The organism is Leptospiraceae bacterium (assembly GCA_016708435.1).
Classification (GTDB): domain Bacteria; phylum Spirochaetota; class Leptospiria; order Leptospirales; family Leptospiraceae; genus UBA2033.
This window is the reverse complement of sequence record JADJFV010000007.1, coordinates 1-57,671: the sequence shown is the minus strand read 5'-3', so window position 1 is coordinate 57,671 and position 57,671 is coordinate 1. Positions and strand designations below refer to the sequence as shown.

The 57,671-nt window shown below is 36.9% G+C and carries 51 protein-coding genes and 1 pseudogene (1 of these 52 running past the window's edge); 22 read left to right on the top strand and 30 right to left on the bottom strand.

The window, feature by feature from the left end; translation table 11 throughout:
• Positions 1-930, bottom strand: the 5' portion of a protein-coding gene (locus IPH52_12150) for an ATP-binding protein (protein MBK7055780.1). 495 nt of this gene lie to the left of the window's left edge; only the first 930 of its 1,425 coding nucleotides appear in the window; it begins with the start codon at positions 928-930; the stop codon falls past the left edge of the window.
• 112 nt (positions 931-1,042) lie between these two features.
• Positions 1,043-1,744, bottom strand: a complete 702-nt coding sequence (locus IPH52_12145) for a queuosine precursor transporter (protein ID MBK7055779.1) — start codon at positions 1,742-1,744, stop codon at positions 1,043-1,045.
• Between the two features lie 213 nt (positions 1,745-1,957).
• On the opposite strand from IPH52_12145, the gene IPH52_12140 reads away from it, so the two are divergent.
• A complete protein-coding gene (locus IPH52_12140) occupies positions 1,958-3,106 on the top strand; it encodes a hypothetical protein (protein ID MBK7055778.1) in 1,149 nt (382 codons plus the stop codon).
• Here IPH52_12140 and IPH52_12135 read toward each other — a convergent pair.
• The 9 genes from IPH52_12135 to IPH52_12095 form a co-directional block, all read right to left on the bottom strand.
• Positions 3,093-3,875 (bottom strand): phosphatase PAP2 family protein, encoded by a 783-nt coding sequence (locus tag IPH52_12135; GenBank protein MBK7055777.1) that lies wholly within the window; start codon positions 3,873-3,875, stop codon positions 3,093-3,095. The genes IPH52_12140 and IPH52_12135 overlap by 14 nt on opposite strands.
• A complete protein-coding gene (locus tag IPH52_12130; protein MBK7055776.1) occupies positions 3,872-4,909 on the bottom strand; it encodes a prolipoprotein diacylglyceryl transferase in 1,038 nt (345 codons plus the stop codon). Before IPH52_12130 ends, IPH52_12135 begins: the two co-directional genes overlap by 4 nt.
• 136 nt (positions 4,910-5,045) lie before the next feature.
• A complete protein-coding gene (locus IPH52_12125) occupies positions 5,046-5,246 on the bottom strand; it encodes a hypothetical protein (GenBank protein MBK7055775.1) in 201 nt (66 codons plus the stop codon).
• Positions 5,247-5,275: 29 nt separating this feature from the next.
• On the bottom strand, positions 5,276-5,551 hold the full coding sequence (locus IPH52_12120; GenBank protein MBK7055774.1) for a DUF1554 domain-containing protein: 276 nt from the start codon (positions 5,549-5,551) through the stop codon (positions 5,276-5,278).
• A 157-nt stretch (positions 5,552-5,708) separates the two neighbouring features.
• The gene (locus IPH52_12115) at positions 5,709-5,969 is read right to left on the bottom strand and encodes a hypothetical protein (GenBank protein MBK7055773.1); all 261 of its coding nucleotides are present in this window, start codon (positions 5,967-5,969) and stop codon (positions 5,709-5,711) included.
• 187 nt (positions 5,970-6,156) lie between these two features.
• Positions 6,157-7,125: a DUF1554 domain-containing protein gene (locus IPH52_12110; GenBank protein MBK7055772.1), complete on the bottom strand. Its 969-nt coding sequence runs from the start codon at positions 7,123-7,125 to the stop codon at positions 6,157-6,159.
• A gap of 147 nt (positions 7,126-7,272) precedes the next feature.
• Entirely contained in the window at positions 7,273-8,835 is a 1,563-nt protein-coding gene (locus IPH52_12105; GenBank protein MBK7055771.1) for a redoxin domain-containing protein, read from the bottom strand.
• Between the two features lie 207 nt (positions 8,836-9,042).
• Complete coding sequence (locus IPH52_12100) at positions 9,043-9,339, bottom strand: hypothetical protein (protein MBK7055770.1); 297 nt, start codon at positions 9,337-9,339, stop codon at positions 9,043-9,045.
• Positions 9,340-9,349: 10 nt separating this feature from the next.
• Entirely contained in the window at positions 9,350-10,276 is a 927-nt protein-coding gene (locus IPH52_12095; GenBank protein ID MBK7055769.1) for a hypothetical protein, read from the bottom strand.
• 152 nt (positions 10,277-10,428) lie between these two features.
• Here IPH52_12095 and IPH52_12090 point away from each other — a divergent pair, with 152 nt between their 5' ends.
• A complete protein-coding gene (locus IPH52_12090; GenBank protein MBK7055768.1) occupies positions 10,429-11,607 on the top strand; it encodes a lipoprotein LipL45 in 1,179 nt (392 codons plus the stop codon).
• Here IPH52_12090 and IPH52_12085 read toward each other — a convergent pair.
• Both IPH52_12085 and lipA read right to left on the bottom strand, forming a co-directional pair.
• On the bottom strand, positions 11,604-11,900 hold the full coding sequence (locus IPH52_12085; GenBank protein MBK7055767.1) for a hypothetical protein: 297 nt from the start codon (positions 11,898-11,900) through the stop codon (positions 11,604-11,606). The genes IPH52_12090 and IPH52_12085 overlap by 4 nt on opposite strands.
• A 2-nt stretch (positions 11,901-11,902) precedes the next feature.
• On the bottom strand, positions 11,903-12,811 hold the full coding sequence (lipA, locus tag IPH52_12080; GenBank protein MBK7055766.1) for a lipoyl synthase: 909 nt from the start codon (positions 12,809-12,811) through the stop codon (positions 11,903-11,905).
• 165 nt (positions 12,812-12,976) lie between these two features.
• Here lipA and IPH52_12075 point away from each other — a divergent pair, with 165 nt between their 5' ends.
• The 6 genes from IPH52_12075 to IPH52_12050 all read left to right on the top strand — a co-directional run bounded on the left by IPH52_12075 (position 12,977) and on the right by IPH52_12050 (position 19,887).
• A complete protein-coding gene (locus IPH52_12075) occupies positions 12,977-14,209 on the top strand; it encodes a hypothetical protein (GenBank protein ID MBK7055765.1) in 1,233 nt (410 codons plus the stop codon).
• Positions 14,206-15,078 carry an rRNA pseudouridine synthase gene (locus IPH52_12070; GenBank protein ID MBK7055764.1) on the top strand — a complete coding sequence of 291 codons (873 nt, stop codon included), beginning with the start codon at positions 14,206-14,208 and terminating at the stop codon, positions 15,076-15,078. The genes IPH52_12075 and IPH52_12070 overlap by 4 nt, the downstream gene beginning before the upstream one ends.
• Positions 15,079-15,087: 9 nt before the next feature.
• Positions 15,088-16,500 carry an MBOAT family protein gene (locus tag IPH52_12065; GenBank protein ID MBK7055763.1) on the top strand — a complete coding sequence of 471 codons (1,413 nt, stop codon included), beginning with the start codon at positions 15,088-15,090 and terminating at the stop codon, positions 16,498-16,500.
• Entirely contained in the window at positions 16,487-17,554 is a 1,068-nt protein-coding gene (locus tag IPH52_12060; GenBank protein ID MBK7055762.1) for a DUF1574 family protein, read from the top strand. Before IPH52_12065 ends, IPH52_12060 begins: the two co-directional genes overlap by 14 nt.
• 9 nt (positions 17,555-17,563) lie before the next feature.
• Complete coding sequence (locus tag IPH52_12055; GenBank protein MBK7055761.1) at positions 17,564-18,301, top strand: gamma-glutamyl-gamma-aminobutyrate hydrolase family protein; 738 nt, start codon at positions 17,564-17,566, stop codon at positions 18,299-18,301.
• A 68-nt stretch (positions 18,302-18,369) separates the two neighbouring features.
• Positions 18,370-19,887, top strand: a complete 1,518-nt coding sequence (locus IPH52_12050; protein ID MBK7055760.1) for an MFS transporter — start codon at positions 18,370-18,372, stop codon at positions 19,885-19,887.
• A 243-nt stretch (positions 19,888-20,130) separates the two neighbouring features.
• Here IPH52_12050 and IPH52_12045 read toward each other — a convergent pair whose 3' ends face one another.
• Positions 20,131-20,322 (bottom strand): hypothetical protein, encoded by a 192-nt coding sequence (locus IPH52_12045; protein ID MBK7055759.1) that lies wholly within the window; start codon positions 20,320-20,322, stop codon positions 20,131-20,133.
• A 260-nt stretch (positions 20,323-20,582) separates the two neighbouring features.
• Positions 20,583-22,529: an ABC-F family ATP-binding cassette domain-containing protein gene (locus tag IPH52_12040; protein ID MBK7055758.1), complete on the bottom strand. Its 1,947-nt coding sequence runs from the start codon at positions 22,527-22,529 to the stop codon at positions 20,583-20,585.
• Positions 22,530-22,617: 88 nt separating this feature from the next.
• On the opposite strand from IPH52_12040, the gene IPH52_12035 reads away from it, so the two are divergent.
• Positions 22,618-23,571 (top strand): patatin-like phospholipase family protein, encoded by a 954-nt coding sequence (locus tag IPH52_12035; protein ID MBK7055757.1) that lies wholly within the window; start codon positions 22,618-22,620, stop codon positions 23,569-23,571.
• Between the two features lies 1 nt (position 23,572).
• Positions 23,573-24,316, top strand: a complete 744-nt coding sequence (locus IPH52_12030; protein ID MBK7055756.1) for a pyridoxine 5'-phosphate synthase — start codon at positions 23,573-23,575, stop codon at positions 24,314-24,316.
• Positions 24,317-24,324: 8 nt separating this feature from the next.
• On the opposite strand, the gene IPH52_12025 is transcribed toward IPH52_12030, so the two are convergent.
• The 11 genes from IPH52_12025 to IPH52_11975 all read right to left on the bottom strand — a co-directional run bounded on the left by IPH52_12025 (position 24,325) and on the right by IPH52_11975 (position 36,118).
• Entirely contained in the window at positions 24,325-26,079 is a 1,755-nt protein-coding gene (locus tag IPH52_12025) for a HAMP domain-containing protein (GenBank protein MBK7055755.1), read from the bottom strand.
• Between the two features lie 156 nt (positions 26,080-26,235).
• Entirely contained in the window at positions 26,236-27,201 is a 966-nt protein-coding gene (locus IPH52_12020; GenBank protein MBK7055754.1) for a hypothetical protein, read from the bottom strand.
• The gene (gene purL / locus IPH52_12015) at positions 27,194-29,425 is read right to left on the bottom strand and encodes a phosphoribosylformylglycinamidine synthase subunit PurL (protein ID MBK7055753.1); all 2,232 of its coding nucleotides are present in this window, start codon (positions 29,423-29,425) and stop codon (positions 27,194-27,196) included. Before purL ends, IPH52_12020 begins: the two co-directional genes overlap by 8 nt.
• Positions 29,426-29,431: 6 nt before the next feature.
• Entirely contained in the window at positions 29,432-29,833 is a 402-nt protein-coding gene (locus tag IPH52_12010; GenBank protein MBK7055752.1) for a peptide chain release factor-like protein, read from the bottom strand.
• Between the two features lies 1 nt (position 29,834).
• Positions 29,835-30,239, bottom strand: coding sequence for an acyl-CoA thioesterase (locus tag IPH52_12005; protein MBK7055751.1), 405 nt, complete (start codon positions 30,237-30,239; stop codon positions 29,835-29,837).
• Positions 30,240-30,911, bottom strand: coding sequence for an endonuclease III (gene nth / locus IPH52_12000; protein MBK7055750.1), 672 nt, complete (start codon positions 30,909-30,911; stop codon positions 30,240-30,242).
• Positions 30,912-31,020: 109 nt separating this feature from the next.
• On the bottom strand, positions 31,021-31,320 hold the full coding sequence (locus tag IPH52_11995) for a 50S ribosomal protein L28 (GenBank protein ID MBK7055749.1): 300 nt from the start codon (positions 31,318-31,320) through the stop codon (positions 31,021-31,023).
• Between the two features lie 514 nt (positions 31,321-31,834).
• Complete coding sequence (locus IPH52_11990) at positions 31,835-32,401, bottom strand: Uma2 family endonuclease (protein MBK7055748.1); 567 nt, start codon at positions 32,399-32,401, stop codon at positions 31,835-31,837.
• Positions 32,402-32,521: 120 nt separating this feature from the next.
• On the bottom strand, positions 32,522-33,418 hold the full coding sequence (locus tag IPH52_11985; GenBank protein ID MBK7055747.1) for an aldose 1-epimerase: 897 nt from the start codon (positions 33,416-33,418) through the stop codon (positions 32,522-32,524).
• A gap of 6 nt (positions 33,419-33,424) precedes the next feature.
• Positions 33,425-35,119 (bottom strand): EAL domain-containing protein, encoded by a 1,695-nt coding sequence (locus tag IPH52_11980; GenBank protein MBK7055746.1) that lies wholly within the window; start codon positions 35,117-35,119, stop codon positions 33,425-33,427.
• Between the two features lie 117 nt (positions 35,120-35,236).
• Positions 35,237-36,118, bottom strand: a complete 882-nt coding sequence (locus IPH52_11975) for a glycosyltransferase (protein ID MBK7055745.1) — start codon at positions 36,116-36,118, stop codon at positions 35,237-35,239.
• A gap of 400 nt (positions 36,119-36,518) precedes the next feature.
• Between IPH52_11975 and IPH52_11970 the strand changes: the two genes are divergently transcribed.
• The gene (locus tag IPH52_11970; GenBank protein ID MBK7055744.1) at positions 36,519-37,826 is read left to right on the top strand and encodes a type III PLP-dependent enzyme; all 1,308 of its coding nucleotides are present in this window, start codon (positions 36,519-36,521) and stop codon (positions 37,824-37,826) included.
• On the opposite strand, the gene IPH52_11965 is transcribed toward IPH52_11970, so the two are convergent.
• Positions 37,823-39,880, bottom strand: coding sequence for an adenylate/guanylate cyclase domain-containing protein (locus IPH52_11965; GenBank protein MBK7055743.1), 2,058 nt, complete (start codon positions 39,878-39,880; stop codon positions 37,823-37,825). The two genes, IPH52_11970 and IPH52_11965, sit on opposite strands and share 4 nt — an antisense overlap.
• Before the next feature lie 152 nt (positions 39,881-40,032).
• Positions 40,033-40,533 carry a DUF1564 family protein gene (locus tag IPH52_11960; protein MBK7055742.1) on the bottom strand — a complete coding sequence of 167 codons (501 nt, stop codon included), beginning with the start codon at positions 40,531-40,533 and terminating at the stop codon, positions 40,033-40,035.
• A 296-nt stretch (positions 40,534-40,829) separates the two neighbouring features.
• On the opposite strand from IPH52_11960, the gene IPH52_11955 reads away from it, so the two are divergent.
• The 3 genes and pseudogenes from IPH52_11955 to IPH52_11945 all read left to right on the top strand — a co-directional run bounded on the left by IPH52_11955 (position 40,830) and on the right by IPH52_11945 (position 44,323).
• Positions 40,830-41,537 (top strand): hypothetical protein, encoded by a 708-nt coding sequence (locus IPH52_11955; GenBank protein MBK7055741.1) that lies wholly within the window; start codon positions 40,830-40,832, stop codon positions 41,535-41,537.
• Positions 41,488-41,801, top strand: a pseudogene (locus IPH52_11950) (hypothetical protein). The gene IPH52_11955 and the pseudogene IPH52_11950 overlap by 50 nt, the downstream one beginning before the upstream one ends.
• A gap of 227 nt (positions 41,802-42,028) precedes the next feature.
• The gene (locus tag IPH52_11945; protein MBK7055740.1) at positions 42,029-44,323 is read left to right on the top strand and encodes a DNA polymerase; all 2,295 of its coding nucleotides are present in this window, start codon (positions 42,029-42,031) and stop codon (positions 44,321-44,323) included.
• Here the strand turns inward: IPH52_11945 and IPH52_11940 are convergent.
• A complete protein-coding gene (locus IPH52_11940; GenBank protein MBK7055739.1) occupies positions 44,316-46,082 on the bottom strand; it encodes a PAS domain S-box protein in 1,767 nt (588 codons plus the stop codon). The genes IPH52_11945 and IPH52_11940 overlap by 8 nt on opposite strands.
• Positions 46,083-46,572: 490 nt before the next feature.
• Between IPH52_11940 and IPH52_11935 the strand changes: the two genes are divergently transcribed.
• The 7 genes from IPH52_11935 (at position 46,573) to IPH52_11905 (ending at position 54,058) form a co-directional block, all read left to right on the top strand.
• Positions 46,573-48,555 carry a hypothetical protein gene (locus IPH52_11935; protein ID MBK7055738.1) on the top strand — a complete coding sequence of 661 codons (1,983 nt, stop codon included), beginning with the start codon at positions 46,573-46,575 and terminating at the stop codon, positions 48,553-48,555.
• A gap of 49 nt (positions 48,556-48,604) precedes the next feature.
• Complete coding sequence (locus tag IPH52_11930) at positions 48,605-49,900, top strand: HDOD domain-containing protein (protein MBK7055737.1); 1,296 nt, start codon at positions 48,605-48,607, stop codon at positions 49,898-49,900.
• A 42-nt stretch (positions 49,901-49,942) separates the two neighbouring features.
• Entirely contained in the window at positions 49,943-50,140 is a 198-nt protein-coding gene (locus tag IPH52_11925; protein MBK7055736.1) for a hypothetical protein, read from the top strand.
• Positions 50,141-50,635: 495 nt separating this feature from the next.
• Positions 50,636-50,779 (top strand): hypothetical protein, encoded by a 144-nt coding sequence (locus IPH52_11920; protein ID MBK7055735.1) that lies wholly within the window; start codon positions 50,636-50,638, stop codon positions 50,777-50,779.
• Between the two features lie 189 nt (positions 50,780-50,968).
• Entirely contained in the window at positions 50,969-51,271 is a 303-nt protein-coding gene (locus tag IPH52_11915) for a type II toxin-antitoxin system VapC family toxin (protein MBK7055734.1), read from the top strand.
• Between the two features lie 84 nt (positions 51,272-51,355).
• On the top strand, positions 51,356-52,903 hold the full coding sequence (locus IPH52_11910) for a hypothetical protein (protein MBK7055733.1): 1,548 nt from the start codon (positions 51,356-51,358) through the stop codon (positions 52,901-52,903).
• Positions 52,904-53,050: 147 nt separating this feature from the next.
• The gene (locus tag IPH52_11905) at positions 53,051-54,058 is read left to right on the top strand and encodes a hypothetical protein (protein MBK7055732.1); all 1,008 of its coding nucleotides are present in this window, start codon (positions 53,051-53,053) and stop codon (positions 54,056-54,058) included.
• On the opposite strand, the gene IPH52_11900 is transcribed toward IPH52_11905, so the two are convergent.
• Positions 54,051-54,470 carry a MarR family transcriptional regulator gene (locus IPH52_11900; protein MBK7055731.1) on the bottom strand — a complete coding sequence of 140 codons (420 nt, stop codon included), beginning with the start codon at positions 54,468-54,470 and terminating at the stop codon, positions 54,051-54,053. The two genes, IPH52_11905 and IPH52_11900, sit on opposite strands and share 8 nt — an antisense overlap.
• 170 nt (positions 54,471-54,640) lie before the next feature.
• Between IPH52_11900 and IPH52_11895 the strand changes: the two genes are divergently transcribed.
• On the top strand, positions 54,641-57,671 hold a 3,031-nt coding region (locus IPH52_11895; protein MBK7055730.1), incomplete at its 3' end, for an efflux RND transporter permease subunit.

Here is a 57,671-nt window from a genome sequence, read left to right as displayed (position 1 = left end):
ACGAAGTAGAATATCATCTTCAATATTAAAGGCAGACCCAAAAATTACAAAGCTATCATCAGACGGAATGTATTTTAGTTTAAGGTGCATTTCTATTGGTTCACCGTAATCTGTAACCATATCACAATTGAAAGAGACCTGTCCCTGAGATTCGATTAGATTGTGAAAGTTTTCTTGAAATACTTTTTCATTGAGGCTAATTTGATTTGCCTCCGCAGCTTTATAAATTAAATCTGTGAATTTTTTACCGGGAAGTCTTTTCACATTGTATTTTAAAATATTAGAGACTGCGCGGTTAATGGATTGAATATTTCCTTCCGCATCTAGAGCAAAAATAATATCTAAAGAGTTTTCGACTAAGTCTTTGTATTTCTTCTTTGATTTTTCTAGCTCTTGATTCATCTTCTGAAGTTGCTTTATGAGTAAAATATTTTTATTGATTTGCAGATAATACACAACAGCCACTGCAAGAGTATCAAGTAACTCTCTACTATCTCCTTGTTTTACAACGTAGGCAAATGGGTGATAGTCGTTCATAATGTCATATGGATTCTTAATATCTTCATAGGCTGAATGAAAAATAATTGGTAAGTTTAAAAATTTTTTTTTGATTTCTACAAATGTTTCAAATCCATTTTTACCATTTAGCTTTACATCTAAGATAACACAAAAGGTAGAAGCATTTACTTGTTCAATTCCTTCTTCTCCACTCGCACATAAAACTAAATTGTATTTTTTCCCAAGGGAGGCTTGGAGTGATTCTCTAATTTTAGAATCGTCATCAATTATCAGAATAGTAGGTTTGAGACTACCTCCATCAGAATGTAATTCAATTTCAGAAAGGTATAATTCAATACTTTCGCCGGTTAAGGATGGTATACTGTCTACAGTCTCGAGAGATTTCTTAAAAACTTCAAATTCACTATTCATAATAAATTCCAATATTTCCAACTGTCAGTATTCATAGTTATTTTACAATTAGATTTTATTTTCTGTATTAAAAATGTTTGAGAAGTATAAAATGAGATTCGTTTTAACTCTTTTAATCGCGATGATGTAAATGAATCATTTCGTCACCAAGATAGCGCTCAATTAGAGAATGCGAAAGGTAAATGAGTGGTGTCAAAAGAATGGCGATGCAAAGTTTATAAACAAAGTTAGTAGTAGAAATGCTAACCAAAGTTGGGGTGTTGATTAACGAATAAAAAGGAAGCCCGAAGAGAGTAGTCGGCTCATATTTTCCAAATGCGATAAAGATTACAACATAAGAATCAATCAGTTGCGAAATGACAGTAGAGCCCGTTGCCCTTAGCCACACATGCTTGCCACCTGTTTTTGTGCGGATAAAGTGAAATATCTGAATATCAATGAGTTGTCCAATTAAATACGCTGTAATCGATCCAATGATAACAAGTCCAGAGTTTGCAAATACTTTTTGGAAAGAAACATCATCTACGGGAGAAATGCTATTAGCCGGTATTTGTAAATCGATCACAATCAAAAAATAGGCAAGCAGAATCATCGCCATCCCAAGAAATGTAGTGAACCTAACTCCTTTCTTTCCATAGAATTCGTTTAGAATATCTGTCACTATAAACGTTATCGGAAAAGGTATCACACCCATCGTCATCACAAAACCAAACGTAGTAATGAGTTTACTTCCTGTTAGCTCCGCCATCAGTAAAAATGTAAGGAAAATACTGGATAGAACAATATAAAGTTTTGTTATTCGATTGAAATGCATTCAAAGCCCCTTTAGATATCAATATATTTTCGGAAAGGCACTCGATAAGGATTACTCATTTGTTAGCAAAAGAAATTTATTTACGATTCGATGTCATTAAGTCTTATTCTGTTTTTAGCAGTTTACAGATAAATAGCCGCTACGTAACTGCTAAAAGTAAAGTAAATTCATAATTTACTTTCCTCAATTTAGCATTGAAATACACTGTGATAAATGAATGATTTACTAAATAGCAATTTAAGTATAAAAAAAATAACGGATAAGAAAGGAATGAATGCATTCATAGATTATCCTTATGAACTTTATCGAGATGATATTCATTGGGTGCCTCCCTTACGAATCGAAAGACAAGATTTTTTTAATCCCAAAAAGAATCCATACTTCTCTCATGCAAAGGTAGAATACTTTCTCGCATTGCGAGGAGATAGAGTAGTAGGGAGAGTAACCGCTCACGAAGACGAAATATGGAATACTCATTATAAGACTCGCCAGGGCTTTTTTGGCTTTTACGAATCGGAAGATGATTCCGAAGTCGCCGCTGCTCTCATGCAGGCTGTAGAAGATTGGTGTAAGATTCGAGGAATTGCAAATGTAATTGGACCCATGGATTTTAATACGAATCATGAAATTGGTTTTTTAACGGAAGGCTTTGATTCTTCTCCAGTGTTGCTATTGAAGTATACTAAGCCTTATTATCCGCAGTTGTTGAATACTCTCGGTTATGCTCAGAGTAGAGGACTTTTATCTTATGCATGTCCGATGGATGTAACATTACCTGAAAAATTTAAGAAAATGTCAGAGCGTGCTCAAAAATTTGCAGGTGATATATTTACGTTGCGAAACATTGAGATGAAGAAACTTCGTAGTGAGTTAAATCCCATTCTTGAAATCTACAATGACGCATGGAGTGAAAATTGGGGATTCATTCCTATGACTTCGGGAGAAATAGATCTTATGGCAGAGCAGTTTCGATTATTTGCAGACCCAAAGTTTATTTACATATTGGAGAGACAAGGAGAAATGGTTGGCTTTCTCATTTCTCTTCCCGATATCAATCAGGTATTAGTTAAAATTAGAAATGGTAAACTGTTTCCTTTCGGATTTATAAAATTATTGTGGAATTATAGAAAAATCAATCGAGGCTCTATCATTTTACTCGGAGTAAAAAAAGAATTTAGAAATAAAGGGTTAGAGCTTATTCTATTGGAAAAAAGTTTTAATGAAGGAAGAAAACCGCCGCAAAAATACCAATCTTTTCAGACAACTTGGATACTCGATACTAACAAGCCGATGAATGCGATTATGGAATTTCTAAATGCGAAGATTGTTAGGCGTTATGCGGTAGTGGCTAAGGATATTTAGCCCAAAAAGCCTTGTATACTAAAAAGAGAATTCCAGTGGCGAGAAATCCAAGGAGCGGAATAATCAGAGAAAATTTTTCAGGAAGTAAAACCTCCTCTTTATTTGAATTGGTAGAATTATTTATATAGGGTTTGATAAAAAGGTAATAGCTAGTAACCGCAAGAATACATCCGGCAATTACATCTGCGATAAAATGTTGCTTAACGGTTAATGTAGATATGCTGATAGCAAATGATAATAGGAGAGCGGGAAATCCAATTTTCTTTGACCAATGAACTGTTACTAGGGCAGAAAGAATTGCATTGCTTACATGCATACTTGGAAATAATGCAGTCGGTTTATCTAATGCATAGTTAATCCAAACCCACCATTCAAAGAAGTTCTTTGGGTTAGTCAACTCAGGTCTTTCTATTTTCACAGGAAATAAAAAAAATACAGAAAGGGAAATTAAAATTACAAATGTAAACGCTTTCGCTACTGCCTTTAAAAGGTGAATGTCTCTTACAGTGAACAAAGGAATAAATATGATAATGTATATCCAATCGTAGATCGCAATTGTCCATGGAACGAAAGGAATTTTATCATCCAAGAAAAAAGCGAGGGAAGGCGAATTGCTAGTATCCACAGCGTAGCTAATTACCATATACCCGGGAAGAGCGATTGTGAATAGAAAGCAAGTCATGAATGAATTTCGAATCAGAGGTGGCAAGTTTTGAAGCTTACTCCATATCATTTTTGAAAATGAGTAAAGTTTTTCTTGGAAATTCATTTTAATACTACTTCAGGCATCCCTGTTTTCTTCCATTTTAAAGTATAATAAGCATAACTTGTAATTCCAACTAGCATGAATCCCAAACAAAGCAACTGCGCACCGGTTAATCCTAATATGCCAGGGCTTTTGTCCGATCTAAAAAATTCAATCCAAAATCGATTCATTCCATATAGAATAAAGAATATAAATAACACTCTTTGCTCTGCCCATTTCTGTCTGGAAATAAATTTCATAGCAAAAAATAAAATTACAAGTGAAAACATTTCATAAAGCTGTGTTGGGTGGACTTTCGGATAGACTGTCGGGAATGGGTATAGCCCCTTATCATAAAGGGATCGTGCATTAAAAGGTTGGTTAGGAGGATAAAAATTTTGTAAATCGGCTAATGTTGAATAGCCTTCTTTTTTGTATTTATCCAATTTATCAGGAATGGGGATGTCTTTTAGGTGCAGTCCGTATTTTTCGCTAAATATCTTTTCGATTTCGGTAAGCGGTTTTTCGCTTGCTAGATAGACTAATGACTGTTCACTCCAATCACTCATCCATGAATTACTTTTCTCAGAGAAGGTCATTCCGAAAACTGATTTGGTAGGAACACCATATGCATCCCCATTAAAAAAACAGGCTGATCTTCCAAGTCCCATCCATAAAGGAAGAGCAATTAAAAAACTAGAGAAGAAATGAAAATAATTAAGACCAAATAGCTTACAGTAAAACCATGCTCCTAAAAAGCCTCCAAACACTCCGCCTAATATTGAATTGCCGGAGAATTGCATAAAACCTTTTGTAATTATAATTTCGGGATCGTCTCTGAATGCTTCAAAGTCCCAGATCAAATAATGAAATACTACTTCTCCAATCATGCCAATCGCAAAAGTAAATATAAATCCATTTACAAAGGTGATTCTAGAGTAACCGGATTTAGGAACAAGGAAGAAAAATAAATGGATAAAGCAACCTACTGCTGCAAGAAAGGTTAATAGCCCTTCGCCTCTAAAAATATAATTACCAATGATTATTTCTGGATACATACTAAGCCTTTTTTTTTACCACGAAGAGCACGAAGTTCACGAAGGAGTAAAGGACAAAACTCTGTCTTTTCTTCGTGTCCAAACTCAATGTTGCTTCCTAAGGGTCGCAACATAATGTGGTAAAATTCTTTATCTTTTATTGCTCAACACAGAGTAAACTTTTTAATCCAGCGCAAGTCCCACCGTTTACATATAAGTAACTGGAAGTTGTTAAAACAGTTCCTGCATCTCCATCTGTACTAGAACCAGTGGTAACTGTATAGTTTGTGCAATGACCGTTTACGCGAGATGTCCAATCTTTCGCAAATGCCATACCTGTGCGAATATTTCCTAACATTGTATCACCGGTAGTGCTAATCGGATTAGTCAGAGTAGCGGTAAGATTGCAGACGCTGTTGAAGTTGCAATCGCAGTGCCGTCTACTCTAGTGTATGCGGTGCTAGCTTTCAACACCCAGTTTTTGTTTTCACTTGCCCCACCGGAGCAATTTGCAGTTGTACAGGCAATTCTATTTGTATCATCTACGAGGAATGCTTTGTACGTTCCAGTCGCTGGTTTAGCTGCATCACTGGCACATTTCGCATCGGCTCCTGTAATTCCACCGATAGTCGCTCCCGTGTAGGTTGATGTAGTAACAAACATTTTACAAGTTGTACATGCAGTAGCCGCAGTTCCTGTACCCGTTCCGGTTGCAGTGCCAGTCGCTGTTCCTGTGCCCGTTCCCGTTCCCGTCGCTGTGGCAGTTGCAGCTACTGGTGTTGTTACTTTAGCAATTTCCGCACAAGCCAGAACACAAGCACTATCCAACTCGAGAATTATGCTTACTCTTATCTAGGCAGTCTCCATTGTGAGAAAGTGACTGACAACGGTTCGCACAGGAAGCATTCGGACTATCTGCACTCAGCGAAGAAGTTGCAATTGTCGTCGATACTATTGCAGTAGTAACTAGCGCTGGTCTAATAAAATAGTTTCCAACGAATAATCCGATAGCTCCTTGTAGTATTACCAGAGCGTATACTTTTGATTTGCCACCTGAAAAGAGTGATTTCATTTTTTCCATAGATTTTTTGTTCTCCTAAATTATGAACTTTGTTTTGTTCGAGCTAGCAAGAATAGAGAGTAAGTTATTGGCAAGTAAATTTCGAAGTAAAATCTAATGGTTATCCCTTAGATCAATAAAAAAAAGGTTGCAAAATCTAATTAATATGCGGCTAATATGAATTAACCGCATATTAATTCTTTATCTTTTATTGCTCAACACAGAGTAAGTTTCTTGTTGTGGAACAAGTTGCATTATTTTTTCCAAACCAATCACCTGTATTCGTTGCGGGAATAACACCTGGAAACCCACGTAGCGCAGAACCAGTAGTAACCGTCCAGCTAGTGCAAGTATTTGGAGTAAGCGTTGTCCAACCACCAGATGCAGTATTGCTATAAATGCCTGACCAGAACTCAGAGGTAACTTCTCCAACAGTTGCCTTAATATCGGATGGAGTAGAAAAAGTGCCGGAAGCATTTGTTGTGAAGACGAGTGTGGTTCCATCAGCTTTGTAATAAGCAGTGGCTGGTTTTAAAACCCAATCTAGATTTTCACTGACACCACCTGTGCAGTTGGTTGTGGAACAAGCACGTCGGACAGTTCCGTCCGTGATGAATGCTTTGTAGGTTCCAGTGCCTGTTGGTTTACCTGCATCACTGTTACACTTTGCATCGGCTCCGGTGATCCCACCCAAATTTCCATCATAAAGGCTTGTGGTTAAAAACAATTTCTTGTTGGTATTAGCCGCAGTTCCGGTTCCTGTACCCGTTCCGGTTGCAGTGCCAGTCGCTGTCCCAGTTCCAGTTCCAGTGCCTGTTGCAGTCGCTGTTGTGGTTGTTGCTGGAGTGCTGGTTGCTATAATCGCTGTAGCTGCAATGCAACTTTTATAGATGGAATTACAATCGGTAGTAGTATTATCCGGACCATTACACATATTATTTTGTAATGTTGAACCATTAATCATTTGACAATTATCATTATCTCTTTGGCATTTTGCTACTGCAACTAATCCCACACTGTTTGTGGACTGTGCATGCAAAGAACTTGTAGTCAGGGTATTCACTACCTCTGGTTCGAGAAAATAATTTCCTACGAATATTCCGACCGTTATTTGTAGCATCACTATAGCGTATACTTTTGCTTTGCCACTTGAAAAAAATGATTTTACTTTTTCCATAAATATTTTGTTCTCCTAAATTTTGAACTTTATTTTGTTTGAGGTAGCTAGAATAAAAGGTAGGCTATAGGCAAGTAAATTTCGTTTTAGAATCTAATGGTTATCCCTTAGATGAATAAATAAAAAGATTGCAGAATGCGTTAAGTCCTATTCAAATTCAAAATTCGAAACTGTGTTAGCTTGTAAATCAAGGACTCGAATTAAGTGGTTATTTGTATCTGCTACATAGACTAGATTTTCATATACAGCAACACCAGTCGGCTCGAAGAAACTAGATTCGGATAAATCACCGTTTGCCGCTCCCATCTTTCCATTTCCTGCAAGATTTACCACTTCGTTTTTTTCTAGGTCTAGTTGTTTTATTTTATGATTCATTGTGTCGGCTATATAGAGTTTGCCGTTCGAATGAGTAATTCCCATTGGGTATTGAAGTCTTGCTTTTGAGGATAATCCGTCTATATCTCCGAAGGCAAGTAGACCTTTGCCTACGAGTGTTTGAATTATTGGCGACGTCTTAATTCCGAGAGAACGAATGGCACTTACTTCACTGTCTACAAAGTAGAGTTTGATTGAGTCTTGGGTGATACCGGTTGGTTGTCCTAGAGAGGCAACGGACAATTTGCCGTCAAATAGATTTTCATTTCCAACGCCTGCATACACTTCTGCTTCGAGTGTTTGTATGTCTAACGTCCAGATTTGATGCGAGCCCCTCATTGTGATATAGAGCTTATTTTTGTTTAAAATTAAATCCCAGGGAGAATTAAAAGCGACTTCTCTTCCGCGCCCCGGAACGTTAAAACTTCGAGCCTGTTCGCCTGTGCCTGCGAGAGTCTTTACTGTTTTAGATTTTAAATTGGCAAGACGAATTGAATGGTTTTCGGAGTCAGCGATATAAAGAGTATCACCCGAAAGGCTAAGTCCTTGCGGGTGATGAAACTTAGCCTCTAGGAATTTTCCATCTCTAAATCCAGCTTCTTTTTTTCCGATAATGTCTAGAATCTTTTTAGTCTTTGTATCTATTCTAAGAATTCGATTGTGATTTGTGTCGGATACAAAGAGTTCCGTTCCTTTGTCGTTTACTATTAATTTGCCTGGAAATGAGAGAATGCTTTCAGGCGTTTTGGTGGATTTTATTTCTAATTTAGAAACAGGGCTAAGATTCATTAACCCCGCTTGTTTAAATTCTTCTGACATACCGGAAATTATCTTATCAAATCCTTCGAATATTCCTTCGCCCTCTTGGATTCCAAATACCATTCCTCGCGGATCGATTAAAATGAGTGTTGGCCAGGAGTTAATATTGTATTGCCGCCAAAGTGTAAAATCGGTATCGTTTAGAACGGGATGCTTGATTTCATTGCGTAGAATCGCAGCTTTTACACTATCTAGATTTCTCTCGGTAGAAAATTTGGGGGAATGGATTCCTAGGACTACAAGTTCTTTTTTCCATTTGCTTTCGAGTTTCTTCAACTCTGCTAAAGTATGAATGCAATTGATACAGGAATACTTCCAGAAGTGGAGCAAAACAATCTTACCCCGTAAATCTAAAAGGGAAATCGACTCTTTCGCATTCAGCCATTCTTGGCTCGGGTAAAAATCGAACGCAGCCTCAGTCCCTGCATATTTTAACACAGGCGGAGAATGTCTATTAACCGCTATGAAATTGCAGGATAAAAATAAAGTAATAAGAAAAAGTATTTTAAGAGTCATTTCGAACAGCTTCTTCGTGAGAAATCTATATTACAAACAAAGTATTGATTAACCTTTCCTATTTTTGCCAGATAGACCTCTCACGTCGCACAAACTGATGTGCTCGGTTCGAGGTGACAGTATTCGAATCCTTATCTCAGAGTCTCTGTGACCTTTGTGAAAAAATCCGTATCTATCTCCATCGGTGGTAATCTTTGTGACAATTTTTCACACGAACTCTCCAATTACATTCATTGTGTTTGTAATAGATGTTAGGACGTGCGAGATTTTATTTACATCCTTAATTGCAGATTCAATGTCTTTGTTTGTTTTTTCTAGACTTTCAATTGCGGTCGCATACTTCTCGTTATCTTTTTCAATGTCGAGGGCGATCATTTTATTTACCTGCTTTATAAATTCCTTTTGCTTTGCTCGGAGTTCTTTTTTTTCTTTGCCCTCTGCTTTTTCTACCAGCATCTTAAGAGCGTCTAGTATATCTAAGTAATTGATTTCTTTTTTTCCCATGGCGGATTCCTTATTTTAAGATGGCTCTGTAGTCTTGCACTGCTTTGACAGTATTTGCAAATTTGACAATGTCTTTGGCTGTGTAAACTTCGGAACGAAAAGATTCGAATAACTCGGTATTAGCCTGTTTTAAGATCAAAATTGATTTTGCAATTTCAGGAAGAATCGTTTCTTTTTTCTGAATATTTTTTTCTGCTAAATGAAATGCAGACAGAGCTTTTATTTTTACTTTTTCAGATTTGCCTTCATTCGGATCTAATTTTTCATCTGCGCTTAACTGTAATTCTTCTCCCGTTAGAATGTAGGCAGTGGCAAGTCTTCCACCTTTTGGATCAAAGTCTTTTGCGAGTAAATCGCAGAGTGTTTCAATTTGCTCTTTGGAATCTAGAATGATGTCTTTGATTGAATCTTTCTTTTTGTATTCAGTAAAAATTCCTCCGAAGAGACGAATTGCTTCGCCGATAGAGTTTAATTTTTTTTCATCAATCTTTCTATGATCCGAAGAAAGATTCTCTACTGCGAACAAAAAATTCTGAGTTGCTCGGTCTAATTCTTTTTGAGATGCGTCAGATGCAAGGGCTAATAGTAATTTGGCGTAAGAGCGGATAGCAGCGATTGCCTTCAAGCGAATTGAAATTACTTTGATATCGAATACTCCGTCTAGATCTTTGTATTCAGGTGCGTCTTTCGCGGAAGCTTCCTCTTTTGGTTTGCTAGAATTTTCCAGTCGTATCCGAGTGAGATTCATTTGGATTGTAGAATTTCGCATGGAAATCAATTCATTTGAGCTTACATTCGCCATGCTCACGGCTGTTTCTCCAAAATTTTGCAAAGCTCTTTGCTGTGATTGAGTGATTGAGCAGTTAGCTGAGATTACGATGCTACAAAAAAAGATTGCAAGTTTCAATTTTCCAACTGAAAAAAAATTATTTCTCATTAAATTTCTCCTGAATTAACATATATTTCATTGTAAACTAAATACCAACTAAAATATAGCACTTATGAAAAAAATTGCTTTTAACTTTGTTCATCCTGTAAGATAATGGGATAATATCTTTCTATTTATTAAACTGCGAGGAATTCAAATTTATGAATAAAACTATTATTGCTTTTTTACTTACAGGTCTCGTTTTTCTGCCGAGCTGCCGAAAGCCTTTGGACAGAATCGAAACCAAGCAAGAAAGAAAGGACAATAGTCTTTCTGCTCTAGTAGTTTTTAGTCTAGGTGACTCTAGAATTGTGCATGTAGATTTAACAGAAGAAAAGGCAGTCCTTGGATCCGCCTTTAAAACAGGCGACAAAATCATCACCGGACCAAAATCAAAAGTCGATATTCAAATTGGCGAAGGGACTGCGGTTCGACTGGGTCAAAATACTAAACTCGAATTTTCCCAGCTTCTCCAAAACCCAAACGGCAACGCCGAAACAAAGCTACTCCTTTCCAACGGAAAAGTATTTGCTAAAGTAAACAAAGAAAATAAAAACGATGCGTTTGCCATAGCAACACCTACTTTGAATTCTGTTGTGCGGGGAACAGAGTTTATCCTCGAAGTCACCAAAGATGATTTTGGTGTGGTGAAAGTAGTTTCCGGTTCGTTGTCTGTAACTCCGCGTGTTCCTTTCTTCGAAAAAATTCCTTTAGAAGAAATCGAAAAAAATGCCGGACTAAAAAAAATCAACCAGACCTTGCAGGGCGCTGAAGTAATTCTAGAAAAAGACCAACAAATTGCGATATCAGCGAATGACAGAGTGTTAGCCACTGAAAAACTAGATAATAAAACAATTAAAGACATCATTGCGCGGCTAACAGAAATTGCCACTGAAAAGCCAGAGCCAGCAGAATTTACAAAGAATGAACAACAGGAAGTGAAGACTATTGTATCTGTTGATCCAAAGGCAGCCAATGAAATGATTCGCTTGAATGAAGAATTGAGTAGCGGTCGAATTGATGAAGCGAAAGCAGAAGAGCTTGAGAAAAAAAGAAGTGTTCTTGAAAATCAGGTGAGTTCTAAACAAGATATCGAAAAAATTAAATTCAATGAGTCGATTGTAGTAGAGCCAAAGCGGTTACAGTCAAATCGTGATATTGTAAAATACTATGAGAGAATTGAAAAGATTATTTTAATCAACGGCAGAACAGAAGTAGGCGCTATTATCAATCAAGAAGATTCGATTATGGTAGTGCATACTGAAAATGGAATAGTTCGAATTAATACAAATGAAATTGTAGAAGTAGTTTACGATTACCAAACCAAATACAAATTCTAAATGGCGGGCTCTACATAGTCCTGGTGCAATACGCGAATAGATTCAATTAGTTCTGTGGTGTCTAGCTGCAGAACTTTATTCTTATGATAGATTAGTATTTTATTTTTACCAAATTTTTCGGAGTCAGCCCATTCAATATCATCGCTGATTATTTTTTTGGTCATATCAAAAATAATTTGCTTAATATCATAATTGCAAATCTCTCCTTCAATTTTCGGAAGCTCTCTAGATAGAGAATCGTAGATGAGACTACGAATATGAATTTCATCAAAAAAAACATTTACCTTTAACATGATTATTCGTGATTCAAGAAATTGGCTTGCTCGTCTGCATGGTAGGAACTTCTTACCAGTGCGCCTGATTCTACATGCTTGTATCCGAGAGACAATGAATATTTTTTTAATTCGACAAACACTTCCGGCAATACAAACTCCTTTACGGGGTGGTGAGTTGGAGTAGGTTGCATATATTGTCCTATGGTCAGCATACTAACGCCGTTAGCCCGTAGGTCTGCAATGCATTCTTTTACTTCTTCGATTGTCTCACCAAGTCCAAGTATAATTCCACTTTTGGTAACAAATCCATGCTCTGAAATATCTTTTAATACACGAAGAGAAGTTTCGTAATTTTTAGCCGGTGCTACTTCTCGAAAAAGACTTTTCACTGTTTCGATATTGTGATTGATAATATCAGGTTTTGCAAAATAAATCATATCGAGTGAATCTCGTTTTGCTTTTAGATCGGGAATGAGAAGTTCAATTCTACATTCGGGGCTACGCTTTTTTATCTCAAGCACTGTTTCTTGAAAATGCATAGCGCCACCATCCGAGAGATCATCGCGGTTAACGGCTGTTATCACCACATAACGTAGTCCAAGAATTTCTACCGACTCAGCAATACGGATTGGCTCATCTCTATCAAGTGCGTTTGGTTTTCCAGAAGCAACATCGCAATAAGAGCATCTTCTCGTGCAAATATCGCCGGCTAACATATACGTTGCCGTTTTCCTTGACCAACAATTGTTTAAATTCGGACAAGAAGCACTCTCGCAAACTGTATTTAGTCTTGTTTGGGTGAGATTGTTTCTTACTGCCAAAACAGGATCAGATTCGGTGGGAAAACGAAGCTTTACCTTAAGCCATTCTGGCTTTTCAGGCACCGGGTTTAATTGTTTCGTTCTTGGCTTTTTCTTTAATGGATTCATAGTGTAATGTTTAGACCATGCTTAGCAGTTCATTTTTGAAATCAAATAGAATAAATCTCTTTGCACGAGAGTCTCGTTTGAGAAACTGGATAAGAGTTCATCCTATGACAGATAATAAAAAAACAAACAAATCCTATAAGCCTGATAAGAAATCCTCCTCTTCCAGTGAAAAAAAGAATTACAAACCGGTCAATAATAAATTTACAAAAGACAGGAATACTAGTGGCGGGAGTTTCAAAAAGTCGGCAGGCAAGCCCAGTTTCTTTGGGACAAAGTCAGCAAACGATGACTCAGAATCACCTAGACGAAGTTATAGAAAAGATTCTCCAAATAATGATGGAGAAAGAAAGCCATTCAGCCGTGGACCTCGCCGCGAAGGCGGAGAGGGGGGAAATGATCGTAAGCCGTTCAACCGAAGTTTCCCACGCAGGGACGGCGAAGGTGGTGGCGAAAGAAAACCATTTAGTCGTGGACCTCGCCGCGAAGGTGGAGAGGGTAATGGCGAACGTAAACCGTTCAACCGAAGTTTTCCACGCAGAGACGGCGAAGGTAGTGGTGAAAGAAAACCATTCAACCGTGGACCTAGACGTGAAGGTGGAGAGGGTAATGGCGAACGCAAACCGTTCAACCGAAGCTTTCCACGCAGAGACGGCGAAGGTAGTGGAGAAAGAAAACCATTCAACCGTGGACCTAGACGTGAAAGTGGCGAGGGTAATGGCGAACGCAAACCGTTCAACCGAAGTTTCCCACGAAGAGATGGCGAAGGCAGTGGCGAAAGAAAACCATTTAGTCGTGGACCTCGTCGCGAAAGTGGAGAGGGTAATGGCGAACGTAAACCGTTCAACCGAAGCTTTCCACGTAGAGACGGAGAAGGTAGCGGAGAAAGAAAACCATTCAACCGTGGACCTCGCCGCGAAGGTGGAGAGGGTAATGGCGAACGTAAACCGTTCAACCGAAGTTTCCCACGTAGAGACGGAGAAGGTAGCGGAGAAAGAAAACCATTCAACCGTGGACCTCGTCGCGAAGGTGGCGAGGGTAATGGCGAACGTAAACCGTTCAACAGAAGTTTCCCACGAAGAGACGGCGAAGGTAGTGGCGAAAGAAAGCCATTTAACCGTGGACCTCGTCGCGAAGGTGGAGAGGGTAATGGCGAACGTAAGCCATTCAACCGAAGTTTCCCACGTAGAGACGGAGAAGGTAGCGGAGAAAGAAAACCATTTGACCGAGGACCTCGCCGTGAAGATAGAGAAGAGGGTAACGAACGTAGACCATTTCCAAGGCGAGAAAGAGAACCATTTAGAGAAAGACCTGTGGCTTCTTTTGATGGAGAAGAATTACCAGAAGCTCCACCAGAAAAAAGAGAAGTTCGAAGATACACAATTGATCCAGAGGAAATGAAACAAAAAACATTTCCAAAGACAAACAAGAAAATAAAAGTCCGTAAAGATAAAGAAGAAGGAATTTTACAAAGTAAAGATGATGAGAAAGCAGCACTTTTAGCAAGACTAAAAGAAGATTCCATTACAGGAAGCGAAAGAAATTTTACAGATGGAACGGACCAAACGGTTTTTCGTATTAACCGCTTCTTAGCCAAGTCCGGACTGGGTGCTAGACGAGATGTAGAAGATTATATTCGCTCTGGACAAATCCGAGTCAATGGAGAAGAGGAAACTTCTCTTTCAAGAAAGATTGATATTACAAAAGATACTGTTGAATTTAACGGAGAAAAAGTCGAACTCGTTTCGGATAATACCATTTTGGCGCTCAATAAGCCTGAAGGATATCTTTGTTCTCATCATGATGTCCACCACGATAAGACTGTGTTCAACTTACTACCACTTAAATATAAAAAGTTTAATATGGCAGGTAGACTCGATTTGACTTCGAGAGGATTAATGATATTTTCCGCTAACGGAGATGTGCTCAATCAAATCTCTCATCCTTCCTATGATGTAAAAAAAAGGTATCTTGTGCAGGTAGATAAGCCAATTCAAGAATCTGATTTTGTCGAGTTATTTCTAAGAGGAGTGGAAGACGATGGAGAATTCCTGCGTGCTAAAGAAGTGAGCATCGTCGATTCTGAAACCTCTACAATTTCCATTATGCTCCAAGAAGGAAAGAAAAGACAGATTCATAGAATGTTCCAGGCGATTGGCTATAAAGTCGTTGACTTACAAAGAGTGCAAATCGGCAAATTACTGTTAGACGATCTAGATTTACCGGAAGGAAAATTTAAGGAAGTAAAACTCGAAGATATTTTCGGATAGGAGTGAACCGTGAGCTTTTTAAGCATCAAATTCTTTTTGCTTTTCTTAGTTGTGTTCTATACTTATTGGAATGTAAACAATAAGTTAAAACGTTTGATTCTTTTGATTTCCTCCTGTGTTTTTTATAGCTTATTTAGCTTTAATTTTTTGCTTCACTTTTTGTTTGTGATAGCAGTGAATTTTTTATTGATTCGATTTACACAGGAAAAATCTTACTTTCTAAAACTGACGGTGGGTTTTAATTTACTGAACCTATTCTTGTTTAAATACTTTTATTTTTTCTTAGAGACGATTGGGTATTTGACGGGAATAGAAATTCTAACTCGCAAGTCGGACCTCAATCAATATTTCAGCAGTATTACGCATATCGCAAATTTCGAAGTCATTTTACCTGTGACGATTAGTTATTATACCTTCCAGTTGATTTCGTTATCCGTTGATTTACAAAAGAAAACAATCGAAAGAGCAATTTCGTTTTATGACGTTGCGTCTTACACCTTGTTTTTTCCTGTGATGATTGCAGGACCGATTACTCGTTTTAAAGATGTAGTCCCTAAGATGGAGTCTCCTACTTTGACTAAGGAAGATATGTTCGAAGGCTTGTGGAAAATTTTACTCGGACTTACTAAAAAAATTGCTCTCTCTGATTCGATTGCAACTGTCATATATCCAATTTTTAAAGAGCCAGAGAATTATTCTGGACTTTCTATTTTGCTTACCTGTTATTTTTTTGCAATTCATCTCTACCTTGATTTCTCAGGGCTAACGGATATTGCACGTGGACTAGGGCGGCTACTCGGATTTAACCTCCCTGAAAACTTCAAGGCACCGTTTTTCTTAAATAGCTTTTCGGACTTTTGGAGAAGATGGCATTTAAGTTTTTCTTTTTGGATTCGGGATTACATCTATATACCGCTTGGTGGCTCGAGAGTAAGTGAAACAAGAGGTTACTTGAATCTTCTAATAACCTTTATATTAGGTGGGCTTTGGCATGGGGCGAGTATGAATTTTATCATGTGGGGATTTTTGACGGGTGTATTTCTTTCGGTTGAGAGATATATGGAAGTAAAGAAAATCAATCTTATCCCTGAGAACAAATTCAAACCATTTCTAAAATTTCTTTTTGTATTTCATGTGTATATGATTACCTGGATTTTATTCTTCACACAATCTCTATTAGCCGCAGCTACTGTGATTTGGAGAATGATTAGTTTTCAATCTGGAATTCAAATGCGAAATATCGAAATGGGGCTTTATATCATATTATTTGCAATGCTATTTCATGTTACTGAGGAGTTTCCCGAAAAATTTGAACGATTTGAAAAATGGAAACGCTTTTTACTTCCAATATTTTCTCTAGCCATTGTTTTATTAATTTTAAACAACAGTGGCAATAAGGATTTCTTCTATGAAAAATTCTAGAGTCTTTCTTTATTATCCGCTCTTTTTCTTTTTGGGATTACTGGGTCTTGATAAAATATTTACAATAGACTATTTCAAAAATAATTTTTTACAAACCGGTAATATTGTTTATTATAAACATAGACCATTGCTATTTGAAAAATTAAAGGCAGACAAATCAGAGAAAAATCTTTTAATTGCTTTCGGCGACTCGCGAGCTTACGCCTATTCAGAATTAGCCTTTGGAACAGATAAGGAAAGAAAAGAGAAATATTCCATTTATAATTTTTCAGGACCTCAAGCAGTTCCTGCCTACACTTTGTTTTGGATGGAAAAAGTTGTAGAGGCAAAGCTTCAACCTAAATTGATTTTCTTCGTAGTCAGCCCAGAAGGTTTTGATGATTCAAAAGGACTTATGCATGATCCATTTCTACGCATGGGTGCCGATGATGAGTTTGTTGGTAAGTATTGGAAGCATATTCCTTCGGATGATAGGCAGGAATTTCTTTTAGATAAAATGGTATCCTTTCGTAGACTTGAGTTTAATTATAAATTGCTCTTAGAAAGAGTAAAGAGTCGCAAGTTAAAAGAATATGATATTCGGTATAATAGCGAGTTGCCGCTCTTGGATATTTCGAAAGGTTCACAACTTGCTTATATGAGTTTTGTAAACGATGAAAAGCGCCTTGAAGCCGATTCTCTTCGAATGAAAAATATTTATCTAGGAAGTAATTTTAAACAAAACGAAACACAGTATTTTTATACAGAAAAAGTCTTAGAATTAGCAAAAGCAAACAACATTAAAGTATATTTAATCTGGCCTCGAGTCTATAAAACCTATCGCAAAGAATACGAAAAGTTAAATCTAAAAGACAGTTTCGGAAAGCGAATGACTGAGCTTGCGGACAAATACGGTATGCGCTTTTATGATTTGAATACCGTTTCTGATTGCGATGAATTCTACGATGCTTCTCATCAATCTGTTTCCTGTTATGGTAAAATTGTGAATTTCTTTGTGGATGAGTTTGAGGGAGATAAGAATTTACCACCGATGACACCGATAAAAGAGCGATAAAAAAACGATATGGTTTCAAACCAAATTGGGAATATTCTACTTATAATCGATCCATTCTTACGTGAGCCAGCAAACGATGGAATCAATCTGATTTCAGAACTCTTAGCAGAAATGCAAAAAGAGAAGTACTTTGAGGTTTATACGGAAGTCTTCTTTCCTTCGCATAGTCGTGAGACGCTAAGGCAATATTTAGAATCGGTGACTAAAAGAGGAAAGCGGGTAATCGGTGTTATATCTTTAGGTAGTTATGCCAATGTCACCGACAGTCTAGAATGGGTGAATATGTTCGGTCGAGATCTAAAAGAATGCGTTATTGAAAAAGGAATTCCATTTCTAGGAATTTGTTTTTCGCATCAATTATTTGGATGGCTCTACGGGGCTAATGTGGATTATGTGGCAAATAGAGAAAATCTTCCTGAAAAGAAATACAATGAGTTTAGAAAAGTTACTGTGTTGAATGAAAGATTGAAGTCAATATTGGGAGAGGCTAATTCCTTTATATCACATGCAAAGCATGAACAAGAAGTAAAAAATATTCCAGAAGATCTAGAACTTACTTGCACAAGTGAGCATTGTGAGATTGAAGGGCTTGCTCATAAAGTCTATCCTGCTTTTTCTTTTCAAACTCATCCCGAAGATTTTCATGAAAGTAGGGAAGGTTGGAATTTGATTTCGAGGTTTATTGGTTTTTTTATTATGGTGTCGGTGTCACCCCCTAAATCTTCTGTAGGGGGTCTCAAGAAGTAGAGATTCCCGATATCGCTTGGCGGTAGTGAGCCACGCGAAAGGGGGGAGAATTCGGGAATGAACAATATATGAAAAATAGTCTATACTTATTATCCGCTACTCTCATCTTCGGATTTCTTTTTATTCTTTGGAATTATGCGAAGGGATTAAAAGACTCGCCGAGAGAAATATGGATATTATTTTCAGCAAAGCTTTTGGAGTATGCTGCCTACGGGGCATCAAATATGGCTTTTGTTTTGTATTTGTCGAAGGATTGCGGATTAGATGATATAGCCGCTGGGTCTTATATTGGAACATGGTCTACTCTTATGACTTGTATCTCTATATTAGTTGGATCAGTTGTGGATGCAATCGGTGTTAAACGAACTCTTCTCATAGGAATGGGTGCAATGCTTTTAGGTCGCCTTGTAATGCCGTTTACCAACAACCTAATCGTTGTTAGCCTGTTTGCATTTATTCCAGTGGCGATTGGAAATGCTATTCTCGTTCCTGTCTTATCCGTTGGGATAAAGAAATATACGACAAGTGAAAGCACTGCTTTAGGCTTTGGATTGTTTTATACTTTGATGAACGTTGGCTTTGCTCTTGGAGGTTATATTTTTGATAAGGTGAGAGAAATTTTCGGAGAGCATACAATCCAAATGATTCCCGTTGCAGGAATTGAAATTTCTACCTATCAAATTATTTTCTTAGTGAGCTTTCTGATTACAATTCCCTCTATGCTTTTAATTCTTGCGATGAGAGATGGTGTTTCCCTTTCCGAGAGTGGGGTAATTAGTGTTAGTCAAAGAGAAACAAATGATTTGAATTTTATTAAATCCTTATTTCAAGAATTAAAAAAATCTTCGATTGATACGGTTTCGATCATGAAAACTGTATTCCTTGAAAAAGCTTTTTGGACTTATTTATTCATGCTGGGAATTTTAGTTTTTGTAAAACTTGTGTTTTACCATTTTAATTATACATTTCCAAAATACGGCATACGGATATTAGGCGATGGAATTAAAGTAGGAAGTATTTATGGCATTTTAAATCCTGTGATGATTATTTTTCTAGTTCCACTCATTGCTCATTTTACAAGGCATATTAAATCTTACTATATGCTGATAGTTGGAACTGTCATTTCTTCCATTTCTATTTTTATTGCGGCGATTCCGAGTTTCTTTTTTGAGCCTCTTGTTAAAACATGGATTGGGAATTTAATCCTTGTAGATTGGCTTGATCTAATTCCAGAGAGGCAAAATCCAATTATCCTCGGACTTGTCTTCTTTATTGTAATATTTACTATCGGCGAAGCGATTTGGTCACCTCGGCTCATGCAATTCTCTGCTGAAATTGCACCCCCAGGACGAGAGGGAACGTATATTGCTCTTTCCTATCTTCCTTATTTTCTAGCTAAGATGATTGCGGGTCCTTTGTCCGGTTGGCTTTTGGCTATTTATGCGCCGGAGGGTGCAAAAGATTATCCAGATCAATATATGATTTGGATTTGGATTGGCGGCATGACAGTATTATCCCCAATTGGACTTGTTGTATTTCGAAGACTTTTTACGAGAAGGGGAGAAGTTCTGCCACAGAGTCACTGAGGTGCAGAGATTAAAAATCGGTGACGCTAATTGCTATAAACTCTTTTCCTAAATGTTTCATATCTTTCATTTTTCGCTTAATCTAATTAACAGCGGGAGGGTTGTAAATGCATTATAATTGATGCTTGGATTTAAAGTCATATTCTAATTATTGAAACACTTGGACTCTGGGAACATTTCTTTGTTTTTATTCCTTTTAGTTAATCCATTTATATAAAGCTTGCTGATGTTGATTTTGTCTCTTCAGAGTGATGGAGGGAAGATATAATCCATTTTTTCATTTCGTCGATGAATGAATTTTCCATTTTCATTTTTAAGCTTGGTTGTATTGTCTTTAGAAATTTGTGATTTTTTCTTTACGGATCTTTTTTTGATTCCATTATAGTAGTATCCTTCTGCATAGTTTAAATTGATTTTATCATGATAAAAAGTCAAGAATGAATGGAATTTTTACTCGCAAATGATATTGGCTGGCTTACGATGAAAACAGGGTAATAAATAGCCTAACATCTATATACTAACGATATTTCCTGAGTCACAATTCTCTTGTCTTTCGATTGCGATGTAATGGTCATAAGGGTTAAAGCATGATTGATATTGGAACAGCTAGTATCTTTTTCTGTTTGGCAGTTCTTAATACAAATGACAAGTAATCAGAAAATTTTAAGCATTAAGTAATGCGACCAATTCTTCATTCACAATTCAACATTCCAAATTAGCCATTCCCCAAGCTCTTCCCATCTTTTAAACTTAACGTCAATGAGTGCGTCGGTTTCTACTAATTTGGCGCTAAGAGTTTCTACTTTTTTAAAGTCAGAATGAAAAGTAATCAAATCTTCTTGAATCTTTGCTTTTTCTTTTTCTAGATTTTCAATTTCTTTTTCGAGTGATTTTAATTCCTTTTCTTCTTTGAAGGAAAGTTTCTTACCAAGTGGCTTATCAGAAGTAGCCGTATTCGTAGACTCTATAGGCTTTGTTTCTGGTAGAGTTGAGGTAGTTGTTTGTTGGGTAGTCGTTGGATTAGCATTAGACTTTTGTTTTGAGTCTGATTTTGGTTGGTTCAAATACTCCGTATAACTTCCCGAAAATAAGTCAATGTTTCCTTTTCCATCGAATATGAGTAAGTGATTGGATACTCTATCCATGAAGTATCTATCATGAGATACTGTTAAAACACAGCCTGGAAAGTCTAAAAGAAATTCTTCTAGAATAGAAAGTGTCTTGATGTCGAAGTCGTTTGTTGGCTCATCTAATATTAAGAAGTTGGGGTTATGCATGAGTATCTGCACAAGGTAGAGTCTTCTTTTTTCTCCACCGGAAAGTTTTTCGATTGGCGATGATTGCATCTTAGATGGAAATTGAAATCTTTCTAACATGAGACCCGCACTCAGACGGTTTCCATCTTCGAGTAATATGTATTCGCCGGCGGTCTTTTGAATGTATTCTAGAACACGCATGGATTGTTTTAGTTCAATATTGTTTTGGTCGAAGTAACCGAACTTTGTATTGATTCCAGGGCTAACAGAGCCTGAGTCAGGAGTTAACTTTCCTGTTAAGATGTTGAGTAATGTGGATTTGCCGGCACCGTTTGGTCCCACAATGCCCAATCTTTCGTAGTGTTTGAATGTATAAGAAAATTTATCTATGAGCTTACGGTCATTAAACCCTTTTGTGATATTATTAATTTCTAAAATTTTCTTTCCAATTTTCTTTGGGTCAACTTTAAATGTGAATGCTTCTTGCTGAACCATTTTCTCGCGATTGACTACACCTATGATTTTATCCGTTCTTGCTTTTTGTTTTGTTCCACGGGCTTTCGGCTGACGTCTTAGCCATTCTAATTCTACTCTTAGAAAACTTTCTGCCTTTGCTTCTTTTCTTGCATTGGCTTCATCCATCTCGACTTTCTTTTCGAGATAATAATTGTAATTCCCTTCAAAGAGAGTCGACTGGGGAAGTGCAATTTCTAGAATTTTATCAACAACCAAATCTAGGAAATAACGATCGTGAGTTACGAGGAGCAGTGCTTTGTCCATCTTGATTAAATAATTTTCGAGCCAGAGAATTGTTTCTACATCTAAATGGTTAGTCGGCTCATCTAATATTAAAAGATTGGCATCATCAATTAAAGTCTGCACTAACTCTACTTTTTTTAACATTCCGCCCGAAAGTTCCGACATACGGCGATTTAACCCTGAGATGCCTAGCTCGTTTAGAATAGATTTAATTTGATCTTCATATTCCCAGGCATTTGCCTTGTCCATTTCTTCCATTATGTCGTGGAATTCTTTTTCTAATGCTTCGCTCGAATCTGTTTCCATTTGCTCTGAAATTTGTTCGTAGCGTTTAACAAGTGTTAGTGCCTTACTTTTTCCTTTGAAGATATGTTCGAGGATAGTGTCATTGGGATCGAAGGGAGGATTTTGTTCGAGGGAAGAAATCTTAAGCGAGCGGTTTTTGTAAATAGCCCCTCCATCTGCGTCTTCTAAATCTTTTACCATTTTTAGGAAAGTGGATTTTCCCGAGCCATTGATTCCGATGATGGCAATTTTTTCGCCTTCATTTAATCCAAAGGTTAATTCACGAAAAAGTTCTTTCTCGCCTGCTTTTTTTGAGAGTTTGTCGACTGATATTAGATTCATATTACCTTTGTCATAATCGTATAAGAGAGAGGGTTGACAATCTTTATTCCTTTACAACTTTTGGAATTCTATCAACTTGGAGAGAGCTATGAAAACTAAGGCAAAGGAAAAATTAGTAAAGAGTCCAATCGATAAAAAACAGATAAGGAAAAAGAAACCTCAATACGAAGTGAGTCTTGCGATTGCCGGTGGTGGCTGTAAAGCGTTATACGCAATGGGTGTTGGTTACAAGCTTCGAAAATGGGGGATTCAGATTAAAGAAATTTCTGGTGTGAGTGCGGGAGCTGCGATGGCACTTGGAATTCTTTCTGAGAGCGAAGATGAATCCATTGAATATTTCAGTGAGCTTACCAAAAGAAATAATTCGAATTTTCAAGTAATGAGTCTTTTTCAGGGCAAAAGTCCTTTTCCGCACGAAAATATCTACCGTCGTTTAATTCGTCATGGTATGAATTTGGAAAAAGTCAGAAAGTCAAAAGTAAAAATTTACATTGGGACTGTGCAAGCAATTCCTAAGAAGTCCGGAATTAATCATTATTGGGATATTGCCAAATTAGTTACAGAGACTACTCGCGCTTATCTTCTAGACGAAAATGATAAGGAGCAGGGAATTCCCTGTAGCCGCGTGAGTAAGATTATGGAGCGCTGGAATATGCAGACCATCATTTATACAAATAAAGATTTAAAATCTCCTGAGATTGTTGAAAGTATTATTCTAAATTCCTCCTCTATTCCGCCTGTCGTATCTTTTCAGAATAATAGCAAAGTTTACTTTCTAGATGGGGGATTAACGAACAATTTACTATTAGAAAAATTTTCCAAAAAGGCAAAGAAGATTGGTGTGTATTATGAAGATACTACCATTTTCGGGAAAGATAGAGCACTTCTAGAAAGCACGTTTCTAATAAAACCATCCCGCAAGCTTCCGATTTCATCGTTTGATTATACTGATCCGATTGCAGTGAAAGATTGCTATGAAATGGGAAAAGAAGATGTGGAAAAATTAAAATCAGAAATATTAAATTTTTGTAGGAAGGAATAATATGATTAGCCTCAGTGTAAATGTAAATAAAATTGCGACTCTTCGAAATTCGAGAGGAGGGGATATTCCTAATTTACTTACATTTACAAAAGTAATTATGGATAGTGGAGCGCATGGGATAACAGTTCATCCAAGAAGCGATGAAAGGCATATAACACGTAAGGATACAAAGGATTTAAAAAAATTTATTATAGAGTATAACAAAGAGTATTCGAAGAAGATAGAATACAATATTGAAGGTGCTCCTGACGAGCGGTTTCTTGACATTGTCCTAGAAAATCTTCCAGACCAAGCTACACTTGTTCCTGTGCGTCCGGGTGAGGTGACATCTGATCATGGCTTTGATTTAAAGAAGGAAGGAGAATCACTTTATCCCCTCATTCAAAAAATCAGATCGGCAGGCGTAAGAGTTTCTCTTTTTCTGGATACTAATGTATACAATATGCATTATGCGAAGCAAATCGAAGCAGATAGAATTGAGTTTTACACAGGACCGTTTGCGGAGGCGTTTGATTCCGGCAATGGTATGGATAGTTTTCTAAGTTACGAAAAAGCAGCATTAGCCGCAACAAAGCTAGGAATAGGAGTCAATGCAGGTCACGATTTAGATGAAAAGAATCTTGCTATCTTTAAAAAGCTTTCCGGTTTACGCGAAGTATCCATTGGTCATCGGCTAATGTCATTTGCCCTCCTACATGGAATGGAAAATGCAGTGAAGGCTTACTTAAAGGCTTTGAATGGGTGACCGTATAATCACTTACTCAACATTTTATCGACGCCTTTCCAATCTGCTGGTAGACCGTGCTTGTAGAGATATTTAATTTTACGAAGATATACTTCTGAGGGCTTATCTAGAATATTCTCCAGATAAATTTCTTTGAAGAGTTTGTGAGATTCTTTTAATTTCCCTTGGATGTAGAATTGCATTCCTTCTTCGAATTTTTGAGTCGTTCTTTTTTTGAAATCAAAAGTTTTCTCATCATCACCATCGAATACTTCGTATATACCAACAGATTCCTCTTTGCCTGCAACTTGAACTAACCCAATGAACCGCATATTGAATTGATTTATATTTTTAAGTTTTGATTTTGTTGTTTCTGTTATAAGCGTAGTTACCCCGTAAAATTTAGTTAAGCCTTCAATGCGAGAAGCCAGGTTCACTGAATCTGCAATTACAGTCGTATCCATTCTCTGGGATTCTCCAATTGTGCCTAACATTAAATTGCCGGTGTGAATTCCTATTCCGATATTTATGGGAGGATATCCATACGACAGTCTGTGCTGATTGTAAAGATTTAATTCTTTTCGAATACTGATTCCGGCTAATATCGCGTAATCGGGGTCTGTCGGAAAGATTGCCATAATTGAATCACCAATGTATTTATCAATGAATCCCTTATTCTCTCGGATGAGTGGTCCCATTCTTTTCAAGTAAGAATTGATGAAGTTGAACGTTTGACTTGGTGACATTGATTCACTTAGTTTTGTAAATGACCTGATGTCCGAAAAAAACACTGTCATCTCCTGGTTGACTTGGTCTCCAAGAGAAATTTCTGTGATACTTTTTTTATCGAGAAAATTTAAAAATTCAAAAGGAACAAATCTTCTCATTGAGTCTAGAAGCTCATTGATTTTTATATCGTAATCAACAATCGTCTCCGCCATATTGTTGAAGTTATTCGAGAGTAACCCCACTTCATCGGAGGATTCGATTCTAGAGCGAGCAGAAAAATCTTTTGCGCCAAATTGCAATACGACTTTATTTAATTCTAGAATTGGCTTTACAAAAATATTTCCAAGTAGTAAGGATGAAATGGATGTAATGATGACTGTAATAATTCCAATGATAGCAGATACGAGAGTGGATTTTTTCAATGCCTCTCGAATATTTGTATCTGTCATATCAATACCAAGCACAGCTAATTGAACTCCTGTCTTTTTATCGGTAATTGGTGAGTAGCCGGAAATGGAATAAGTATTGAACTCTGCGTCTAGACGATATTCTTTTTCTACAAGAGAAGTGTTTTGTTCAAAAGTCTTTCTTGCTTCCGGGAAGGGGGTAATATCGTATTTGCTCCCAAAAGTAGAAATTCCTTCTATTTTTTCTCCTTTAGATTTTTTCTCTAACAACTGTAAAACATCTGCGTCAGCCAAATAAAGAACCTCGTCCGGATTATCAGTCTTAACCCATATATATACGTATTGGATTAGATTTGGCTTTGAATTGCGTAGTGAATTGAGTGAGTCATAGACTTCCTTGAATTCTTTTGAATTTTGAATTTTTTCAGTCTCTTCTTCGTTCAAATTGAGCGTTAATTGTTTTAGCAGGTAATGGAGAGAATCCTGATCAATTAATTTTGATCCTAAATCGGAAGTGTGAATAAGTCGGTCGCGGTATTCTTCATACAATTCGTTTTGTAAAATTCGAAACGAAGTGTAAGCAAGAGAAACGCTGACTATCAAGCTAAGTATGAGCGAGCCTATTAAAATCTTTATTCTTAAATTCATTTTAGGTGTTGGCGTTTCCAAAATAAGATTAGAATGCTTGATTAACCAAGTCGGTCAAGACAATAATTGAATTTGTCAGTTCGAAATTTTCTGTAGGTAGATTAAATGCGTGTAGATATTTTCCAAAAAAAGATTAGGTCGAAAAATTAATAGGGCTTAATTTTTGTTTAATAGGCTTCTAAATTGCGCAAAGAATTCATCCTGTTCAATTAAGAGTTCGGAAGCTCTTTCTATGGCTAAATATAGATTAGGTTCTCTTTTTGAATTGGCTTTTTCCTTGTTTAACTCTGTAGTAAAATCATTGTAAGCCTTGAATGCAAGTTTTTTATTCTTTGCGGCAACGGCTTTCCTTAAATCTCTCCAGTGCTCAGTTAACTTATGGTTTAACGCTTCTTCTTTCTCTATGGGTTTGTTCTTAGTTAAATAAGATGTATCCCAAATTGAATAGAATAGGTTCGATTTATTTTTCTCTGTATAATAGTGATTTGTAAAATTGATTTTATTGCTTTGCGTTTTTGCTGCTAACTCGGAGATCATCTTATCGGATAGGCAATCGGGTAGAAATCCGTTTCGAATCGATTCCTGACTGAGTATTTTTTTTGAAATCAAATCTGATGTTATTTCATAGGCTGACTCTGTTCTCTTATTTCTGCACTCTAGTTCTAATTTTGTAAGCAAATAGCCAGTATCCGAAGAAGAAAAAACAAAAGTATTTGCAGATTCTAATTTTGCATTTTCAAGAAGTGATTGTCTATAAAGTTCAAGGTAAAGAGAATCCTTTGGACTTTGTAAGACTGCTTTCTCTGCAAACTTGGTTGCACTCGCAAAGTTTTTTATAGCGAACAAATGAGTTGCAAGGTTATAACAGGCATGTGGATCTTCTTTGTCATCACATCTTCTTTCGAGTGTCTTAATTGCCCAATCGCGCTCATCAGGACTTCCGTAAAAATTGAGAAGAACTTTTTCGTTTAACACAAGGTATTCCGCTTCGAGTCCAGGCGCAACGGTTTTCTTTACTTCGCCTGAACTACATCCATTCATCGAATATAAACAGGCGGACAATAAAAAAGACTGTAGAACTAAAAAAAATCCAGAAATAAGTTTTCTTTTTTTTCTACTCAAATATTTTTACCAATGCAGATTCGTATTTTTCTTCTAAAGAATCTAGATTTGCGACAGAGCCTAATCCATTGATTGTAATAGATTTTTCTCCTATTGTATTTCCGATTGGGTTAAATTCGAGCTTGTGCTTCTCACACAAGGTTTTTACCTTGTTTACATTTTCGGACTCGAAGGTAATTAAAACAGAAGCAGAAGTTTCTCCGAATAGAGTTTCATCTAAACGGGATTTACGAATTTTCGTTAAATCAAGGTTAACCCCGATATGAGAAGGAAATGCCATTTTGCAGATAGCCACGATTAGCCCACCGAGTGATAAGTCTTTTGCGCTAGAGATGAGTTTATTTTCATTTAATTCTAAAACTAGATTTTGCAAATTTAATTCATCTTCTAGAGAAAGCTCAGGAATTTCTCCCTTTGTGACGTTAAAGATTTCCTTTAAGTATTCACTTCCACCGAGAGTAGGTTTAAATCTACCAATCAAAGCAATAGACTGATTTGGTTTTGTAAAATAGTTTTTGATGTAGTTTGAGATATTCTCTATTAGCCCCACCATTCCGATGGTCGGAGTAGGGAATACCGGTCCTTCTGGTGATTCGTTGTAGAAAGAAACGTTGCCACCAGTGACAGGAAGCTTTAGATACCGACAGGCATCTCCGATTCCTTTTACACATTCTGAGAATACATAATAGTTTTCAGGGATATACGGATTTGCAAAGTTAAGATTGTTTGTAATACCGATTGGCTTAGCACCAGTAACGAATACGTTTCGGGCTGATTCACAAACTGCCCACATTGCACCCTTGTGTGGATTTAGATAAGTATAGCGCGAATTACAGTCAGTAGCCACAGCAATTCCTTTGTTCGTTCCGGGAACACGGGCTAGTCCACCATCAAGTCCCGGTCCTGTAATTTTTACAAGTCCGACATCCGTATCATATTGTTCATAGAGTGGTTTACGAGAAGAAATGTTTAAAGTAGAAATCATCTTCTCGAGAGCTATACGCACATTAGCCTCTTTTAAATCTTCTAAAGCAGCTACATCTAATTTGTTTTCTATATCTAAATAGGCAGGACGTTTTTCTTCTCTAACATATCTTGGAGCACCACCGCCTAATACAAGTGTTTGCGATGGAATTTCTGCTTTCACTTTTCCATCTTTTTTTACTCGTAGAAGTCCATCTCCTGTGACGACTCCAATTTCAACTGCGTTTAAATCCCATTTTTTGAAAATATCTACGAGTTCTTTTTCTTTTCCTTGCTTAGGGACAACAAGCATTCTCTCCTGACTCTCGGAAAGCATTGCCTCGTAGGCGTTCATTCCAGTTTCGCGAAAAGGAACTTTGTCTAAATCAATTTCCATTCCCGAGTTGCCTTTAGCCGACATCTCAGAGGTAGAACAAGATATACCCGCAGCACCCATGTCTTGGATTCCGATGAGTAAATCTTTTTCGATTGCTTCGAGAGTTGCCTCCATGAGAAGTTTTTCCATGAATGGATCTCCTACTTGGACAGCGGATTTTTTTTCTTCGCTTTCTTTGCTTAGATCTTTAGAGGCAAAGGATGCCCCATGAATTCCATCTCTTCCAGTAGTTGCTCCAACGATATATACCGCGTAGCCGACCTTTCCACCTGTGGTTGCTTTTGCCATTCCGTTTTTCTTTACAAGCCCAACTGTCATTGCATTGACTAAAGGATTTTTAGAAAAAGAATTATCGAAAAAAAGTTCTCCTCCACTAACAGCGATTCCGAGGGAGTTGCCGTAATCCGCAATTCCTTTGACGGCACGTTTGAGTAAGTATTCATTTCGTTTTAAATCCGGAAGACCAAATCGAAGAGAGTTGAGAGATATAAAAGGTCTTGCACCCATTGTGAAGATGTCGCGCATAATACCGCCTACCCCCGTAGCCGCTCCCTGATAAGGCTCAACAGCAGTTGGATGATTGTGGCTTTCTATTTTAAAGACAACTCCGAGTCCGTCTCCTATGTCGAGTGCACCCGCGTTTTCTTCGCCTGTTGTAGTAAGCATGAGGCTTGATTCGGTCGGAAGAGTTTTTAATTTTAAAATGGAATTTTTATAAGAGCAATGCTCTGACCACATACCAGAAAAAATTCCTAGCTCAGTGGAATTAGGTGTGCGTCCTAAAATCTTACAAATATCTTCGAATTCATTTTCTTTTAGTCCGTGCTCGATTGCGTCTTCAAGGGTTACTTTTTCTTTTTCCATGGATTGTTACTCGTCTCCGTAGTCTTCGTTTAAATCTTTTATTTTTAATTCTTCAATTCGTCTTTGTTTACGTTTTTCTTTTTTCACTTTTGTTTTGATAATTTTCTCGCGCTCTAAATGGATTTTACTTTCTTTTGGATTCTTTTTTTCTTCTAATTTATCACAGAGTATATCTCGCGCCTTATAGCGATTTAGCCCTTGCGTTCTATGAATAGAGCATTTTACTTCGATGCCTGATAGTTTGTGTTTTAAATGAACGGCTGTAGAAACCTTATTTACGTTCTGTCCGCCTTTACCGCCGGAACGTGTGAAGGATTCTTCTAAATCAGATTCTTTGATTTGAAGCTTAATCATACGTGCTAGCAATTGATTTTGTTTTTCGGGGGAAACAGGAAATGAAATAGACATTTTAATTTCCTAGCATATCAAAATAGGGAAAAGGTTTTCCGCCTGAATCGAGGCAAACAAACGTTACCTTACAGTTGATAACTTCATTTTTTACACGCGACTTATTATTGATAGAAATGCACATAGTTTTAATGGTTAAGGATGATTTGCCGGTCTTTTCGATTGCGGCGTATATTTGGATGATGTCCCCATTGCGTCCCGGATATTTGAAGTTAATATCATCCATGTGAACAGTGACGATATTCGTATAAGCAATTTTTTCCATTGCATAGAGGGCTGCTGCTTCATCAATCCAGGCAAGCATTATACCACCGAAAAGATTTCCGTGCGCGTTTAGTTCTTTTGACATCACGATATGCTGCGTGACTAAATCCATTCCTTTTAAATTCGGTTCAATTGTTTCCATTCACTTCACCAGAGAAGAAGGACAGATGTCGTTTAAAGGACAGCCTTCACATTCAGTTTTATGAGCCTTGCAAAACTTTCTACCTAAAAAAATTAAATACAGGGAAAAATCCATCCAGTATTGACGTTCTATTTTTTTCATTAAATCTTTTTCTATTATTACAGGATTTTCTGATTTTGTAAGTTTTAAAACATTCGAAATTCTTTTTACATGCGTATCTACAACAATTCCTTCTGAAATTTTGTGAATTTCATTTAGAATTACGTTTGCAGTTTTTCTTCCTACACCCGGAAGTTTTATAAGCTCTGCAATTGTTTTCGGAAGTTTGCCTGCGTGTTTTTCTATAAGTAAAGATGCGAAGCCTTGGATAGACTTGGCTTTATTTTTATAAAATCCCGTTGAAAAAATAAGTTTTTCAATTTCAGAGATTTCTGCGTTTGCAAATGCTTCTAGATTAGTAAATCTTTCGAAAAGGGCAGGGGTAACAGTATTTACCCTCTCGTCTGTGCATTGTGCACTGAGGATAACAGCAATGCATAGTTCATAGTCTTTTTTGTAATGAAGTGGACACGAAACAAATCCAAAGAATTTTTTTAGTCTTTTGTTGACTTCTGTTGTGAAGGGAAAATTGGGATTTTGCTTCTTAGGAACTACTCCTGTCACCTCGAACAGTCCTTTCGTGAGAGGTCTATCTTTCAAAAGAACGATAGTATTAAGTAAAACAGACCTCTCATGGTGAAGCTATTCGAGGTGACTGTATTACTGGCGCCGCTTTACTAATCTAAGCCGATTTAGCCGCTGTCTTAGCTTTTACAGTTTTTTTATAACCAACATGCTTTTTAGGAGCAAGTTGAGCTAGAGAACCACCATTGTCTTTGATTGCGGATTTGAGACCTTTTTTCTTTAGTGTTCTAAGAGCACGGGTAGAAATTTTTACAGCAACCCAACGGTTCTCATCTTCTAAGAAGATATTTTTCTTAACGATATTTACTTTCCAGATTCTTCTGGTTTTTTTATGAGAGTGAGATACAGCATTTCCGTAAGCTGTGCCTCTTCCTGTTACAACGCATTTTCTAGCCATAGTATTACCTTTATAAGCAGTTTTTTGAGATAGCCCTAAGAGTCAAGGGAAAAGAACGAAAAAAGGGGATTTTTAGAAAAAAAAGAATTGGGGTGGAGCAATCTCCCAGACCCCAATCTAGATAAACAAGAGGATTTATTAAAATTGAAAAAAAGTTTTAATAATACAACTTATAATGCAAGGTTTGTGCCAGAAGAAGGAAGATTGCCACTGAGTCACAGAGACACAGAGGAAAAGTATGGAATTAACTTGGATTTTTCATAAATGCATGGTTTAAGAAGAAAGGGAATCGATCTTAAGTGCTTATACATTAAGCGGATTGTATTATAAATAGTAAATTAGTTTTAGATTTATTCTAATATTAAACTGATATAAAGGCGACGTAAAAGCCACATAGAAGCCGACTTTGGCTTCTATGTGGCTTTTACGTCAGTCGAAGATCCCTTTTAGGTAAATGGAATTCTTAGACAGGATTCATAGGATTCTCAAGATAAGGAGATTTTTCGGATCATTTTTATAAAAAGTCAGAAAGACGAATGGAAATGCTCAATGGCTGAGGTATGGGGAGTAAATCAGACGCGGAATAAGTCTTTTCCTCTTTATACTCGCCAGCTTTCGGGTTTGTATATATTTCAATTTCCTTGGTAGATAGATTGATAATCCAATAGACAGGAACATTTGCTGTGGCGTAGATTTTTTTCTTTACCCTGTCCAAGTCAACAGTGGTATTGGAGACTTCAATCACCCAAAGTGCGGTTGTCGGGTGCTCAGAGATAAATTCCTTCTGCTTCCCCTTTAAAATGGCAAGATCAGGTTCTGGCTCTGAGTGTAAACTTTCGATGCTTAAAGGACTTTCCTGTCTAAGAAAATAGCCTACTGGCAACTCTTTTATGATACTGTCTCGCAAACTGTTAACCAAAATCGCGTGAATAGGAGATATAGTCACTTTTTTTACAATTCCTCCGAAAACGAGTTCCAAGTTTCTAGGGAGTAGTCCCGATTCCGAAAGCTCATGGTATTTTTCTATCGTAAATTCATATAAGCTCTTACTTAAGTTTGGATTTTCTAATACAAGGCTCATAGTCAGAGAATAATCTTAGGAATGGAAAGAGTCAAGTAAAAATCATGGAATTCCTTTGAGAAGTAAGATACTAGAATTTTCGTTGCCTATAATTGGTGAAATTAAGGATACTGCAAAAACTTACAACTTCAACAATTCAATTACAAATTCACCAAATATGCGATCGCCCGGGTTTAATCGGCATAAGCCTGACTTCGCGGTAAAGAACGCGTTGCCGGTAGAACTCATCGGCTCGATGGCGATTGATTTTCTATCCTCTGGAGTATAGACTTGAAAGTAGGGAAGTGGAATTTGGGAATTTACGGATACTCGAACTTGTAAAAGGATTTTTTCTTTTTCATCCGCGATTCCAAAATAAGGCTCACTTGGACTACCTGTAAATAAATGGTCTAATTTCATTTGTCCTAAGAGAGAATTACTTGTAAATAAATAAGAAATTTCGTTTTTAATCAAGTCTTTGTTGGGTAATAAGTCGTCTGTTAATGGAACGTAGTGAGTGAAATTTGTATGAATTGAACATTCTTCTAGATTTGCCTTTAGCCGCAGGTAAGGATGATAGCCATAGGCAAATTCTTGTATGTTGTCTGTCGGATTATAAAACTCGGTTCGAATTGTAAGGGAATTATCTTCCAATACAAAGGATTCGATAAATTGTGGAAACTTAGGATTTACCTCTAACGGCTCTATACGAGCAGATTCTTTTTTTAACTCAATTAATCTTCTTTTTTTATTGAAATACAGTCCATGAATTGGTCGGTCAGTTGAATCTTTTTCGAGAGGGTCAATTGTATATTTACGACCTACAATGCTAATTTTGTTGGACTCAAGTCGATTGACCCAGGGATACATTAGAAAATTGCCCGATTGAAAAAAGGGAAGGCTTGGATCATAGGGGAGGATAACGGGTATTTTCTTGTCAAGGCGGGGGTGTTTTAAAGTAAGTCTTTCTACTTGTCCACCTAAATCTAAATTGAGATCGAGTTCTGAATGAGAGTTTAAAAGTGTTAATTTGTGCATCGTTTTTTACGTAGAATGCGGACGGGCGATTCCAAACCCTTGCGCATAATCTATTCCTAATTTTTCGAGAATATCCATTGTTCCCATGTCTTCTACAAATTCTGCAATTGTTTTAAGACCAACTATATGTGAAATCTTATTGATCGATTCGACAATGGCATAGTCGAGTGGATCATCTTTCATGTCCCTTACAAAACTTCCATCAATTTTTACATAATCAACGGTAAAATTTTTCAAGTAAGAGAAAGAAGACATTCCAGAGCCAAAATCATCGAGAGCGAAATAGGAACCACGACTTCTAACTTCTTTGATAAACTCTATCGCCTTTTTAAAATCCGAAATTGCTACTGTTTCTGTGATTTCAAAGCATATTAATCCCGGCTCAATTCCATACTCTTGCATTTTCTTAAAGGTAAAATTGAAAAAATTATTATCACTCATGCTAGCACCGGAAAGATTAATAAAAAAGCGAGTTTCTTGTTTTCTCTCTTCTTTGTTTGCAAAATGCTTTGCTATATAACGAAATGCATTCTCAACTACCCAACGGTCTAGAGATGGCATGAGATTATAACGCTCTGCCGCACGCATAAATACATCCGGCATGATGAGACTTCCATTGTTTGTTCTAAGTCTGAGTAAAAATTCGTAGAATAAAACGGAAGTATCTTTATTGTAGGGAATGGAGACTATTGGCTGCTTATATAACGTAAATAAATCTTGCTCTAGACTTTCATTTAATCTCGATAACCATTGCATTTCTTGCATTCTAAAGGTCATTTGTCTATCATCTTCAATATAAATATGGGCTCGGTTTCTTCCTGCTTCTTTTGCTGCATAGCAAGCCATATCCGCTCTACTGAGTATTTCATTGATAGTTTCGATTTTAGAGCTAATTCGAATTATCCCGATGCTTCCACCAATTACGAATATTTTGTCCATCCAATTGAAACGAAATTCAGCTAAGTTCCGAAGCAAATTTTCGGCGAACTCACTTGCTTTTTCGATTGTATGGTTTTCAAGGATAATTGTAAACTCATCTCCGCCAATTCTTGCTGCAAATCCATCTTTCTTTAAACTCTGACCGAGGATAACGGAGACTTGCCGTAAAAGGTCATCCCCGGCAGGATGACCACAGGTATCATTGACCACTTTGAATTGGTCGAGGTCGATGTAGAGTAGGCAGTAATGTAGTTCTGGATTTTCTTTTACATCATCTAAAATTTTGATGAGTTTACTTTCAAATTCATATCTATTGGCAAGTCCTGTCAATGGATCATGAAATGCCATATAATAGACAGCTTCTTCTGCCATCTTACGTGCATTGCGAGAATCGGTTTCTCGTAATTCCCTTTCTATAACAGGGATTAGCCGCGTCATATTGTCTTTTCTGATATAATCTTTGGCTCCGGCTTTCATTGCCTCCACGGCGAAATCCTCTGAAATCATACTGGAAAGAATTACAATCGGTATATCAATCTTACTCTCCTGCGCCATCGCAATCAGTTCAAGAGAGGTAAATTCCGATAAAGTATGTTCAGTTAAAATTATATCCCAAGACTTCTTGATCGCAATCGTTTTTATTTGTTCTAAATTGATTAATCGAGTGATTTCAGGTTTGTAACCACTACTTTCTAGCTTCTTGCTAAGAGTAATTTCATCGTGGGAAGATTCATCGATTAACAAGATACGTATGTCTTTCATGGTGGTTTTAACTATTCAATATTTGTAGCACTCTTATCAGTTACAAGTAAAAATATTTTAAAGAAAAAAAGATTGCGACTGTTGCTACGTTAAATCAATGTAAACCTCTAGATATTCCTATTTAAAAAAATTGCGTATTGATTCATTCAATCCATCAAAGCTAGATTTTAATTTTTCTTCTACCTCAGCTGTTTTTTCATTCCATTCAGAAGAAGTTTTAGTGAATTGTCTATCTAGTTTTAGAATTCCATCTTCAATATCATTTAATAGTTTTTTACGTTTAGATTTTTCTGCCTCGTCGAAGTTGCCAAATTCGTATTCTATGATGTCGTCTTTCACGCTACCTTTCGTAAGAAGATGCATTTCTACTTTTACATATTTTTGCAATAAGGAAAGGCGTCCTTCTTTGTCAAGCCTACGAACACTAACGCTTAGAGATGTTGTTTTTAGAAATCGCAGCGGACGAAACTTAGAAGCACGCTCAACTAAATCATGATCTTCGGCAATCACGACAGATTCATCGAAACCTCCGACCCGTTTAAAAAGACGACGATTGATAAATATACAAAATCCGGCAGCACGAGGGTTTAGATTTTGATTCATCTTTACGATTAAGTTGGAAAGTTGAAAAACCGCTTTGTCTATAGTAAGTTCGGATAATGGCAAGAATTCGCAAGTAGCCAAGTCTATAAAACGATCATCCATTTCAGTCATTGCTTTTTCCAAAAAATCATTTGGTAAAAGAACATCAGAGTCAAAGAAAAATAAAAATTCTCCCGTTGCAACCTCTGCTCCTCGATTACGACCGGGACCTGGCATTCCACCGGGAACGACACGCGCTCCATAGCTATTGGCAATCTCTAGGGTATTATCTTTTGAGCCTGCATCTGCAACAATTACTTCATAGTCTTTAAATGTTTGATTCTTTAAAGATTCCAAAAGGATGGGAAGAAATTTTTCTTCGTTTAACGCGGGGATGACTACACTTATTCTTGGCATATCCACAAAATAAAAAAGGTTTTAAAAAGAGCAAGAAGGATTTTTACAATATGCTCGGTTATGATTATTTTAAAAGAGATTTTTAATATAACGAAACAGTAAATTTTGCCACTGAGACACTTAGATACAGAGAGTTAGGCAAAATAACTCTTAATTGGGATTGTGGCTATTTCTTATTAGCCGTAGTTTCTTTTTTGTTGCAAAAGGAAAGGAAAAAAACTAGCAAAAATAGTCGCGAATTTGTATCAAGCCTGTAATCGTATTGCCATAATTAAGAATGTACGCGGGAAAAATTTTTACAGTGGGTTACTTTTAATTTTTTCTTTCCAAAACAAAGTCTTTCCATGAATGGTAATCTAGTTTTAAAAATTTAAACTATATAGAGGAAAAGGTATTTTTCGTGGCGAACAAAACTATTAAAGTAGAAAATAAAGTTGTAAAGGAATTAAAAGAAGGCGCAGAAGATTTAGACATTGTAAAAATTGGCGTTGATGTTCCCGGACTTGTTTCGATGATCAATGAAAACAATATTAGAATGTATGACGATGAAGAATACACAATGATCGATGTGATTAAAAGTGTAATTGAAAGTCGTGCTTCACTCAGTAGTTTTTTTCTTTTAGACATTGGTGCTATTTTTAGAAAATACAAGCTCTGGATGAGACACATGCCAAATGTAAAAATGTTTTATGCGGTGAAGTGTAATTCCGATAAGCTACTACTTGGAACGTTAGTTGACTTGGGTGTCGGGTTTGATGTTGCTTCCAAGGTAGAAATTTCTACTGTGCGGGAATTGGATGTAGATCCTGATAAAATGATTTTCGCAAACCCTGTAAAAGAAATTAACCATATCACATTTGCAGAAGGAGAAGGAATTAAAAAATTAACCTTTGATAATGTGGACGAACTAAAAAAAATCTCCGTATTTCATCCGAATGCTGAATTAGTATTACGAATTTTAGTAGACGACTCAAAGTCAAGAATGCCATTCGGAACAAAGTTTGGTTGTCCTACTTCTAATTTGCCTGAAGTATTTGATTTAGCAAAAACACTTGGACTCAATATAATCGGTGTTAGCTTTCATGTAGGCTCTGAATGTGAAAGCTCTTCTGCTTATACAGATGCAATTGCACTAGCAAGAGAAGTTTTTAATACAGCAAAAACTTACGGGTTTGAAATGAGATTATTAGATATTGGGGGTGGGTTTCCCGGTCATGACTCACCTGAATTGGAAGATAAGTTCATTGAAATTGCAAATGCGATTAATGGACAGTTGGCGTTATCATTCGCGGATATTCCTGATATTGAAGTAATTGCTGAGCCAGGAAGATTCTTTGCAACTAGTTGTGGAACTCTAGTGACTAACGTTATTGGGCGCAAAATCATCATTAATTCAGACTCTGAAAAGATTATACATTATTATATTAACTCAAACCTCTATGGTGTTTTTAATAATATTGTTTTTGATAAAGCAACTCCTCATTTCGAACTTCGTAAGCCAGTAGCAGAGAACGAGCTTCTATACAAATCCGTTATCTTTGGTCAAACCTGTGATAGTATGGATAAAATTGCTGATGGGATCATGCTTCCTGAATTAGTCTGCGGTAATTGGCTAATCATTCGTAACCATGGTGCCTATACAATTGCTGCTGCATCTAAATTCAACGGATTTGAATTGGAAGATGTGAATTATGTATTTACATTCTAGGATCGTTGCTTTTTGGCAAGATCTAAGAAATGTAAAGTAGCTATATCTGAGGGGAAAATATCAATTACCCGTTGAAAGGATTCTATTGCTTCCGTAAATTCATTTGACCAGTAGTGATATAATCCTTTTTCAAAGTCTGTCTTCGTTTGCGAGTGTAATTCGAAAAGGTAATCTGACATGCCGTTGAAGATTTCATACACAGCGATCGTGTTGGATTTGCCTTTTACTTTGACTCGATCTAAAACTCGATAAGTATATTTCTCGGGAGTCTTTATACTCTGAAGGGCAAATTCACTGATTAAAATATAAGCTCCGTAGGTTTTAGTTAGTCCCTCAATTCTAGATGCTAAATTGACTGCATCTGAAATCACTGTGCTTTCCATTCTTTCTTCTTCGCCTATCGTTCCTAAAATCATAGGACCTGTGTGAATTCCAATTCCTACTCGAATGGAATCATATTGGAAGTTCATTCTCTGCTGATTGTAAATTCGAATCTCTTTTTGCATTTCTATAGCAGAGTCTAAAGCGTTTTCAATGCTCCCAGGGAAAAGAGCCATTATCCCGTCACCTATGTATTTATCTATAAACCCCCCATGACTTCTGACAATCGGTCCCATTCTGCTTAAATAGGAATTTAAAAAGTTAAAATTATCTTTTGGACTCAGCTTCTCTGAAAGTTCGGTAAACGAGCGTATGTCGCTAAATAGGATTGACATTTCCCTTTGGACTTGCTCTCCAAGAAATATCTCAGTTATACTTTGCTTGTTTAAGAAATTTAGAAATTCCTTTGGGACAAATCTACTGTATGCCTTATTTACCAATCGTAAATCTTCTGTTAGGATTTCGATAGAGTTAAATGCTTTTGAAAGTCGAATCGAGATACTGAGAGACTGACTGAATATTAAGAATGCTAATCCATAATGCGATAAATAAAAACTGTCAATCCATTGATTTGTATAGAGCAAATCGTTAATAGCCGTAAGTAGCATAAATAAAAATCCAGAAAGAAGTAAACGCGCTCCCTGTATTTTTTTATAAACAAAGTAAATTAAATATCCAAAGCCTAATAATAAAAATAAAAAGTAAAGCAATTGGTAATAAGGAACGAATTGAGTAAATATATACGGTGGAAAGAAAAGTCCTAGAGCCATAATGCTGCTTAGAAAATAATTTAAGGTAGTGAATTTATTTAGATAGTGATTTGAAAATTGTGTGCTGAGAAAATGGTAACCCAGCGGCATACTCATATACCACGTTATGTATTCGAGCCTTATATAAAACCAAAATGGAAGCTGGAAATAGGAGTTAATAATCCTCTCTCCCGTAGAAAGAGAGCGAAGTAATATCGCAAAGCAAAACGCTGAAAATAAAATATTGGAAACATCTGTCTTCCTATAAAAATAGAGAAATAGATGATAAAGAACCATTATAAAAATAATTCCAGCTAAAAAATAATCCATCTCCCTAAAAAAACTGGTTTCCTTACCTATGTCTTCGTGTGTTCCAAGTTGTAAACTGTGCCATGCTCCGCCACTTCGATGATCGTAATTTGAAATCCAATATATGATTTCGACTTCCTCGGTAGGGCTTCCTAAAAAGACTTGAGTGTTTTGGTAATGCGCTCGAGCGGTTTTTTCGTTTTTCCCCACAACTCCTGCACTGAGTATTTTTTCCCCATTCCAAAATACTGCATAAGATGTGGCTTGCTCTCTCGTTCGAAGTGCGATAGGTGGTGAGTTCTTCGCAAATTTTATTTTTAATCGAAATGTTGCATAACCTCTTGCGGGTAACGTCTCGTTTTTATAATTGAACTGGTTCCATACGCTTGGAAATGAAATATAAATCGGATTTGAATTGTCTTGGTTTTTGAAATCCTTTGATTCTAAAAACTCTTTCCAATAAAATTCCCATGCTCCATCTAGTTGTATGATTCCGTTTTTCTGAAAGTCCCAGTTGCGTAAATCTATAACTCCAGCCTCAGCTTTCGGAATTGCAATCGTCTGTGGTTTGCAAAATAATAAAAAGAGACTTAGTATGAGTATTGCGCTACGCATGTAGGACTGTTCTAAATTTTGAATTTCTCTAGTCAAGTGAATCGTTTAAAGTGGTAGGTTGATTGGTTCAGCTTTGACTGTGTATGGCTTCGCCAATTGGTTTTTTGTTTTTTTGAGATACTTTATATTGGAAAGGCTTGTTTCTGTTTTTGTTAGACTCTGACGTGAAGAGAGCGTGTAAAGCTATCGTAGTATGGCTCTAAAGTCCACAGGCTTTTTAGTTCTAGGTCTGGAGTGGTAGGAACTGATGGGAAAGGCAAGAATGTCGATAGGATTTCTGTGAATCCACTAAGGTCAAGTTCTACTAGATAGGTGAATATCCAGCAGCGGGATTTTCCGAATGCGAGAGCCAGTGAACCAAGTTCTATCCAGTCGGAGTTATTGGGACGAAATGTTATTCTTTTGAGGTCCAAATTTTCTTCTTGGTATTCGGTTTTCACTTTAGCGGGAGGCGGGAACATACCGGCGTAGTTAAGGGAGCGATACAGTTTGAGTAGATTTCGGAGGTAAACAGTTGTATTCCCCTTGTATTTTTGAAGGCGTCGTTTCAGGAAGGGGTGGAGAATGGAATTTGGGAGAAGTAGAGTAGAGGGAGTTCTTTTGTAGAGTTTCGAGTCTTCGATTTTGGAATTAGTTTTTTTGAATATTTTCATATTAAGATTAGGTTTGGGATTAATTAGATTGTGCGAGTAAGTTGAAAGAAAAACGGTTGGACTGTGTAAAGGTGGAGATTATTTTAGAACGATGCGTTAGCGATCAACTGGATGATAGCGGATAATTTTTATCATCCGCTATCAGGAAGGCGAGCGCGGCGTGAAATTCGTGGTTGAAGGCGATTGCGCAGAAACGTTTCTGCGCAATCGATAATTCGCGCCTTCAACCACGAATTTCACGCAACGCCCAGATAAAAAAGCTTTACATATGTATGGGTGTTTGTTATACTAAACATATGAAAGGTGTATCTATTTATCGGACGGACAGGTTGGCTCTTGGGAAGGTGATTCGGACATGGGATATGTCGAGTCTTGGGGTGCTTACGGGCAATGCGGAGATATATCGTCTAGCGCATTCCTGGATTGCGCATTTGATTGGGATGGGTTATCGTGTGCATGTGATTGATTGTGCGATTCGGTTTAACGTGTATCGTATGATGGAGGAGGTGAGTTTACTCGGTGGGGATGTGCAGTTGTTTTTGGATACGGGGAGTGTGCAGCGAGCGTTTACGCCATACCAGATACTTGATGTTTGCCTCGGGATATTGAATCGGCGGAAGTCGGCTTCGGACATTTACTTTGTATTAGCTCCTTCGAAGCAATTTTTTGATGGGGATGTCAAGAGGCAGGAGGGATTTTTTCTTTTGGAAAAATTAATATCCGTATTTGAAGCAATGCAAGCTAGCGGAATACCGATAGTAGCCGTAGAACCTAGAAAATACAAGCACAAGACATTTCAGTTTTTATTCCCCAGGCTTGTTGCCTCAGCGAATGCGAATTGGGAATACAACACATTAACCCTTGGACGGGAGACCTTTCAGCGATTTGAGGTCTCTTACAAAAACACGGTAGTAGGACATACACAATACAGATTAGAAATTGCAGGAGGAGAGAATGGGAAGAACGGTAATACCTTATTCGAGAGCGGTGGACGCGACTGGTGACAGGTTAGACGATTTTAGGAGGGCGCTTAGAAGAGATGACAGGGAGATATTTGATGAGCTTATACGATATGCGAAAACCCAGATACAAGCGGGGGTAATGGCGCTAGCCCCAATCCATTTGATTCAATGTCTATGATCATGCATATCCAGCTCGCCAAAAAGCTCAACGCAGCACTCGCTGAAATTGAGAGGTTGAAGAAGGGAGGAGATTTGCCACAGAGTCATGGATTCGACAGGCTCACCACAGGCTCCGACACAGAGTAAAGGGGAAGGGTGACGACTGTCACCTCGAACATGCAAAGGAAAATAGAGCGTATGCGCAGGGTAAAAAATAGTGAGAGGTCTATCTTACAAAAAAAGTATAAGATAAACCTAATACTATGTTTGCAAAATAGATTTCTCACGCTAGAGCTACTTCGCACAAACTGATGTATCCCCCCATTTACTTAGTCGCAAATCCAACACCTTCGTAGGTTCGAAATGACAGAATTATGAATACAATAGAAGGATTTTTATTTGATATATACAATGTAGAGGAAGAGGTGCATGTATGGATTTTGGATAAGGATGGTAAGCCGCATTTATTTCTTGATACATTTTATCCCGAGATATATTTAGATGGACCGAGGGTATTACTCGAGAAGGTCGTCAAGCGGATATTGTTTTACAATGCTTTGAAGGAGAGACCTGTATGGGTAACTAAGAAGCATTTTTATGCGAACAGGGAAGTTCGGGTTTTGAAGGTAGTAATTTCTAAGCCATCTGTCATGCGTAAAATTTTAAATCGACTCTATGCCTTTTACGGGAAAATGGATATATACCACACGGACATTGAAGTTCCGACGGGGTATTCTTATTATAAGAAAGTATTTCCTCTGGCACATGTAAAAATCGAATATGAGAAAAAGGGGAGTGTGAATCGAATTTTGAAAATAGAAACGGGTGATGACATTGATGCCTGTGAGTATGAAATTCCAAAGTTAAAAATCATGGAATTTTCTCTTAAGGAAAATCACAGGATAGCGTTAAATAAGAGTAATCCACTAGTTATTAAAATTGCCGATAGAAAATACGAATTAGGTTTTGATAGACCTAAAGAAAGTTTGTGGGAGTTAAATAAGATAATGGTTAACGAAGATCCCGATGTGATATTGTCTTCGTATGGGGATCAGGTAATTTTTCCGACTCTGTTTTCTTATGCTCAGAGTTTTCGCATTCGTTTGAAATTAGATCGGGATGAAACATCGATTCATACAAGACAGATAATCCGCAAAGGCACAAGCTTTAATACTTATGGAGCTATGATCTATCGTGCGCCTTCGTATCCGCTTTTAGGACGCTGGCATATCGATCGCGCGAATAGCTTTGTGTACAAAGAGGCAGAGCTTAGAGGCATAATGGAATTATCCCGTATTAGCAGGCTACCCATGCAGCGAATGGCGAGGGCATCTACAGGAACAGCGTTAACCGCAATAGAAACAGATGTTGCCTTACAGCAGGGTTATTTAGTTCCCTGGCAGAAATCAAAAGTCGAAGACCCCAAGACATTCTATGAACTTCTTCGAATTGATAAAGGTGGGTTAATATTTCAGCCGGATACATCACTGGGAATCGTATTTGAAAACATGGCACAGCTTGATTTTGCTCAGATGTATCCAACTATCATGGTCTTACACAACTTATCCCCCGAGACAGTTCTATGTCAATGCTGTAAGGAGGAAGAAGTGAGTAAGCGAGTTCCCGGTGCCGGCTATCGGATTTGCAGTAAGAGAAGAGGGGTTGTTTCGCTTGCACTAGAGAAAATACTTTCGAGAAGAAAGTATTATAAGGAGAGAAAAAAAGTCACCACTGGCGAAGAATACGCGTTTGCCGATGCAAAACAAAATAGTTTAAAGTGGATGCTTGTAACTTCATTTGGCTACCTGGGATATCGCAATGCAAAGTTTGGACGAATTGAAAGTCATGAGTCAGTAACCGCTTTTGGTCGGGATATTTTACTCACCGCAAAGGAGAAAGCAGAAGAGGCAAATTACTATTTATCCCATGCTATCACAGATTGTATCTTTATACAGAGGAGAGATTCATCTGAGATAAAGGAGACTGAGCTAGTTGAATTATGCGATACCATAACTCGAGAGACAAATATCACAATGGCGATCGAGGGAATTTATAAATGGCTAGTCTATCCTCCTTCTAAAATAGATCCACTACTACCAGTTTCTAATCGTTACTTCGGAAAATTTTCCAATGGGGAAATTAAAATGCGAGGTCTTGCCGCAAGACGAAAGGATACACCTAATTTTGTAAAAGATATGCAGTTGGAGTTACTCGATATTATGCGTAGGGCAAACACGATTGTAGAGTTGAAGAATTTACACCAAGAAATGCATTATACATTTGGGCTCTGGCAGAAAAAATTAGAATCAGGAAATGTTTTGTGGAAGGATTTACTTTTACGTAAAACAATTGGAAAATCAATCGAAGAATACACAGTCGAGAATGCTAGCTTTCTTTCTTTGCAACAATTAGAAACCCAGAAAATCACAGTCGAGCCCGGCGAAAAAATTCGCTATATAGTTTTAAAAGAAAATCATCCCGATAAATCAAAACGTTATCTCGCAGAAGAAATCGCAAAGCTTAGTCTTGGCTCTTCTATTTGTCCTTATGATATAGACTATTACACCCGCCAGCTCTGGGATGCCTTCCAGGAAATCTGGGAAAACTTTGCACCCGAAGGCTACTTTCGATTAACCCCTGGCAGGCAGATGTTGTTTGAGTTTATTTGATAAATTCTAAATGCACTGTGGTTCCATTCTCGCGCTCAATTTTTCCTTTTCCTTCTATTTGTTTTGTTAGCATTGCTATGAGCTTTAGACCAAAGCCAGTGGAATTTGCAAAGTCAATTCCTTCTGGTATTCCTATTCCATTATCTTGAACTAGTATGACTACCTTGTCTTCCACCATCTGAGCGGATACTCTAATTAGCCCCTCACTTCTTCCCTTGAATGCATATTTCATAATATTTGTAAGAAGTTCATTTAAAATAATCCCTATGTTCGAGAGTCTTTTTGCGTCTAGCACAATGTCACCAATCTCTTTTATTACTCGGATAGGCACAATGTTTGGGAAGTTTTCAATAACTTCATCTACCAAGGGCGAAATGTATTCCTCAATTAAAAGGTCAGTAAATTGCTCTGACTGATACAACTTATCATACAAGAGCATCATGCTCTGTATTCGAATAGCTGCATCTTCGAGAGCGGCGGCTGCTGCATTGTCTTCCTTTAGTGTTTGGGATTGCAATTGCAAGAGCCCATACACACTATACATATTGTTTTTGATTCGGTGATGAATTTCTTTTAGAATGATTTCCTTTTCAGCTAGTAGCTTATGAACATTTTCCTCTGCGACTTTTCTCTCTGTAATATCTTTTACTAGACCTAGATATTGATCTTCGCTAATTTTTGTAGAGCTAAGAATTCCTGTAAACCTAGATCCATCCTTTCTTTGGAAGATAACTTCGGTTGTGAACACACCTTCTTCTAAAAGTGTGGTATATCCCGATTTTGCGTTCTCAACTGTTTCCTCTGGAACCGTTTCGGTAAAATGCATTTGCAGTAACTCATTTCTCGTATAGCCCAAAAGTTGAGCAGCCGCGTGGTTTACTTCTTGATAGAAGCCTTCCTTGTTGGTGACAAATACACCATCTAATGCGGACTCGATATAACTACGAAATTTCTTTTCGCTTTCGAGTAATGTCCTCTCTGATTTTTTTCTTTCTGTGATGTCAATGAAACTTATGATGATTTCTTCTAAATTTCCATTTGTATCGAGAAAGGGAAACCCTGTTATGGATAACCATAATATATCGCGATTGTTTTGTCTAAATACGCCAATGACTTTGTTTTTTATTGAGATCATTTTTGATCGAATTAAATTAACAGGATAATCATCTACAAGTAAAGGACTATTATCCTCATTTATAAATTTCCAATGCGAATCGAATGCAATTTTGCCTTTCAATTGATCTTCGCTCAATCCTAAAATCTCTTCTGCTTTCGAATTTGTTAGAATAATCGAAGTATCAGGCGAATAGACTAGAATCCCTGTATCTAAATTCGAAATCAATTCGCGATATCTTTTTTCATTTTTCATTTTTAGGGAACTGTCAAAAAGATTCAATGCTATTTGAATTGATGTGCCAAGCATCGTGATCGAAGATCCTTTTAGTATATAGCCATAAGAAGCTATATGCTCTGTTTTCTTTATAATATCTGGTTCATTGTAAGCGGAATAAAAAAGTATCGGCACTTCCCGCATAGCTAAAATTTGCCGTGCGAACTCAGGTCCATTTGAATCAAAACCAAGCTCAACATCCATCAATATTAAATCTACTTCGTTACTCTGGAACATATGAATTGCTTGAGCACCAGTAAAAGCGGTTACTGTAGAATAACCGAAACTTCTGACAATTTGTTCAGTGGCAGTACAGGTGAAAGGATCATCATCTACTATTAAGATTGTCCTTTGTTTTTTATAATTCATAAATTCCTTCCAAATAATTATTAAATTTGAGTGCTAATGGAAGTAAAGTAAACTATTCTATGTAAGCTTAGAAATTTTTTTTTGGAATTGTAGATAAAACCTCTTCTACTAGAGGAAATTCTATTATTCATTTTAATTCTCGTATAATGCGGGCAAATGAAATTACTTTCTTTCTTATGCCAGCTACTATTAAGCATCAGAAATTCTTTCTTTGTAATTATATTGCAAACGCATTTAGAATTCTTTTTATATTTCACTTAGTGAGTAATAGTGCTTAACCTCTTTGTATTAAAAATATAATTACCAACCTTTTAAACAAAAGAAGAAGTCCTTTTTTGCAATTTCAAAACATAAATAAGAAATTAATTTAATTAACGGAAGTCGAATGCTTGCTTTTTGAAATAATTTTTTTCTTAACTCAATTCTTTAATTGGTAAAAAATGCTTGAGTGAATCAAGAAATCTAGTAGTGTAACCTCCCTGAGGTACTAATGAAAAATTTAAAATTAATTTATTTTAAAAAAAGAGAGAAAAATGAATTCAACCTAGTAAAAATTCTAGGTAATGGAATTGTTCTATTTCTGAGTCTAATTCCTATTTGCTTACAAGCACAATCAGTAAAGATTAAGAAGCCTTTCCTTGTTAAAAATGAGACTGCTGCCTCTGGCTCTTTTACTTTGACAGTTACAGGTCCAAAAATTTGGAAAGAATACAATGGTTACAAAGATACTACAGAAGAAATTACACCTGAAATTTTTGCTCAAGTCAAATACGATGAAAAATATAGAGCGGAAGGAATTGAATTGCAACGTTATACAATCACCGGTCTATCTTCAGTCGAGTATCCAGCATTCCATTTAATTGCTCGCTTTGCAGGAGAAGTCCAACCGAATTTTAATAACTATGAAGAGTTCTTAAAGATTTTATTCAAACCCTCTAAGCCTGTCGATCATTCTTTGTATTTTATCATTGATAATAAATTCCATTTAGTCCGAGGTTTTAAGGCAAAAGATTTAATTGGTGGCAAATTTAGTTTAGATCAATCCTTGCGGCTAACAAAAGATGGCGGTGCTGGAGTTGTTCTTGATAAGGGTCTATTCGCTGTTATTCCTGATTCTGAAATAGCAAATATCGAAAGAGCCTCTTCGCCTGAAAATTTAGTTACCTATACCATTTCTGTTCCCGGAGAGCCATTTGATAGTTGGCTAGAAGAGCAAAATATTTCTCCTGATTCTCATGCAGAAATGACTGGAACACCACCTCATATTGTTTGTCATTCAGATGGAGGTAAATTAACAGTAGCCTGGATGGAATCTAAAGGAAATAAAGTTCATTTTCAGGAATTCGCCGAAAACTATGAACCCGAGAATGAAATAGTGTATAATACGAATTTTCCGCTTTTCGGAGGATTTACAAAGGATGATAAAGGCAACTACTTTTTAGTCGTTGCAAAGCCGAATCGAGACGGAGACTTTTCGTCGAATATAAAATTAGTAAAGTTAGACTCAAAAGGTAAGGAGCTAAAATCATTTAGCCCCAAGATAGACCGTGAAAATTTCGATGTAATGAAACCAATAGAAGCAGGGACTTCCCGCGTAGTTTTTGGAAATGGGAAAGTCGCTGTTCATTTGGGAAAAACACAGCATAAGAACAAAGCAGACGGACTCAATCATCAGAGTGGAATTTTATTCATTGTCAATTCTGATACAATGGATTTTTTAAAGGAGGAAAGTCAGACATGGACAGCCTCACATTCCTTTGATCAGAGGCTGATTTTTGACGGAACCGATTTTGTGAACCTAGATTTGGCAGATGCATTTCCCCGCGGGATTTCGATTGCAAAGAAAAAACGCTCAAAGCTAATTTTTACCTATAAAGCGGGAAAGATGTATCAAAAGACATTTACGGAGCTTGGAAATTTAGTTTCTCTTCCAGATGGATATTTAGTTTTGGGAGCAGGGGAAAGAGATTTTAATCCTGCTAACGCCGAAGTCTATTTGAATGACTCTCGAAATTTGTTTCTCCTGAAAGTCGCAAAAAATTTTCCAGACATAAAAGTAGATTCGCAGATGCCATATATGATCAGTAAGGATGTTGTCATATCAAACGGAGAGGATTCTTCTGAAATTTCTTTTGTTGATTATTCTGGAAAAAAATTTCCGCAAAAAAGAGTTGGCGTTATTTGGCTTACTGATTTGAAAAACAAAAACAAAGAAAATATTCTGCGTCCAAAGCTCATTCAACTTGCCGAAGACAAATTTCTTGCGTTATACGAAAAGTGGTCGGCTAATATGTATTTAACGACCGAGTATTTGATTTTTAATTCGTCTGGAAAAATAATTCATAGCCCCGTTGACCTGGGAAGTGCTAGGCTCAATCGAAAAGATGACCCTGTTCTTGTAAATGGAAACGTGATCTGGGTTGCAGGCAAAAAAGCTAAGAATGAGCTAAAGATTTTTGTTCTAAAACCTTAAGGCTTTAAAAAGGATTGCCAAGAACGTTACAATTTTGCAATGTGTCTTCGTGCTTGGCTCAAGTCCTACAAAATTACCATTAGGTATTAATATCAATACTCGAGAGCCCTTCAATGTGTTTATAGTTGAAGATAGTGTTCTATTTCGCACTGCCTTAAAACGCACTCTCGCTAAACTTAGCTTTAATGTTTCAGGCGAAGCGGGCGATGGGCTTCATGCTCTCAATCAACTCAAAGAAATGCACGTTAAGCCAGACATTATTTGCGTAGATCAAGAAATGCCAATCATGAACGGCATGGAAACCATCAAAGAAATCAAAAAACAGTATCCAAAGATGCGTGTCATGCTCATCACAAGTCATAATGAGGGAGCATTTGTAAAGCAAGTCTTACAAGTTGGAGTGCACGGGTATATCGTAAAACCTTTTGAGACAGATACGGTTATTCGAAAGTTTGCGCTCGTCTTAGGCAGAAGAGACATCCTTAGCTCTTTTGATGATAAGATTGAAAAATTAGACTTGAGTAAAATTCGCCTGCCGAATCTTCCACTGGTATTTGCGAATGTTGTTAACTTCGACGTAGATGATCCCAATAATGGCATCGTTGAACTTGAGAGAATTTTAAGTCCTGATATTGCAATTACAAGCACAATTATTCGCACTGCCAATTCAGCCTATTATGGTCGATCGGGATCGATTCGCAGCCTAAAAGATGCGATTACTCTGATTGGCATCAAAGTTGTGAAGCGAATGGTGATCAATGAATTCGATAAAACTCTTGCCAATCCACTCAAAGATCCTATCTATATAAAGTATCTACGCGACTTACCGGTATTAACCTCCCTGATTTCTTATGATCTTCTAACTCCTCTAAAACTAAAAGCACTGGCGGCGGATATATTCGTTGTGTCACTCCTTCGTAAAATTGGAATGAATATTCTTGCACTCAATTTTGTCGAAAGATATTTAAAAGTTCTCAGGCTCTATGAGTTCGGAGTAAAGTCTCTCTATGAATTAGAAAGAGATGAACTTGGAATTGACTCAATTGAAATTGGAAGAAGAGCCTTCGAAATTTGGAAGATGCCTGATTATTTCGTTAAAGTAATTGCTCATCAGGGTTTTAATCTAGAAGAAATGGGAATTGTTTCTGACATAGACAGAGTTTCTAGACTCGCCGAAATCCTCGCCAAAAAAATGCGTAAAGTGGCAGTCACCGAAAAAGAAAATGCGTTAGTTCCTGCCATTCTACAATTCTATAAATCACCCGAAGGCACACTCGAACTCTTCGGCGAAGACTATCTTCATATGATTGAAGACCATCCATTCATGCGAATCGCGAACGGGTAAAAGTAATTGCCACAGAGTCACTGAGACACAGAGGAAGGGATAATGGATATGTTCCTATTGTATTATGATTATTCGATAGATAGAATTTTTATTCACCCCTTAATTGGATTCGTCTTAATTTTTTTGTGCTCTATTGGCTCTTGGGTTGCTTATTCTATATTTGAAATCATCCTTATTCTTATTGATTATTTGATTTGGGAAAAAGGATTTAGAGCAAAGGTTGAAGATGAAATAATCTGAGTGGTTTCATAAGGATTTTAGAAAAATACTAAACCAAAGCAATTTATTCACGTAAATCAAATTCGGGAGGATCATAATGACTTTACAATTAGATATGTTGCCTGGTCGGTTGATAAATCTGTAAAAGATGAGCCTGATTTAATTTTAAATAACGGGAAATGGATTCCTGAAGGGAGTGGTGAAAATCATCATTATGATTTTGTAAATGGTATTTTTTCATATAAATGTTTTTGCTGGGGCGGGGTAGGTTATCTGGAAGTATTTAGGAATGATGAGCTTATTCGAAATGAGAAAGTAGTTGAAGTCATTGACCCTGGCTCTATTAAAGAGTAAATTGATGTATTTGGTAATAGTTTGCCATTACCCTCAGAGAAATAAAACGAATTCCTATCAAATCTATAAATTGAATTTTAATTTAAAGTTTTAAAACTAAGCCAATACCAACAGTTTTAAAAAACTTCTTGAATAAGAATTAGGCGATGTAAAACTGCATTTATGGAAGCCATTCGTAAAATTACTAAAATAAAAAATAATAGTCTGCAACTTGTTGATTTAGAAAGCTTTAACAATCAGACTGTTGAAGTAATTATTTTTCCTGTTAAGTTTAAAAGAAGTCCCTTTTACAGCAAAGTCTACTGAAAAAAGAAGATTACAAAAAACTCTAAGCCTAGTTTATCCAAGTTAAAAGGTATATGGAAAAATCGAAATATTGACATCAAAACTCTACGTGCAGAAGCTTGGCCTGAAAGAAAATGATACTTTGCGATACAGATATTCCTGATCGAATATTTAAAGGATAATTCTGAAATTTGTTCTAAATTAGAACACTTGGGCGATGAAAACCTTTCTATTAGTATAATTACCTATGCTGAATTAATTCGAGGCGCATTCAATAAAACAGAACAAGCCAAAATTAAGAAACAAATTAAGTCTATAACAGTCATTAGCCTCTCTGATGGTATTTCAAATCAATTCCAAAGAATACTTGATTTGTATGCACTAAGTCATAAAATTTCGATTCCGGATGCTCTGATTGCCGCTACTGCAATTGCTTCAGACTTACACCTTTTTACTCGAAATGTGAAAGATTTCCGTTTTATTAAAGGCATAAGTATGTATGTTCCAAATTGAACTGAAATCACGAAATGGTTTACATTTTACTGCCAAATTTTTAGTTTGAACTAGCATGATAGGGAGCTGTAAACCTTGGAAGAAATAGAATCACATGAACCTGAAAAAGAAAGAGAAGTCCGCGCGAAGGACAAAAAGCGTCTCGCAATTTGTAGTAGTTCCCTTGGAAGAGAGGGGCGGGCGCTCATTCGAGGTCAGGTCGTTGACGTTGGGATTAGTGATTTTATGGAGGCGGATGATCTCTGGAATTTAATGACTGGACTTTTTCAAGGGCAGGAAAATGAAATTACCCCCTTTCTTGATTTTAGTCTAGCACCTGTTCGTAAGCCAATTCTTTCGATCGAAATCCTTTCCGATAAAGGAAAAAAAGTTTTTGAGTCTACTGACTTTGTTGGTTCAGAAGATGGATTTTTTTCGTATGAACTTACTCACAGAGTAAAAGCAGGAAACTACACATTTAACGTTATCTTTAAGGGAAGTGACTCTTACAGACAATACACAAAAGACATTGCCTATCTCAATCTAAAAGAGCACAGCAAAATTACAAAAGTAACTACAGTGGGTATGGGCAAACTGCGAATACTCTCTGAAAAGTATAATTCCTTTATAACGACCTCCGATATTGATCAGACTTATCTTGCTACAGAGCTAGGCTCTAAGAAAGGAATGCTTTCTACAATCTTTGAAACGCCAAACCAAAAATTTCCGCTTCCGGGAATGCCAATTTTTTACAATAAACTCCGTGAGAATACGGACGGTTCGCCGCTCGCATTTATATCGGCTAGTCCGCATTATTTCCGCCGTGCTCTTCATGCTACGATTCGAAATCATGGAATCGAAATGGAATCTCTCCATTTAAAATATCTAGACGGAACAATTAAAGGTGTATTGGATAAAGTAGTCAATTCTGTTTTTAATTTGAATGATCTCTTAAAAGAAGGCGTCGGACCTGCAGTGGATCGTGTAAAGAAATTCTTTGGCTCTACCGTTCAAAGTCTTTTCGATCAGTTGACCTATAAGCTAACAATTCTTTTGCAAGATAGACTTTATCAACCAACAAAAGCAAAAGAAATTCTACTAGGCGACAATACGGAGAGCGACTACTTGATATTTACCCTTTATCAATTGATTTTACTCGGAGAAATTTCTGGAAAGGAATTGGAAGATTATCTTTATCATTTGAACTTTCTAGGTCGCGATGCGGTTACTCGTGATAATGCGGTAAGGATTCGAAAACTCGGGGAAGAATGTCATGCAATTCACGGGAAAGTAAACTCAGTGTATGCTGTTCTGATTAATATGACAAGTATAGGTCCTATGGCAGTGGACATGGAAGAAAATGTCAGAAAAGCAATGCCTTCTAGACTTTATTTGGATAAGATTAAGACTTTTAAAAAATACATTCCTACAGAAGGCGCACTTGGATTTGCCACGAACTTAGTTGGTCTAGGTGTAATGGAATTTCAATCGATTATAGATGTAACGATGGACATGACAGGAAAATGGCTGAACGGAAAAGTGGTCGATGATAAATACTTAATCTCTCTCTCGCGCCATCTCAGTGTTATCCCCAAAGCCGAAGAGCACAAACAAATGCTCCACGAAATCATAACCCAAGCCCTTTCGGAATAGCTGATTACCACCGATGAACACCGAAAACACCGATAAAAGAAACGATAAGTAAGGGGACGGATAAAAGGTATTTACCACGAAGAGCACGAAGGAAAAAATTTCATCTCTTCGTGACCTTCGCGCTCTTCGTGGTAAAAAACAAATAGAATGAAACCAAAATCGAAAAATAAATCCTTTCTGACGCTTCGTCTATCGGTGTTCATCGGTGTTCTCGGTGGTATTCTTTTAAATCTTTCTGCACAAGAAGCGGCTAAGATTGTTCGTCCGCACTCCGTTGATAAGATAGATTTGTTCGGTAGAAATTATAAACAAAAATGGAATGGGGAAATTCTATTTGCCTTAGACGATTCTTATAGGGAAGCACTGCCGGATGCATCTCAGCTAGATGTCCATATTGCAGAGGCGAAAGAGTTAGTAGACAAGCGCAAATATTTTCCAGCCATTCGACTACTAAAAGGAATTACTCTCTGTCAAAGACTTGTAGACAAAGACAAAAAGACTCCTAAGTTTGAAGTCCAAAATACATTAAACCGACTCCTATCAGAAAACCAGGATAGAAAAGACGAATTAGAAATTCTAACAGAGCCTTATGGCTGTTATGCGCAAAACAAGAAGAAAGAGAAAAAACTTTTTATTGAAAGCAAAGACTTTTCCTATCGCTATGAAATCGATGAAAGATTTAGATATGTATTCCCAACAGAGCTTTATCGATTTGCCAGAAAGGAAAGAGAATACAATTGGAAAGTTTCCTATTTTAGAATCTTTTTGCCAGAAGCTACCGTTGAACAAACCTTTGAATCCGAATACTTTCGTTATGATAAAGAGATATTTTATGAGCCGCCCGCGCGTATCATGTTTAGCATCGGGCAAACCTTTCACAAGCATACTCTAGCAGATAATTCCCATTATCCGGATATTTGGGATGGAAGAAGAGGGCTATCTTCTGCTGTTAAACGAGCAAGCGGATTTTTGCGAAAGGAAATTTCTTCTGGAATCTATGAAACTAATTTTAATCTGAGTGATGAGACGCAAACTCGCAATTATGCGGGCTTTGAAACTTACAGGTTTAGCAAAAGCAAAGGACTCGGAGTCTTTCTTACTTGCCCAACGGAAGTAAAAGAAGAATGTGCTCGTATCTGGAAAGAAATCAAGTAGAAACTTTCTGTAATATTTTTTCAAAGGCTTGTAGTTCACTAATAGTAAGTTTATTAAATTTCTTTTCTAAGTATTTATGAACTATCGCATCTAACTTATTATAGACTTTTTTGCCTCTGGCAGTAAGCTTAATAACAATAATGCGCCTATCTTCTCTGGATTGGGTTCGCTCAATGTAACCTCTTTCTACCATTTTGTCGGCTAGTGAAGTCAAGTAGGGCATTGAAACACATAGCTCCTTTGCGATTTCTGAAATTTTCTTATGCCCATAGATGGCAATACTTTTAAGTAGTAAGAATTCTCCATTTGTAAATTCTTCTAATTCTAGAATTGCATTAAATTCATTCTTTAAAGTTCTATAAAACTCCCGGATTGCCTTTGCAATTTGATTTAATTGTTTTGTTCTATTCAAAATTAGTTAACCTTATAAAATATTAATCAAGTTAATATAGTTAAAAATTAGTCAAATAGATTAACTTTAAAATAAACTATTGACGTTTTACACTGTAAGTAAATTCTGAACGTAGCATGAGTAATTATAGATATTTGAATCACATTTACTTGAAACTTAGGAATTAATATATGAAATCAATTGGCAAATTTATCGCCGAAAAAACTCTCATCATTCAATTTATATTGCTTCTATTTGTATTAGTCGGTTTAGGGCGACTACTCGGTATGCATAGAGAAGCATTTCCAAACGTAGCACTAAACAAAATAGTGATCGAAGCTCCTTTGCCCGGCGCAACCCCGGAAGAAATTGAGCGGCTAATCGCAATTCCTATCGAGAAGAAATTAAAGTCCGTTACTGGCATTGATAAGATTCGAAGTTATAACTTAGAAAATGTTAGCGTCATCATGATATTTTTAGTAGAAGGAAATAAAAATACAAAAAAAGTTTTAGATGATATAAAAGACGCAGTAGATTCAGCAAGACTACCGGATAACGCTCCTAAGCCGAAGGTGCGAGAAATTACCACAGAGAAACAGGAGGTAATCAGCATTGCCCTCTCCCTCAAAGAAACCTCTTCTGACCCGATCGCAGATTATAGAAAATTACGAGATGCAGCGAAAGCTTATGAAGACAAATTCTTTCAAAACAAAGACATTGCAGAGATAGAAAAAATTGGTTATAGAAATAGAGAATTTTTAGTTGAGGTAAATCCTTATGCACTAAACGCAAAAGAAATCGGACTCAATACTCTTCTAAATGCCTTAGGCTCTAGAAATATCAACATACCTTCCGGACGATTGAAAGTAAATGGAACGGAATACTTACTTAGGACAAAGGGTGATTTTGAAGAAGCAAAAGAAATGCTTACAATTCCTATCCTTGGAAATGAAATTGGGTTTTCTACTCTGCTAAAAGATGTGGCAAAAGTATTTGATACATTCGAAGAAGAGAATACGTTTGAAAAATTAAACGGCAAACACAGTATTATTCTCAGAATATGGAAGAACGACCAGGCAGATGTTATCACAACAGCGGATGCAGTAAAGAAATTAGCATCCTCTATTCAAGGGAATTTTCCTGAAATAGAGACAACGATTTATGAGGATAAGAGCAATGATGTGCGTAGACAGTTAGGAGATTTAGTATTAAACTTTGAAACTGGTTTGGTCTTAGTTCTTCTTTCATTAGTCTTTATATTGGGCTTTAGGCTCAGTGTAATGATTAGCGTGGCTATTCTATTTATTTTCTTAATTTCCTTTATTTTTATGAAGCAATTTGGTTTTACCATTAATACCATTACCATTTTTGGAATGGTGATGGTGCTAGGAATGATGGTGGATAACTCCATAGTAGTCGCTGAAAATACCTACCGCCTCATGCAAGAAGGATACGAGAGAAAAGAAGCAGTCCTGCAAACTTTTAAAGACGTGCTTGTTCCTCTTTTAGTTTCCTTTCTTGTGATTTCGGCTGCCTTTTTTCCTTTACTGTTCATGAGCGGAATCATCGGGAAATTTATTTTGGGAATTCCCGCTGTGGTTTTGATTACACTTGCGAGTTCTCTTCTGTTCGCACTTGTATTTCTTCCGAATTGGTTGAATCAATTCCTACCGAATAAATTAGAAACTAAGATAAAAGATGAGTCAATAGAAGAAAAGGAAGGAATTTTCGGACTTGTAATCAGAGCTTATAAAGCCACGATTCGATTGGCTTTAACGCATAGAATCTTAGTCTTGGGGCTATTTACTGTTATCTTCTTTTTTACTTTATTTCTTGCCGGGAAATTTCTACCGTTTGTGATGTTTCCTTCTGGAAGTGAAGAAGACATCGAAATCAAAGTCTGGATGCCAATTGGTTCCACCCTTCAAAAGAATCTAGAAACCATGGAAAAGATAGAGCCTGTTGTTATTTCTATGGCAGGAAAAGATTTTAAATACATTCGAAGCAGAATAGGAATTCATGAAAGTCCTATCGTAGATCCAAAACCCGGACAGGAAGTGCATCGCTCTCATTTGAATTTAAAATTAGTAACAGCAGCAGATAGAAAGGAATGGAAAGACGCTCGGGCTCTAGTTCAAAAAATTAGAAGTTATATGGAAGAGTCGAAGCAAACAGGCATTATCCCTAAAGAAATGATTTATGATGTGAATGCAAAAGTAAAGGGTCCACCGGTTGGAAAACCAGTCAGCTTAGAAATCAGAGGAGCAGATTTTAAAGTCATTCAAGAAATTGCTAACCTTTACATTGAGGAATTAAAGAAAATAGATGGAGTTTCAGACATTCGCACTGATTTAGAATTAGGAAAAGAAGAATATCGATTTCATGTAAGAGATGATGTAGCAAGTAAAACTGAAATTAGTGCCAGAGACATTGCTCGTGCAGTGCGAACAGCGTTTAACGGAGAAGTTGCCTCTACGATTAGCAAAGGAGAGGATAAGATTAATATACTTGTGCGTTTTCCTGAATCAGAGCGGCAATCCATGAAAAGCCTCAGTCTAGTAAAAGTAGAAAACAGAAATAGAAGATTAATTCCTTTAGAGCAAGTTACCTATTCTGCCAAGGAAAGAAACAACTCTATGATTAACCGACAGGATTTACAAAGAGCGGTTCGCCTCGAAGCATCTGTCGATACAAAAAAGACTACTTCCTTATTTGTGAATCGAAAACTACAAACTACGATTCATTTGGATAAATATGTAGATTATTCTGTTATCTTTGGAGGAGAGCAAGAAGACGCAGGAAAATCATTTAAAGACTTGGGCATATCGATGTTATTCGCTGTTGCTGTCATCTTTGGAATCTTCATCATTTATTTTAATTCTATTGGAACAACGACTGTGATTATAGGCTCGATTCCTTTTGGAATTGTGGGAGTATTGTTTGCACTCATGACTCATGGAATGCCACTCAGCTTTATGAGCACACTTGCAATTGTAGCACTCAGCGGAAGCATTGTGGCTAATACGCTTATACTCATAACTTTTATAGAAGAGCTAAGAGCCAAGGGAATGTCGATTGAAGATGCAATTGTAAATGGAGGCGCGATTCGATTACGACCCATTTTCTTGACAACGATTAGCACAGTGATTGGACTTGTGCCGAGTGCCTATGGTGTGCCTACCTTAGATCCATTTGTTCAGCCTCTTTCGCTTGCATTTGGTT

Bases quoted from the DNA above. Each gene is read 5' to 3' on its own strand.
- IPH52_12145 (MBK7055779.1), bottom strand. From the start codon at position 1,744: ATGCATTTCAATCGAATAACAAAACTTTATATTGTTCTATCCAGTATT.
- IPH52_12140 (MBK7055778.1), top strand. From the start codon at position 1,958: ATGAATGATTTACTAAATAGCAATTTAAGTATAAAAAAAATAACGGAT.
- IPH52_12135 (MBK7055777.1), bottom strand. From the start codon at position 3,875: ATGAATTTCCAAGAAAAACTTTACTCATTTTCAAAAATGATATGGAGT.
- IPH52_12130 (MBK7055776.1), bottom strand. From the start codon at position 4,909: ATGTATCCAGAAATAATCATTGGTAATTATATTTTTAGAGGCGAAGGG.
- IPH52_12125 (MBK7055775.1), bottom strand. From the start codon at position 5,246: ATGTTAGGAAATATTCGCACAGGTATGGCATTTGCGAAAGATTGGACA.
- IPH52_12120 (MBK7055774.1), bottom strand. From the start codon at position 5,551: ATGTTTGTTACTACATCAACCTACACGGGAGCGACTATCGGTGGAATT.
- IPH52_12115 (MBK7055773.1), bottom strand. From the start codon at position 5,969: ATGGAAAAAATGAAATCACTCTTTTCAGGTGGCAAATCAAAAGTATAC.
- IPH52_12110 (MBK7055772.1), bottom strand. From the start codon at position 7,125: ATGGAAAAAGTAAAATCATTTTTTTCAAGTGGCAAAGCAAAAGTATAC.
- IPH52_12105 (MBK7055771.1), bottom strand. From the start codon at position 8,835: ATGACTCTTAAAATACTTTTTCTTATTACTTTATTTTTATCCTGCAAT.
- IPH52_12100 (MBK7055770.1), bottom strand. From the start codon at position 9,339: ATGGGAAAAAAAGAAATCAATTACTTAGATATACTAGACGCTCTTAAG.
- IPH52_12095 (MBK7055769.1), bottom strand. From the start codon at position 10,276: ATGAGAAATAATTTTTTTTCAGTTGGAAAATTGAAACTTGCAATCTTT.
- IPH52_12090 (MBK7055768.1), top strand. From the start codon at position 10,429: ATGAATAAAACTATTATTGCTTTTTTACTTACAGGTCTCGTTTTTCTG.
- IPH52_12085 (MBK7055767.1), bottom strand. From the start codon at position 11,900: ATGTTAAAGGTAAATGTTTTTTTTGATGAAATTCATATTCGTAGTCTC.
- lipA (MBK7055766.1), bottom strand. From the start codon at position 12,811: ATGAATCCATTAAAGAAAAAGCCAAGAACGAAACAATTAAACCCGGTG.
- IPH52_12070 (MBK7055764.1), top strand. From the start codon at position 14,206: ATGAAACAAAAAACATTTCCAAAGACAAACAAGAAAATAAAAGTCCGT.
- IPH52_12060 (MBK7055762.1), top strand. From the start codon at position 16,487: ATGAAAAATTCTAGAGTCTTTCTTTATTATCCGCTCTTTTTCTTTTTG.
- IPH52_12055 (MBK7055761.1), top strand. From the start codon at position 17,564: ATGGTTTCAAACCAAATTGGGAATATTCTACTTATAATCGATCCATTC.
- IPH52_12050 (MBK7055760.1), top strand. From the start codon at position 18,370: ATGAAAAATAGTCTATACTTATTATCCGCTACTCTCATCTTCGGATTT.
- IPH52_12040 (MBK7055758.1), bottom strand. From the start codon at position 22,529: ATGAATCTAATATCAGTCGACAAACTCTCAAAAAAAGCAGGCGAGAAA.
- IPH52_12035 (MBK7055757.1), top strand. From the start codon at position 22,618: ATGAAAACTAAGGCAAAGGAAAAATTAGTAAAGAGTCCAATCGATAAA.
- IPH52_12030 (MBK7055756.1), top strand. From the start codon at position 23,573: ATGATTAGCCTCAGTGTAAATGTAAATAAAATTGCGACTCTTCGAAAT.
- IPH52_12025 (MBK7055755.1), bottom strand. From the start codon at position 26,079: ATGAATTTAAGAATAAAGATTTTAATAGGCTCGCTCATACTTAGCTTG.
- purL (MBK7055753.1), bottom strand. From the start codon at position 29,425: ATGGAAAAAGAAAAAGTAACCCTTGAAGACGCAATCGAGCACGGACTA.
- IPH52_12010 (MBK7055752.1), bottom strand. From the start codon at position 29,833: ATGTCTATTTCATTTCCTGTTTCCCCCGAAAAACAAAATCAATTGCTA.
- IPH52_12005 (MBK7055751.1), bottom strand. From the start codon at position 30,239: ATGGAAACAATTGAACCGAATTTAAAAGGAATGGATTTAGTCACGCAG.
- IPH52_11995 (MBK7055749.1), bottom strand. From the start codon at position 31,320: ATGGCTAGAAAATGCGTTGTAACAGGAAGAGGCACAGCTTACGGAAAT.
- IPH52_11990 (MBK7055748.1), bottom strand. From the start codon at position 32,401: ATGAGCCTTGTATTAGAAAATCCAAACTTAAGTAAGAGCTTATATGAA.
- IPH52_11985 (MBK7055747.1), bottom strand. From the start codon at position 33,418: ATGCACAAATTAACACTTTTAAACTCTCATTCAGAACTCGATCTCAAT.
- IPH52_11980 (MBK7055746.1), bottom strand. From the start codon at position 35,119: ATGAAAGACATACGTATCTTGTTAATCGATGAATCTTCCCACGATGAA.
- IPH52_11975 (MBK7055745.1), bottom strand. From the start codon at position 36,118: ATGCCAAGAATAAGTGTAGTCATCCCCGCGTTAAACGAAGAAAAATTT.
- IPH52_11965 (MBK7055743.1), bottom strand. From the start codon at position 39,880: ATGCGTAGCGCAATACTCATACTAAGTCTCTTTTTATTATTTTGCAAA.
- IPH52_11960 (MBK7055742.1), bottom strand. From the start codon at position 40,533: ATGAAAATATTCAAAAAAACTAATTCCAAAATCGAAGACTCGAAACTC.
- IPH52_11955 (MBK7055741.1), top strand. From the start codon at position 40,830: ATGAAAGGTGTATCTATTTATCGGACGGACAGGTTGGCTCTTGGGAAG.
- IPH52_11945 (MBK7055740.1), top strand. From the start codon at position 42,029: ATGAATACAATAGAAGGATTTTTATTTGATATATACAATGTAGAGGAA.
- IPH52_11940 (MBK7055739.1), bottom strand. From the start codon at position 46,082: ATGAATTATAAAAAACAAAGGACAATCTTAATAGTAGATGATGATCCT.
- IPH52_11935 (MBK7055738.1), top strand. From the start codon at position 46,573: ATGAAAAATTTAAAATTAATTTATTTTAAAAAAAGAGAGAAAAATGAA.
- IPH52_11925 (MBK7055736.1), top strand. From the start codon at position 49,943: ATGGATATGTTCCTATTGTATTATGATTATTCGATAGATAGAATTTTT.
- IPH52_11920 (MBK7055735.1), top strand. From the start codon at position 50,636: ATGGAAGCCATTCGTAAAATTACTAAAATAAAAAATAATAGTCTGCAA.
- IPH52_11905 (MBK7055732.1), top strand. From the start codon at position 53,051: ATGAAACCAAAATCGAAAAATAAATCCTTTCTGACGCTTCGTCTATCG.